Annotated in this window: 56 protein-coding genes, 1 tRNA gene and 1 pseudogene (1 of these 58 running past the window's edge); 19 read left to right on the top strand and 39 right to left on the bottom strand. The window is 59.3% G+C overall.

Annotated features, from left to right (window positions below; all coding sequences use genetic code 11):
• Positions 1–108: 108 nt before the first annotated feature.
• From BW43_RS28755 to BW43_RS27945, 11 genes are all read right to left on the bottom strand, one after another.
• Entirely contained in the window at positions 109–261 is a 153-nt protein-coding gene (locus BW43_RS28755) for a hypothetical protein (RefSeq protein ID WP_155989950.1), read from the bottom strand.
• Positions 258–1,409, bottom strand: coding sequence for an iron-containing alcohol dehydrogenase (locus BW43_RS18950; RefSeq protein ID WP_032885740.1), 1,152 nt, complete (start codon positions 1,407–1,409; stop codon positions 258–260). The genes BW43_RS28755 and BW43_RS18950 overlap by 4 nt, the downstream gene beginning before the upstream one ends.
• Before the next feature lie 13 nt (positions 1,410–1,422).
• Complete coding sequence (locus tag BW43_RS18955; RefSeq protein ID WP_032885739.1) at positions 1,423–2,025, bottom strand: ANTAR domain-containing response regulator; 603 nt, start codon at positions 2,023–2,025, stop codon at positions 1,423–1,425.
• Between the two features lie 16 nt (positions 2,026–2,041).
• Entirely contained in the window at positions 2,042–3,166 is a 1,125-nt protein-coding gene (locus BW43_RS18960) for a transporter substrate-binding domain-containing protein (RefSeq protein WP_032885738.1), read from the bottom strand.
• On the bottom strand, positions 3,163–4,677 hold the full coding sequence (locus tag BW43_RS18965; protein WP_032885737.1) for an amidase: 1,515 nt from the start codon (positions 4,675–4,677) through the stop codon (positions 3,163–3,165). Before BW43_RS18965 ends, BW43_RS18960 begins: the two co-directional genes overlap by 4 nt.
• A 10-nt stretch (positions 4,678–4,687) precedes the next feature.
• Positions 4,688–5,392 carry an ABC transporter ATP-binding protein gene (locus tag BW43_RS18970; RefSeq protein WP_032885736.1) on the bottom strand — a complete coding sequence of 235 codons (705 nt, stop codon included), beginning with the start codon at positions 5,390–5,392 and terminating at the stop codon, positions 4,688–4,690.
• The gene (locus tag BW43_RS18975) at positions 5,385–6,107 is read right to left on the bottom strand and encodes an ATP-binding cassette domain-containing protein (RefSeq protein ID WP_032885735.1); all 723 of its coding nucleotides are present in this window, start codon (positions 6,105–6,107) and stop codon (positions 5,385–5,387) included. Before BW43_RS18975 ends, BW43_RS18970 begins: the two co-directional genes overlap by 8 nt.
• Positions 6,104–7,129: an urea ABC transporter gene (locus BW43_RS18980; RefSeq protein ID WP_032885733.1), complete on the bottom strand. Its 1,026-nt coding sequence runs from the start codon at positions 7,127–7,129 to the stop codon at positions 6,104–6,106. Before BW43_RS18980 ends, BW43_RS18975 begins: the two co-directional genes overlap by 4 nt.
• A complete protein-coding gene (locus BW43_RS18985; RefSeq protein WP_032885732.1) occupies positions 7,129–7,998 on the bottom strand; it encodes a branched-chain amino acid ABC transporter permease in 870 nt (289 codons plus the stop codon). Before BW43_RS18985 ends, BW43_RS18980 begins: the two co-directional genes overlap by 1 nt.
• A gap of 10 nt (positions 7,999–8,008) precedes the next feature.
• Entirely contained in the window at positions 8,009–9,247 is a 1,239-nt protein-coding gene (locus BW43_RS18990; protein ID WP_032885731.1) for an ABC transporter substrate-binding protein, read from the bottom strand.
• Positions 9,248–9,773: 526 nt separating this feature from the next.
• Positions 9,774–10,946, bottom strand: a complete 1,173-nt coding sequence (locus BW43_RS27945; protein ID WP_155989949.1) for an acyltransferase — start codon at positions 10,944–10,946, stop codon at positions 9,774–9,776.
• A gap of 1,220 nt (positions 10,947–12,166) precedes the next feature.
• On the opposite strand from BW43_RS27945, the gene BW43_RS19000 reads away from it, so the two are divergent.
• Positions 12,167–12,490: a hypothetical protein gene (locus tag BW43_RS19000; RefSeq protein WP_032885727.1), complete on the top strand. Its 324-nt coding sequence runs from the start codon at positions 12,167–12,169 to the stop codon at positions 12,488–12,490.
• 583 nt (positions 12,491–13,073) lie between these two features.
• Here the strand turns inward: BW43_RS19000 and BW43_RS19005 are convergent.
• The 3 genes from BW43_RS19005 to BW43_RS19015 all read right to left on the bottom strand — a co-directional run bounded on the left by BW43_RS19005 (position 13,074) and on the right by BW43_RS19015 (position 14,377).
• Positions 13,074–13,160, bottom strand: a tRNA-Leu gene (locus BW43_RS19005).
• Between the two features lie 254 nt (positions 13,161–13,414).
• Positions 13,415–13,696, bottom strand: coding sequence for a hypothetical protein (locus BW43_RS19010; protein WP_032885726.1), 282 nt, complete (start codon positions 13,694–13,696; stop codon positions 13,415–13,417).
• A 153-nt stretch (positions 13,697–13,849) separates the two neighbouring features.
• Positions 13,850–14,377, bottom strand: a complete 528-nt coding sequence (locus BW43_RS19015; protein ID WP_032885755.1) for a DinB family protein — start codon at positions 14,375–14,377, stop codon at positions 13,850–13,852.
• A 103-nt stretch (positions 14,378–14,480) separates the two neighbouring features.
• Here BW43_RS19015 and BW43_RS19020 point away from each other — a divergent pair, with 103 nt between their 5' ends.
• Positions 14,481–15,179, top strand: a complete 699-nt coding sequence (locus BW43_RS19020) for a tellurite resistance TerB family protein (protein WP_032885754.1) — start codon at positions 14,481–14,483, stop codon at positions 15,177–15,179.
• Here the strand turns inward: BW43_RS19020 and BW43_RS19025 are convergent.
• The 7 genes and pseudogenes from BW43_RS19025 to BW43_RS19050 form a co-directional block, all read right to left on the bottom strand.
• A pseudogene (locus BW43_RS19025) lies at positions 15,143–15,382 on the bottom strand (hypothetical protein); the annotation flags it as partial. The gene BW43_RS19020 and the pseudogene BW43_RS19025 overlap by 37 nt on opposite strands.
• Before the next feature lie 18 nt (positions 15,383–15,400).
• On the bottom strand, positions 15,401–15,748 hold the full coding sequence (locus BW43_RS19030) for a DUF2493 domain-containing protein (RefSeq protein WP_032885724.1): 348 nt from the start codon (positions 15,746–15,748) through the stop codon (positions 15,401–15,403).
• A gap of 65 nt (positions 15,749–15,813) precedes the next feature.
• Entirely contained in the window at positions 15,814–18,528 is a 2,715-nt protein-coding gene (mgtA, locus tag BW43_RS19035; RefSeq protein ID WP_032885723.1) for a magnesium-translocating P-type ATPase, read from the bottom strand.
• 235 nt (positions 18,529–18,763) lie between these two features.
• Positions 18,764–19,057 (bottom strand): hypothetical protein, encoded by a 294-nt coding sequence (locus tag BW43_RS28240; RefSeq protein ID WP_081797647.1) that lies wholly within the window; start codon positions 19,055–19,057, stop codon positions 18,764–18,766.
• Positions 19,058–19,374: 317 nt separating this feature from the next.
• On the bottom strand, positions 19,375–19,986 hold the full coding sequence (locus BW43_RS19040; protein WP_032885722.1) for a LysE family transporter: 612 nt from the start codon (positions 19,984–19,986) through the stop codon (positions 19,375–19,377).
• 73 nt (positions 19,987–20,059) lie between these two features.
• A complete protein-coding gene (locus tag BW43_RS19045) occupies positions 20,060–20,851 on the bottom strand; it encodes an AraC family transcriptional regulator (RefSeq protein ID WP_032885721.1) in 792 nt (263 codons plus the stop codon).
• Between the two features lie 12 nt (positions 20,852–20,863).
• A complete protein-coding gene (locus tag BW43_RS19050) occupies positions 20,864–22,147 on the bottom strand; it encodes an arsenic transporter (RefSeq protein WP_032885720.1) in 1,284 nt (427 codons plus the stop codon).
• 230 nt (positions 22,148–22,377) lie between these two features.
• Between BW43_RS19050 and BW43_RS19055 the strand changes: the two genes are divergently transcribed.
• The 4 genes from BW43_RS19055 to BW43_RS19070 all read left to right on the top strand — a co-directional run bounded on the left by BW43_RS19055 (position 22,378) and on the right by BW43_RS19070 (position 24,194).
• Positions 22,378–22,593, top strand: a complete 216-nt coding sequence (locus tag BW43_RS19055; RefSeq protein WP_003191339.1) for a hypothetical protein — start codon at positions 22,378–22,380, stop codon at positions 22,591–22,593.
• Positions 22,594–22,664: 71 nt separating this feature from the next.
• Positions 22,665–23,360: an AzlC family ABC transporter permease gene (locus BW43_RS19060; RefSeq protein ID WP_032885718.1), complete on the top strand. Its 696-nt coding sequence runs from the start codon at positions 22,665–22,667 to the stop codon at positions 23,358–23,360.
• Positions 23,357–23,668 carry an AzlD domain-containing protein gene (locus BW43_RS19065; protein WP_032885717.1) on the top strand — a complete coding sequence of 104 codons (312 nt, stop codon included), beginning with the start codon at positions 23,357–23,359 and terminating at the stop codon, positions 23,666–23,668. The genes BW43_RS19060 and BW43_RS19065 overlap by 4 nt, the downstream gene beginning before the upstream one ends.
• Positions 23,669–23,840: 172 nt before the next feature.
• On the top strand, positions 23,841–24,194 hold the full coding sequence (locus tag BW43_RS19070) for a hypothetical protein (RefSeq protein ID WP_032885716.1): 354 nt from the start codon (positions 23,841–23,843) through the stop codon (positions 24,192–24,194).
• Between the two features lie 144 nt (positions 24,195–24,338).
• Here the strand turns inward: BW43_RS19070 and BW43_RS19075 are convergent, their stop codons facing one another.
• The 11 genes from BW43_RS19075 to BW43_RS19120 all read right to left on the bottom strand — a co-directional run bounded on the left by BW43_RS19075 (position 24,339) and on the right by BW43_RS19120 (position 34,052).
• On the bottom strand, positions 24,339–25,043 hold the full coding sequence (locus BW43_RS19075; RefSeq protein WP_032885715.1) for a YoaK family protein: 705 nt from the start codon (positions 25,041–25,043) through the stop codon (positions 24,339–24,341).
• A gap of 69 nt (positions 25,044–25,112) precedes the next feature.
• Positions 25,113–26,735 carry an ABC-F family ATP-binding cassette domain-containing protein gene (locus tag BW43_RS19080; protein ID WP_032885753.1) on the bottom strand — a complete coding sequence of 541 codons (1,623 nt, stop codon included), beginning with the start codon at positions 26,733–26,735 and terminating at the stop codon, positions 25,113–25,115.
• A gap of 124 nt (positions 26,736–26,859) precedes the next feature.
• On the bottom strand, positions 26,860–27,888 hold the full coding sequence (locus tag BW43_RS19085) for a DNA topoisomerase IB (RefSeq protein ID WP_032885714.1): 1,029 nt from the start codon (positions 27,886–27,888) through the stop codon (positions 26,860–26,862).
• Positions 27,889–27,960: 72 nt separating this feature from the next.
• Positions 27,961–29,040 carry a molybdenum ABC transporter ATP-binding protein gene (gene modC / locus BW43_RS19090; protein ID WP_032885752.1) on the bottom strand — a complete coding sequence of 360 codons (1,080 nt, stop codon included), beginning with the start codon at positions 29,038–29,040 and terminating at the stop codon, positions 27,961–27,963.
• 5 nt (positions 29,041–29,045) lie between these two features.
• Positions 29,046–29,726, bottom strand: coding sequence for a molybdate ABC transporter permease subunit (gene modB, locus BW43_RS19095; RefSeq protein ID WP_032885713.1), 681 nt, complete (start codon positions 29,724–29,726; stop codon positions 29,046–29,048).
• Positions 29,727–30,485: a molybdate ABC transporter substrate-binding protein gene (gene modA / locus BW43_RS19100; protein WP_032885712.1), complete on the bottom strand. Its 759-nt coding sequence runs from the start codon at positions 30,483–30,485 to the stop codon at positions 29,727–29,729.
• 117 nt (positions 30,486–30,602) lie between these two features.
• Positions 30,603–31,661 (bottom strand): nitronate monooxygenase family protein, encoded by a 1,059-nt coding sequence (locus tag BW43_RS19105; protein ID WP_032885711.1) that lies wholly within the window; start codon positions 31,659–31,661, stop codon positions 30,603–30,605.
• A 106-nt stretch (positions 31,662–31,767) separates the two neighbouring features.
• A complete protein-coding gene (gene ada / locus BW43_RS19110; RefSeq protein WP_032885710.1) occupies positions 31,768–32,814 on the bottom strand; it encodes a bifunctional DNA-binding transcriptional regulator/O6-methylguanine-DNA methyltransferase Ada in 1,047 nt (348 codons plus the stop codon).
• 75 nt (positions 32,815–32,889) lie between these two features.
• Positions 32,890–33,555, bottom strand: coding sequence for a DNA oxidative demethylase AlkB (gene alkB / locus BW43_RS19115; RefSeq protein WP_032885708.1), 666 nt, complete (start codon positions 33,553–33,555; stop codon positions 32,890–32,892).
• 4 nt (positions 33,556–33,559) lie between these two features.
• Positions 33,560–33,724, bottom strand: a complete 165-nt coding sequence (locus BW43_RS28920) for a hypothetical protein (protein ID WP_095184721.1) — start codon at positions 33,722–33,724, stop codon at positions 33,560–33,562.
• A 25-nt stretch (positions 33,725–33,749) separates the two neighbouring features.
• Positions 33,750–34,052, bottom strand: a complete 303-nt coding sequence (locus BW43_RS19120) for a DUF1883 domain-containing protein (protein ID WP_003173824.1) — start codon at positions 34,050–34,052, stop codon at positions 33,750–33,752.
• A gap of 213 nt (positions 34,053–34,265) precedes the next feature.
• On the opposite strand from BW43_RS19120, the gene BW43_RS19125 reads away from it, so the two are divergent.
• Together BW43_RS19125 and BW43_RS19130 are read left to right on the top strand one after the other, a co-directional pair.
• On the top strand, positions 34,266–34,619 hold the full coding sequence (locus BW43_RS19125) for a hypothetical protein (protein WP_032885707.1): 354 nt from the start codon (positions 34,266–34,268) through the stop codon (positions 34,617–34,619).
• Between the two features lie 22 nt (positions 34,620–34,641).
• Positions 34,642–34,872, top strand: a complete 231-nt coding sequence (locus tag BW43_RS19130; RefSeq protein ID WP_032885706.1) for a hypothetical protein — start codon at positions 34,642–34,644, stop codon at positions 34,870–34,872.
• Between the two features lie 7 nt (positions 34,873–34,879).
• On the opposite strand, the gene BW43_RS19135 is transcribed toward BW43_RS19130, so the two are convergent.
• Both BW43_RS19135 and BW43_RS19140 read right to left on the bottom strand, forming a co-directional pair.
• A complete protein-coding gene (locus BW43_RS19135; RefSeq protein WP_032885705.1) occupies positions 34,880–35,161 on the bottom strand; it encodes a hypothetical protein in 282 nt (93 codons plus the stop codon).
• A 143-nt stretch (positions 35,162–35,304) separates the two neighbouring features.
• The gene (locus BW43_RS19140; protein WP_003191311.1) at positions 35,305–35,490 is read right to left on the bottom strand and encodes a hypothetical protein; all 186 of its coding nucleotides are present in this window, start codon (positions 35,488–35,490) and stop codon (positions 35,305–35,307) included.
• Positions 35,491–35,800: 310 nt separating this feature from the next.
• Between BW43_RS19140 and galU the strand changes: the two genes are divergently transcribed.
• Both galU and gorA read left to right on the top strand, forming a co-directional pair.
• On the top strand, positions 35,801–36,640 hold the full coding sequence (gene galU / locus BW43_RS19145; RefSeq protein ID WP_003212579.1) for a UTP--glucose-1-phosphate uridylyltransferase GalU: 840 nt from the start codon (positions 35,801–35,803) through the stop codon (positions 36,638–36,640).
• Between the two features lie 99 nt (positions 36,641–36,739).
• Positions 36,740–38,098, top strand: coding sequence for a glutathione-disulfide reductase (gene gorA, locus BW43_RS19150; protein ID WP_032885704.1), 1,359 nt, complete (start codon positions 36,740–36,742; stop codon positions 38,096–38,098).
• Here the strand turns inward: gorA and BW43_RS19155 are convergent, their stop codons facing one another.
• Positions 38,099–39,106, bottom strand: a complete 1,008-nt coding sequence (locus tag BW43_RS19155; RefSeq protein WP_032885703.1) for a DNA-binding protein — start codon at positions 39,104–39,106, stop codon at positions 38,099–38,101.
• Positions 39,107–39,276: 170 nt separating this feature from the next.
• Between BW43_RS19155 and BW43_RS19160 the strand changes: the two genes are divergently transcribed.
• The 3 genes from BW43_RS19160 (at position 39,277) to ahpF (ending at position 42,595) form a co-directional block, all read left to right on the top strand.
• A complete protein-coding gene (locus BW43_RS19160; protein WP_032885702.1) occupies positions 39,277–40,209 on the top strand; it encodes a site-specific integrase in 933 nt (310 codons plus the stop codon).
• A gap of 133 nt (positions 40,210–40,342) precedes the next feature.
• On the top strand, positions 40,343–40,906 hold the full coding sequence (ahpC, locus tag BW43_RS19165; RefSeq protein WP_032885701.1) for an alkyl hydroperoxide reductase subunit C: 564 nt from the start codon (positions 40,343–40,345) through the stop codon (positions 40,904–40,906).
• A gap of 123 nt (positions 40,907–41,029) precedes the next feature.
• Positions 41,030–42,595, top strand: coding sequence for an alkyl hydroperoxide reductase subunit F (ahpF, locus tag BW43_RS19170; protein ID WP_032885700.1), 1,566 nt, complete (start codon positions 41,030–41,032; stop codon positions 42,593–42,595).
• A 50-nt stretch (positions 42,596–42,645) separates the two neighbouring features.
• Here ahpF and gloA read toward each other — a convergent pair whose 3' ends face one another.
• Positions 42,646–43,167, bottom strand: coding sequence for a lactoylglutathione lyase (gloA, locus tag BW43_RS19175; protein ID WP_032885699.1), 522 nt, complete (start codon positions 43,165–43,167; stop codon positions 42,646–42,648).
• 198 nt (positions 43,168–43,365) lie between these two features.
• Between gloA and BW43_RS19180 the strand changes: the two genes are divergently transcribed.
• Positions 43,366–43,902, top strand: coding sequence for a DUF4946 domain-containing protein (locus tag BW43_RS19180; RefSeq protein WP_032885698.1), 537 nt, complete (start codon positions 43,366–43,368; stop codon positions 43,900–43,902).
• Between the two features lie 111 nt (positions 43,903–44,013).
• Here the strand turns inward: BW43_RS19180 and BW43_RS19185 are convergent, their stop codons facing one another.
• The 3 genes from BW43_RS19185 to BW43_RS19195 form a co-directional block, all read right to left on the bottom strand.
• Positions 44,014–44,379, bottom strand: a complete 366-nt coding sequence (locus BW43_RS19185; protein WP_032885697.1) for a histone-like nucleoid-structuring protein, MvaT/MvaU family — start codon at positions 44,377–44,379, stop codon at positions 44,014–44,016.
• Positions 44,380–44,577: 198 nt separating this feature from the next.
• Positions 44,578–46,119, bottom strand: a complete 1,542-nt coding sequence (locus BW43_RS19190) for an EAL domain-containing protein (protein WP_032885696.1) — start codon at positions 46,117–46,119, stop codon at positions 44,578–44,580.
• A gap of 52 nt (positions 46,120–46,171) precedes the next feature.
• On the bottom strand, positions 46,172–47,077 hold the full coding sequence (locus BW43_RS19195) for a LysR family transcriptional regulator (protein ID WP_032885695.1): 906 nt from the start codon (positions 47,075–47,077) through the stop codon (positions 46,172–46,174).
• A gap of 76 nt (positions 47,078–47,153) precedes the next feature.
• On the opposite strand from BW43_RS19195, the gene BW43_RS19200 reads away from it, so the two are divergent.
• The 5 genes from BW43_RS19200 to BW43_RS19220 all read left to right on the top strand — a co-directional run.
• On the top strand, positions 47,154–48,077 hold the full coding sequence (locus BW43_RS19200) for a DMT family transporter (protein WP_032885694.1): 924 nt from the start codon (positions 47,154–47,156) through the stop codon (positions 48,075–48,077).
• A gap of 247 nt (positions 48,078–48,324) precedes the next feature.
• A complete protein-coding gene (gene hppD / locus BW43_RS19205) occupies positions 48,325–49,401 on the top strand; it encodes a 4-hydroxyphenylpyruvate dioxygenase (RefSeq protein ID WP_032885693.1) in 1,077 nt (358 codons plus the stop codon).
• Between the two features lie 232 nt (positions 49,402–49,633).
• Complete coding sequence (locus BW43_RS19210; protein WP_032885692.1) at positions 49,634–50,197, top strand: fimbrial protein; 564 nt, start codon at positions 49,634–49,636, stop codon at positions 50,195–50,197.
• Positions 50,198–50,290: 93 nt separating this feature from the next.
• Positions 50,291–51,082: a molecular chaperone gene (locus tag BW43_RS19215; protein ID WP_256226168.1), complete on the top strand. Its 792-nt coding sequence runs from the start codon at positions 50,291–50,293 to the stop codon at positions 51,080–51,082.
• Between the two features lie 152 nt (positions 51,083–51,234).
• Positions 51,235–52,678 carry the 5' portion of a fimbria/pilus outer membrane usher protein gene (locus BW43_RS19220; protein WP_256226166.1) on the top strand. Its footprint extends 1,157 nt past the window's final position, so only the first 1,444 of its 2,601 coding nucleotides appear in the window; the start codon lies at positions 51,235–51,237; its stop codon lies off the right edge, out of view.

The following is a 52,678-nucleotide window of genomic DNA, read 5'->3' as shown; positions in this document are numbered from 1 at the left end:
GGTTGGGAACATATCCGTTGCTGCGGTAACGGCGGCCTAGGGCTCCGCCCTTACAGTGGGTCAGTCACTGTTGCATTGACTGACCCACTGCTATCACCAGTAAGCGCGTCAGAACTTGCCATCCACGCCGATGCGGAAGGTGTCGTTTCGTTCGTCGCTACCCAGGGCGGTCTTGTAGGAGACGCCCATTTGCCACGATCGGCCCAAGTTGAAGTCCAGCCCGAGGTCCAGATTGGCGAAGTTGCCGCGCCAGATTTTCAATAGGCTGCGGTATAAATCGCCAACGCGTCCTCCTCAAGCACGGGCCGTGGATTGTTCACCAGCAGTCGCTGTTGTTGCATCGCACTGCGGGCCAGCTCCGGCAGGCTTTCCAAAGTGACTCCGGCGTCTCTCAAGCGCAAAGGCAGCCCGACCGCTTCATGAATCCTGCGCAATTCTTCAATCAGTTGTGCGGCGCCATCTCCTGGCAGCAGACGCTCACCCAGCACGCACGGCGCCAGTTCGGCGTAGAGCGCATGGGCGTGGGACAGATTGAAGGTCAGTACCGGGTTGAGAACCAGTGCGTTGGACAGCCCGTGGGGCAGGTGGAATGTGATGCCCAGCGGGTAAGCCAATGCATGCACCGCCGCGACCGGCGCGTTGGCGAAAGCCTGGCCGGCCAGGCAAGCGCCCAGCAGCATGGCCTGGCGCGCTTCAAGGTCCTGCGGCGCGCGCACGGCTTGCTCAAGGTTAGCGCTGAGCAGGCGCAGGGCTTCACGGGCCAGCAGGTCGGAGATCGGGTTTTTACGCAACTTGCTGGTGTAGGCCTCAATGGCGTGCACCATCGCGTCGATGCCGGTGGCAGCGGTGACCGGGCCGGGCAGGCCGACGGTCAGTTGTGCGTCAAGGATCGCCAGGTCCGGCAGCAGTTGCTGGGACACCACGCCGGATTTACCAGTGGCGGTAGTGACGATGGAAATCGGCGTGACTTCAGAACCGGTCCCGGCCGTGGTCGGCACTTGGATCAACGGCAGACGCGCGCCGTTGGCCTGATTGACGCCGTAGATGTCGCTCAAGCCCTGGCGTTGCTCGGGGTGTGCCAAGTAGGCGACCAGCTTGGCGGTGTCCATGGAGCTGCCGCCGCCGAAGCCGACGATCAGGTCGGCACCGATTGCACGTGCTTGTTCAGTGGCCGCCAGCACCAGCTCTTCGGCCGGGTCGGCGAGGACGTCGCTGTACACCTGCAGGTTGATCCCCGCAGCGGTGAAACCGGGCAAGACCGGATCCAGCAGGTTGTGGCGCAGGATGCCTGCGTCGGTGACCAGTAATACGTTGCGTGCACCACGGGCGGCGCATTGTTCGGCCAATTGGGCGGCGGCGCCGCTGGCGCAGATCAGGTGCGCGGTGGTGCTGAAATTGAATGCTTGCATGAATAACCTCTGCTTATTCTGATTGAGGGGGCAGGCCGGCATCGATGATCGTCTGGGCCACCGCTTCCATGCTGGTGCGGCTGGCCATGGCATCGCGTTGCAGGCGCCGGTGAGCGTCGTTTTCGCCGATGCGATGGCGGGCCATGAGCAGGGCCTTGGCCATGGAGATCTTCGACACCGCCGGTTGACGGGTCTGTAATTTGCGCAGTTGCGCCAGCATGTCGATGCGCGCACGCCAGGCAGCGCGGGCCATCAGTAATTGGGTTAACAAGCCGAAGGGTCGCAGTGGGCGCTCGATCACGGCTGCCGGCTGGGTTTCCAGCACCAGTTGCAACATCGACGGGTTTTCATAGCCCACCACGGCAATGATCGGCGGGGCCTGTTCGCTCAAGCCTTCCAACAGCGCCTGGGTATTCAGGCGCTGGCTGAGTTCCACGGCGAGCAGGACCACATCGGTGTGCTCCGGCAAATGCGCAGGCACCGGCCAGCATTGCTCAACGATGCAACCGATGCGCTGCAACTGGTCCAGCACCACGCGGGCCTCGGCATCTACCGGGTGAATCACCAGCACGCGCAGGCCCTTGAGTTCGCGCAACAGCGAAGGTGCCTGGGTCATCTCGCACTCCCACTGTTCATGGCTGCACATCCAGCTGGTAATCGACCATGTAAGGGCTGGGTTTCACCGGCTGCTCGCTCTGCACCACCAGCTCGAAACGGCGTTGGTGGTCGAGACGCGCAATGCGAGGCCACAGCCAAGTGTGCTGGGTGTCCGGGTCGATCTGCACGCGGCCCTGGGGCGCGTCGAACTGCGCACCGGCCAAGGCCTTGCGCAGCGCTTCGATGGACGAACCCTCGGCACGCCGCGCTGCCTCGGCGAACAGATGCACCTGGAAATAGGCCGCCTCACCGCCCGCCGTCAGCGGCGCCGTGTCACCGAAGCGCGCTCGGTAACGTGCGACGAACGCCTGGCTGGCAGGCGTCGCCAGGGTGGAGAACCACGGCGCCGCCGACACATGCCCTTCGGCCTCTTCATCGCTCATGTGCAACACGTCGACCTCGTTGGTCGCGAGGCTGACGATGGGCATGCGCGCCGGGTCGAAACCGGCCTGTCGGTACGCGCGGTGCAGGGCCGGAATATCGCTGCCGACGATGGTCGAGTAAATCGCATCCGGTGCCGTGGCCCGCGCCCGTTGCATCACCCGTTCGAAGTCCTCGGCGGTGGCGTGGAACGGCAAGTAGATCTCGTCCACCACTTCGCCACCGGCCTGTTCGAACAGTTCGCGCATGATGCGGTTGGACTCGAACGGGTACACGTAGGAGCCACCGACAAACAGCACGCGGTTGCCGAAATGCGCCAGTACGTACTGCGCCAGTTGGACTGAGTTCTGGTTCGGTGCGGAACCGGTGTAGTAACACCAGGGCGAGTATTCAAACCCTTCGTAGAGGGTCGGGTAGAACAGCAGTCGGCGGCGGCTCTCGACCACCGGCAACACCACTTTGCGGGTGCTCGACATGTGGGTGCCGAACAACACCTGCACCTGGTGCTCGTCACACAGGCGCAGGGCGCTGTCGCGGTAGTCCGACGGTTCCGCGCCGGGATGGCCGTCCACTGGCACCAGTGGCCGTCCGTGGATGCCGCCGGCGTCGTTGACCTCGGCGATCGCCAGGTGGGTGGCATTGGCCTGGGTGGTTTCCGAGGCAGCGGTAAGGCTGCTCTCGGAAAACAGCAGGCCGACTTTGTAGTCAGAGGCGCTCATGAAATCAGGCTTTCCCAGTCGATATGTTGTTCAAAGGCGTGCGCGACCTGGTACAGCGTGGCTTCGTCGTAGTCCCGCGCCACCAGCATCATGCCCACTGGCAGGCCACTGGCAAGCCCACACGGGAGTGACAGGGCAGGGTGGCCGGTGACGTCGAAGGGCGCGGTGTTCGCGTTCATTTCCAGGGCCCGTTGCACCCACTCGCTGGGTGAGGCGTCTGCTGCCGGCAATATTGGCGCCTTGAGCGGTACGGTGGGCATCAGCAGCACATCGAAGTCCTGCAATTGCTGGTCGTAGGCCGCACGTAATTGCCGTGCAGCATTCTGAGCCTTGGCGTAGTACTGGCCGCAAAAACGCGTGTACGCGTATTCACCGGCCAGCAGGCAGGTTTTCAGGTCGTGCGGGAATTGCCCAGCCTGGGTCTGCCAGTCTCGCTGTGCGTTCATCAGGCTCTCTACGTACAGGCCTTTCCAGTTCGAGCCGTAATTGTAGCCGCGCAGCAATTGGGTGGTGCCTTCCACCGCGATGGGTGTCCAGATGGCGTGGCCCAGGGCGTGCAGCGGTATCGAGATGTCCTCCACCCGTGCCCCTAGGTCTACGAACAACGCAGCGGCACGGCGTACCGCCGCGTCCACATCGGCCTCGGAGTTGGCATGCCCGAACCCCTCGCGCACCACACCGATCCGCAGGCCCTTGCAGCCTTTGCCGAGGGCCTGGGTATAAGCTTCGGTCGGCACCACGCGGTCCTGCCTGGGGTCGAGGCCATCGGCGCCAGCCAGCACTTCCAAGAGCAGCGCGTTGTCGGCGAGGTTGGCACTCATGATGCCGGCGTGGTCCAGAGTCATCTCGATGGGCATGATCCCGGTGTAGGGGATCAACCCATGGGTCGGCTTCATGCCGTAGATACCGGAGTAGGCCGCCGGAATGCGGACCGAACCGCCCTGGTCAGTGCCGATGCCCAGGTCCACTTCGCCAGCCGCGATCAGCGCCGCGCAGCCCGACGACGAACCGCCGGTGGAATGCCCCGGATTACGCGGGTTGTGCACTGCGCCGGTGGCGTTGGTATGGCTGCTGCCCGACACACAAAAGAACTCGCAATGGGCCTTGCCCAGAATCTGTCCGGCAGCGTCCAACACACGTGTCGCGACAGTGGCGTCAATGTCCGGCACGTAGCCCTGCAGGGTCGATGCACCGTTCATCATCGGCACGCCGGCCAGGCAGATATTGTCCTTGAGTGCCACGCGCTTGCCGGCCAACTTGCCCGTTGGCGCCCCCTGAATCTCGGTGCGTACGTACCAGGCGTTGTAAGGGTTGTGCTGCGGCACCTGGCCGGGGCCGCGAGGGTAACGGGGGGGCAATGGCGGGTTGGCGATGCCATCCAGGCGGTCGTAGTCCTGCCACACGGCTTCGAGAATGTTCGCGTATTCGTGCAGCAGCGGCTCGGCCATTTGCAGGCCAAGGCTGTGGCCGACTTCGGTGAGGTCGGCCAGGGTAGGGCGTTGAATAGACATGGCAGGTTCCTTATGCATGAAAGCCCATGAAGCGCTCAGCGATGGCTTCGGCGCTGGTGTGAGCCGGGTCGACCTCGTCCACCAGTTGGCCGTTCTCGATGATCAGAATGCGGTCGGACAGGGCACTGAGAAATTCGATGTCCTGTTCCACCAGGATCACCGCTAGGTTCTGTTCCACACGCAGGCGCTGCAGGGTTTCAATGATTTCGTCGCAGATCGATGGCTGGATGCCCTCGGTGGGCTCGTCCAGCAGGATGATTTTCGGGTTGCCGCACAGGCAGCGGGCCAGGGCCAGCAGTTGTTGCTCTCCGCCGGACAGCGCGCCACCGGGCTGGTCGAGCAGGCGGTGCAGGCGCGGGAAGTACGCGAGGATGCGTTCGATGGTGGCGTCGGCTGCGGCGAAGTCCTTCACGCAGCCCATGCGCAGGTTTTCCCGCACGCTCAGGTACGGGAATATCTGCCGGCCCTGGGGCACATAGCCGATGCCGGCGCGGGCGCGTTGGTGGGCGGCGGCTTTGCTTAAGTCTTCGTCGGCAAAGTGCAGGCTGCCGGCCATGGCGGGGATTTCGCCCATTAAGGCGCGCAACAGGGTGGTCTTGCCCATGCCATTGCGACCCAGTACACCGACGCAGGTGTTGGCGGCACAGCTCAAGCGGATGTCACGCAACACGGGAATACGCCCATAACCGGCGGATAGACCGATGACTTCAAGCATGTTTGATCTCCTGCTTGCCCAAGTACGCTTCGCGCACGGCCGGGTCCTGGGTCACTTCGGCAAAGCTGCCTTGGGCGAGGATTGCGCCTTGGTTGAACACGGTGACGGTGCCTGCGATCAGGCGGATGAACTCCATGTCGTGCTCGACCACCACCACGGTGCTGTGGGCGTTGATTTCTTTGATCAGCGCGGCGGTCTTGCGCACTTCCTGGTAGGTCATGCCGGCGGCGGGTTCGTCTAGTAATACCAACTCCGGGCGCGAGGCGAGGATCATGCCCAGCTCCACCCATTGGCGTTGGCCGTGGGCCAGGTCGCCCACCAGGCGTGCGCGCAAGTCGACCAGGCCGATGCGTTCCAGGGTCTGCTCGGCAGTGGCGCGGGTTTCGTTTGGCGCTTGTCGGCGACTGGCGGCCAAGCGCAGGTTTTCCAGCACATCCAGGCCGTCGAAGACGCTGGGGGCCTGGGTTTTGATGCCGATGCCGAGCCGGGCGACATGGTGCGGCGCCAGCCCTGAAATGCGCTGGCCCTTGAAGTGGCATACGCCGCGGGTGGGTTTGAGTTGGCCGCTGAGCATCTTGAAGAAGGTGCTTTTGCCGGCGCCATTGGGGCCGATCAGGCAACGCAGTTCGCCGCTTTTGAGGGTGAAATCCACGGCTTTGACCGCGTGAACGCCGCCGAAGCTGACGCCCAGGCCTTGGGTTTGCAACAGGCTCATAGTGCGCGCTCCTGTGCAGGTGTCGGTTGCGGGCGACGTTGGAAAACACGCGCTACCCAACCGGTCAAGGTCGGCAGCAAGCCACGGGGCAGCAACATGACGAAGACCAGCAGAATCAGGCCGAGCACAAAGCCGCTGTCCACATGCTGCTGTTCACCGAGGCGCGCCATCAGCGCCTGTATGCCGATGCACGCCAGGATCGGCCCGAACAAGGTGCCACGGCCACCGACGATGACCCAGATTATGATCTGTGCCGATTGCGCCAATCCGAACACACCTGGGCTGACAAACGCGCCCCAGTTGGCGAACAGGCAACCCGCGAGCCCGGCGATGCCGCCACCCAGGCTGAACACGATCAACTTGTGCAGGCGCGTGTCATAGCCCAGCAAACCGGCGCGCTGTTCGTTCTCACGAATGGCCACCACCACTTTGCCGAAGCGGCTGGCGAGCAGCCCGCGCAGCCCCAGGTAACAGAGGATCAGCGCGGCGCCGATTACCTGGAACAGGGTTTCCGGTTCGAGCACACGTTCAGGGTTGAACGGCATGTTGAGGGTGGGAATCGCTGGAATGCCGTTGAAACCGCCGAGCAGTGCGCTGCCGATGTGGTATTCGGAGCCCGAGGTGGAGTTCATCACGTTGAACAGAATCAGCGTGACCGCCAGCGTAATCACCCCCAGGTACACGTCGCTGATGCCGCCGTAGAACATGAAGTAACCCATGGCGGCGGCGACCAGGGCGGGCACTGCGATGGCCAGCAGCACCGGCCAGGTGCTGTCGCCGATGTTCAGCACACCGATGGCATAGGCATAGGCACCCAGGCCAAAAAACGCCGCCTGGCCAAAGCACAGGATGCCGCCGAAGCCCCAGATAAACGCCAGGCTCAGGGCCAGCAGGGCCATGACCAAGTAGATGGTCAAGGACAGCAGGGTAAACAGATCCAGCCACTGTGGCAGGACCGCCACCAGCAGCGCAGCCACGACGCAGCCGAGCACCGGTAATAGGGTGCGGGTATCAACAGGCATCAGAACGCCCTCCGAAAGAATCGACCGGTAATGCCCTGGGGCAGTACGCGAATCAGCACAATGGCCGCCAGCAGCAACGCCACTTCACCAAACACCGGAGTGCTGAAGAACGTCACCACCTGGCTGATCACGCCGAAGCCACCGGCTGCGGTGAGGGTGCCGGTGATCACTGCACTGCCGCCGCCGATCACGGTGATGAAAGCCTTGGCGATGTAGCTGGCGCCGAGGGTGGGAATTACCCCGGTAAGCGGCGCCAGCACGGCACCGCCTAAGCCCGCGAGCGCCGCGCCCAGGCCAAAGGTCAGGCTGTAGATCCGTCCCGGATTGGCCCCGAGTGCAGCGGCCATCTTGGCGTTTTGCATGGTGGCGCGGGCGCACAGGCCGAAGTGGGTAAACCGCAGCAGCGCCCACATGCCCAGCAGCACGGCGACCGCCACGGCGATCACAAACAGGCCGTAGCCGCTGGTTTGATAAGCGCCCACGGTGATGCCCGGCAAGGGCGAACTGATGCCCACCGTCGTGTTGCCGAACAGCATGGTGGCGGCGCCGGTCAGTGCCAGGCTCAGGCCCCAAGTGGCGAGCATGGTGTCGATCATGCGGCCATACAGGTGTCGCACCAGCAGGCGTTCCACCAGCATGCCGAACAGGCCCACGCTCAAGGGCGCCAGCACCAGGATCGAAATCCAGATCGGTACGTGCAGGTTGTGGGTGGCGAGCACGGCGACGTAACCGCCGAGCATCATGAATTCACCGTGGGCGAGGTTGATGATTTTCATCATTCCGAACACCACCGCCAGGCCAATGCTCAGCAGCACCAGCGTGGCGATGGCGCCCACGATTTGCAGGGAAAAAATGGCAGCCCAATCCATGTCGGCCTCCTTACAGCGCGATGCTGTATTGTTTGGCGTCGCGCGGGTTCTTCACCAGGTCGCACACGGCGGCGGTGTCGGACGGCGCTTGCTGGGCAAAGCTTTCGACCACCTCCAGGCGGCGGTCGCGGACTTCGGCGATGTGCACGTCGAGCACACAGTGGTGGGTCGCCGGGTCGATACTGACCTTGCCGCTGGGCAGGTCCAGGCTGATGCCTTTTTCCAGGGCCTGGGTCACGGCCATGCGCTCCACCGTACCTGCCTGGCGCACGCCTTCGGCCCACAGCATCATGCCCTGGTAAGCGCCCATGGCCAGTTCGGTGATGTACGGATAGTCCGCGCCGAAGCGCTTATGGAAGCGCTCGACGAACGCCTGGTTCTGCGACGTGGCCAGTTCCTGCACATAGTTCTGGCAGATCAGGATGCCGTTGCATTCTTCCGGCGACAGCACGATGTGCTCGTTACCGCCGGCGAAGGTGGTGGAGGCAATCGGCAGCTTGCCGGTCATGCCTGCGGCTTTCCACTGGCGATAGAACGACATGTGCGCGCCGCCCACCAGCGCCGACCAGACGAAGTCCGGCTTGGCTTCCTGGATCTTCGAGATAGTCGCGCCGAAGTTGGTCACGTCCAGTGGGAAGAACTCGATGCCGACGCTCTGGCCGCCCGCTTGCTCGACGTACTTCTTGACCCAGGCGGTGACGATCTGCCCGTAGTTGTAGTCCGCCGCGACGATGTAGACCTTCTTGCCCCACTTCTTGGTGACATGGGACACCAGCTTCTCCACGGTCTGGCCGGGTGTGACACCGGTGCCGAAGAAGTTGCGGTCACACACGCCGCCTTCGTATTGGTTGTTGTAGAAATACAGGGTCTTGTAGCGGTCCAGCACCGGACGCACCACTTCCCGCGACGCCGACGTGATACCGGCGTGCACCACCGCCGCGCGATCCTTGAGCGCGGCCTGTTGGGCGTATTGCGCGTAAAGCTGCATGTTCGACTGGGTGTCGTACTTGATCAGGTTGAGCGGGCGGCCGAGCAAGCCGCCGGCGCTGTTGAGTTCTTCGACAGCGAAGGTCAGCGCATCGACGATGGGTTTGCCGTAGATGTCGAGGCCGCCGGAGTTGTCATACAGCGAGGCGATATTGATCGCGTCGTCGGCAGCAAACGCCGAGAAACTCTTGAGGCTCAACGTGGACACAGCAGCCGCGGAAATCGCAGATGCACGCAGGAAAGCACGACGATTCATAGCCATTCGGAAGACTCCTGAAACCCGGACTCCCTATCCACTGCAGCCCGAAGCACGCCAGGAAAAGCGCCGGGCATGACGGTTTGCAATGAAGGAAAGAAGGTCTGGGAAGAAATGCAGGCGGGGAAGGAGGGCCTGATTTCACATACCGACGGCGCTGTCGGCTGGATATGTGATTCGCTTCACTTGGAGACACCAGCCGCATCGTTGAGGCTGGGTCGCCCACCCTGAGAGGATGGGGGAAACGAGTGCCGCATGGCGCGGCGATAGCTTAAAAGCAAGCTTCAGGCCATAAACGCTATGTTTATGATTTTAAAGGAAACCAAGGTGTATGGCGACGCTGGCCACGCTCCGAAAAATGTCACCTGGGTAGAAACGACGCACCGTGTGCGTGCGTTTGGAACAGGTGCGCGGTTGCTTTACGCCGTGTAAACGGCGCCTCAAGAGCCAAGCCCACGCTTGCATGATGCAAATACGATCAGTGTTCAATCTGTCGTCGCGTGAGCACGGGAGAACGGCCGAGGCGATGATCTCACGCTACGGCTTCAGTTTTAACGGGTGAACGCTTCATGCGTTTTGCATAAAAAGTTTTGATTGTTTTTGAAAGGGTTTTTTCAATCAGGAAGTATGAAGCGATGGATAGCGAAATTAAAAAGATGACAAAGACTGAAAAATTAATCGTACTGGATTCAGAAAGAAACTGAGTCGGTAGCATTTGGAAAGCAAGGTGAGCCGGCGCTTGCAATATGTAAAGCGAATAGCTGGATTCTCCGAGTATGACAAGCAAGGGTATGAAGGGGGCTTTTTTTAGTAAGTTGTTTGCTATGGCGCAAAAGTAAATCGCTGGGGCAAACAGGATAGCTGTGAAACTACTTCCGTACGCTAAGTGCGCGCCGATGGCATCATCTATTCTTGGGCCGTAATCAATTATCTTGCCGATAATGGCGAACAACACGATGCTGAGAACGAGCGCTGTCTTCTCCCCGACGACGTTGCGCAATACGCCTGCTTTGAACATGAGCCCGGCAGTGAACCCAAGGACAAAGCTGCACAGGTGTGAAGGTGGAAAGTAATTGATCAGCGAGTGCAGGCGCGGACTGGTATTGCCATAGGGGTCTGTACGGCTGTAGTAGCTGAGCACGACTTGGCTGAAAACCCAAAGGAGTAGCGAAGACGCCAGCCACACCTTGAGGCGTACGTCTTTTTTTGTATTGCTGACAAAAATCAGCAATGGGCAAATCAAATAGAAAAACATCTCAACTGAAACAGACCAGCCAGGGTAATTTAAAGTCGTTGCGTATTTTGGGAACCACGCTTGAATAAGGGCGGCGGATATAAAAAATTTGCCGTTTAGTGAGCTGCTTGTTATTGCCATGTAAGCCAGTAGCGCTATTAGATAAATGGGCAATATCCTGGCGGCTCTGTTTACATAGAATTGTGAGGTCGGAATGTTCTTTTTTGTATTCGATAGGGCGAGCACAAAGCCTGACAGTACGAAAAAGAAAGTGACCATGATCGGCCCGCAATTCAGTATCGTTGGCAAGCTTGCGTAAATTTGCGTTTCTTTTCCGTAATGGAAAAGAACCACTACGATGGCTGCAACAAAGCGCAGAAATGTTAAAGACTCTAGCCGCTCTACGGGCAATTTTGCATTTCCCAAGGACTCATCAATTGTGTTGCAGGCATGCATTTTTTGTTCGGGCACGATTCCTTTGCCTCTTGAGATGTCGCGTGAATAGTTGGCTTTTATCTAGCTGGCACGAGAAAACCGGTACCACGCCGACTATTAGCCGGTGATGGCTGCTGGGTTCTCCCTGATAGGTGGGCGCGCAGACGGGTGACCAAAGCCACATTTCGACAATTCGCTTTGTAGGAAGGTTCGTTGCGGGCAGTCAGATTGTTGTGCGCGTACGGCAGTCGCGGTTTGGAGGCCGAGCTTGAGCCCGAAGAGGCTCTGACGCCTTTCTAACGGGCAAAAAAAAGCCCGCTTGTGGGCGGGCCTAAAGGGAATTCTTCAAAGGAGTAGGGTGATTTAGCACCCTGTCCTGTAAATGCCAGGTGAAAAGGATGTCGCAAAAGCAGAAAGCCACGCACGTGGCGGGCTCTATGTAATACCTGGGGAAGTTGTAATCGTCAGGATTCCCGACTCAATAGATGGCGCTCCGAAGGGCAGATACAAGAAGCTCAGCGCGAAGATCGTCCAGCAAACGCCAACGATCAGTGCGAACGGACCCACTACTTTCAGTCGAATCTTCCTGTGACTGAGCCAAAACCTCGCCATTAATGGCTTATGGCCGCCATTGGTCGGCAATAACGAGATCACGCCGAACGCGCCCGGCAACCTAATACATACTGACTCATCTCACCATTAGGGGCCCTCGATGAGAGAGGCACAGCGAAGACTAGCCATGACAGCCTGGCGCGACCTGTTTACACAGGCCGTAAGTCAAACGGACGCAGAGGTTAAGTATTTTGGATTGCTGCGGCGGGCTGACGCCATGGAGCTTGCCGAACTCATCACCAGCGATGAGTGGAGAAAGCTGGTGCAGCAGGCGGGAGCAATGCTTTCCAGCACCGCAGAGTGTATGGGCGGACCTGGCTAGGGCAGAGACTTGGTTGCTTCGGTTTCTTCGTCTATCGCCATGCTGGTGGTGGCGGGATCCCCTCGCAGGTACGGAGTCGCCACAGAAGTTTTGCAAGGGTTAAGTAGCACGGCACATATTGGCTTGCGGGGTTTGCGCGTAACTCTCCCCAAGTGCACAAGTAACGCGAAACGCACACGAACCCCTGAGCCCGGCCAAGAGCCGGGTTTTCCGTTCTTGGGCCAGTACCCCCCATCAAAAAAACCTTAAGCCAAGCGAGGTTGTGTTTAGACGTCATGTTATGATGTCATTATGACTTCATTGATGATGGCAGGAGCCTGCGGTGTTGGAACTTAAATTTATTGGCGCCCTAATTGATGGCGCTTACGATCATATTTGGCTGGTTTTCGTCGCTTTCTTGATCAGCTTTGCCATCTTGAGGTGGCGGAAAATTAACTATTTTGTTGAATCAGCATCTCTTTGGACGCTAGTCGGCCTCTTGGCGCTCTTTGCAATTGTGCCGACTGGCCTCTATGCATTGTTTACTCCAACAGTTGCTCAGCAGGGCTTTGATGAGGTCAAGAACCTTCCTAACTACACGGCGCTCCTCACTGCGGATGTCATTTTAGTTTTCCTCGGTTTTATTGGCGGCTCCAGGTTGGCCTGATCAAAATCTTCAAATTCAGTTTCGATAGAAGCCCCGGCATATGCCGGGGCTTTTTCGTTTTGGGTCCCACCATGGCTGGGAGTGCTGCTGGGGCCGGCTATTTCAAACAGGCCCCACGGAGTCGAGTGCACGGAGTATCGACAGCGCCGGCTCGACAAGATCGACAGGTTTGAATTGCTGATCGCGGGCCTCGTTGGGGCTGTGATCGCCAGCGGGTGGCACAGGGACGATGTGAGCGACCGGCGTGCCTGGGGGACGCGGACACCTCCAGAGGCAGGCGACTCACCAACGAACTACAGCGTGAGCTCGACCCTATCTACCGTCCAGGCTTCAACTGCAGCAAGGCCGAAGTGACGCTGCGGAATCTGTGTCAGCCGGCTTTGAGAGCAAGGGCAGCGAGTAGATCGTGAATCGACATGGCTGATTCTCCGTAGATCTATCAGCGCAGTAGGCAGTGCGGTGAGGGTTTTGATTCAGATTGGCAGGACGCCGGGATGGGTGAGTTGTGAAGCAGTGTCAAAAATTGCGGAGCGCAAAAGATAAGGGCCTGCATGACGTTAATCATGCAAGCCCTTGATATCTATGGTGCCCGAACCCGGAATCGAACCGGGACGCCCTTACGAGCGGGGGATTTTAAGTCCCATGCGTCTACCAGTTTCGCCATTCGGGCGGTAGCGCGGTGTAGCAGGGTTGGGAATATATAGATCAAGGCGCGTATGCGCAAGGCCGTAACGCACCTTTGTTGGGCATCGAGCAAGATGAAAAAGCTCGAAAGATCAGTGGGCTACAGGGGTTTTAAAAGAGAGTCCAGTAGGTTTCTGCTACCCGAACACAAGAATCACAGATGGGCGTCATGAATCTTCAGCAGAAAGGCAGAGCGATCGCAAACAAGCCCCGGTTTAGCCGAGGCTTGCGTGTGCAGGCCTATACGAAAGGCTGGCCGCTGAACCCTCTGGGCAAACGCTGCAACCCTGGCAGGTCGGTGAGACGTTGGGTCCAGGCGCTGCGCCAGTCAGTGGCGGTGGGGGACTTGGCTTTGCGCGAAGCACGCCGAGCGGCATTGCGTTGGGTGCGGCGGGCTTCCTTGTAGGCCTCAGTGTTGCGGCAGGTACGGCACTTGACCCGGTTCAGCTCAGCGCTGGAGGGGAGGTTGGTACCGTGGTGGCCGCAAGCCAGATGCCCGGCGACCTTGAAGTGAATGACCATGTAAGCGTCTCCTTCTTATGGGGTGCACCCATCGGTAAACCCACGACGGGTGCGAAGAGGGCGGGCGCAGAAAGATCCCGGCACCTGTCATTACGACCTCACAGTTGCCTAGGCGTTCGTTTATGGCTCTAGCCTGCTCAGCGCCCGCTGCCGTCAGTCAATCAGTGCCAGCAGGTCCGTGTCGCCGACATCCACTCCGGCCTGGGTCAGCAAGGTGGTCGCCTGGCCCCGGTGGTGGGTCTGATGATTGAAAAAGTGCAATAGCAGGCTGGAAAAGGGCTTGTCGGCGGCGGCGCCACGCATGTTGTGGTAATGCAAGCGCAGGTCGAGATCAGGCTCGCGCAGGGTATTGGTCCAATCGATGATCAGTTGGTCCAGCCAGGTACGACGGGCAGCCAGCGCGCTAAGGTCGGCAAAGGCCAGATGCTTGAGGTCGACGGGCATGGCAATGGCTTCCAGTGGGGCCAGCGCTGTAAAGCCTGCCGGGTGCTGGGCGAAGCGTTTGAGCCAGACCGTGTCTCCCTGCGCCAGGTGGTTGAGTGTGCCGAGGATCGAGCCGAAAAAAGCCTGACGGTCCGTGCGTAATTGCGCATCCGAAAGCCTGGCGGCGGCGTCATAGACTTTGCGATTCATCCACTGGTTGTAGGTCGCCATCAGCGCAATCTGCTCGATTCGGTTCACGGGTTTCCCTGCTTGAATACGCGCCCGCTCGGCGGTCATGGAGTTTCGGCAGCGGCGGACTATGGTTGTTGAACGCCAATTCTACGCGCGCAAGGGTGACACCATGAACACAAGCGACCTACTCGAACAACTGCTGCGCGCCGGGCAGTCCGGCGGTGGCGCTGCGGGCGGCGGCCTGGGCGGGCTGCTCGGCGGTTTGCTCAAGGGCACCAGCACCGGCAATGCTTCGGCCGGTGGCGGTCTGGGTGGATTGTTAGGCGGCCTCGGCGGCATGCTCGGTGGCGGTGCGGCGACACGTTCTGCACAGGGGCGCTCCGGCGGGATGAATTACGCGGCGTTGGCGTCGTTGGGGATGATGGCGTTCAAGGCGTATCAGGCATGGCAGAGTCAGCAGGCCTCCAAACCGCAATCGTCCTTTCAGACAGTCGACCAGCTGGGTGGCCCTGAAGCCGAGGCCCACAGCCATGCGGTGTTGCGTGCCTTGATTGCCGCGGCGAAGGCCGACGGTCGGATCGATGACGCAGAGCAGCAAATGATCTCCACTGAACTGGGCAAGCACACCGACGACCCGCAACTGCAGCAGTGGCTCGACGCCGAAGTCGCCAAGCCTTTGGATGCTGCGGATTTTGCCGAATTCGCACATGACCCGGCGATAGCGGCCGAGGTGTACCTGGCCAGTGTGATGCTGGTGGATGATCAGCAGGACGCAGAGCGCAATTATCTGGATGAGCTGGCGGCTACGCTGAGCATTGATCCTCAAATGCAGCTGCAACTTGAGCAGCAGCTTAAAAGCCCAGCGTAGGCAGCGCCTGCCGCATTGGCCTTCGACACGACGGCGATAAGCAAAACAACGCTCAGGGCCAGGCCGATAAAGATCAGATTGCGCCGCAGCGCACGGCGTTTGGCCGGCGGCAACAGCAGCAGGCTGTGGCGCACATCGCGGCGGTGACGCGCGCGGTATTTGGCAAACCCGTCAGGGCGCTTTGGGGTGTGTAGGTTGTGCATGACGCACCTCGCTTGGGTTCAGTTTTCTACGGTAAGCACCGAAATGCCGCTGGCTCGGGCCTGGCAGACCAGCTCCGATGTGTCATCACCGCCCGGCAAAGCGATGACCACGTCGGGGTGGCTGTCGGTCAGCATGAAGTGGTTGCGTTGGCGTTCTGCCTGCTTGCCGTGGCGTTGCCAATTGGGTGGGTAACGCACCACGTCGATACCGATTTCACGGGCCCATTCTTCGATATCGCTGCCGAGAAACTGGTTGCCGCCGTGGATCAGTACCTGCACCGGGCGCAGGCGATGGTAGGCGTCCAGCACCTGGCGAGACTTTTTGGTGTCGGCGTAATGACGACCTGCACAGATCAAGATGCGCATAGTCCGATTCCTTGTAAGACACGGTGGCGGCCCAGCGACCGCCACCGTTTAAACGGCAGGGGTGATCAGTACCACTGCTTGAAGCGGCGGATGTAGATCGTTTTCATCAGTTGGGCCACGCAGCAGTAGCTGAGCAAGGTGCCCACCAGCCATGGGAAGTACGCCAAAGGCAGTGGCTGCAAGCCCACCAGGGTGCCTAGGGGCGAGAACGGCACGTAGATCCCCAGTACGATCACCAAGCAGGTCATCATCAGCACAGGCCATGCGGCCGTGCTCTGGAAGAAGGGGATCTTGCGGGTGCGCAGCATATGCACCACCAGGGTTTGCGACAGCAGTCCTTCGATAAACCAGCCGGACTGGAACAGCGTCTGCATCTCGACGCTGTTGGCGGCAAACACGTACCACATCAGCGCAAAGGTAGTGATGTCGAAAATCGACGAGGTCGGCCCGATCCACAGCATGAAACGGCCGATGTTTTTCGCGTCCCACTTGCGTGGCTTGGCCAGGTATTCCTTGTCCATCTTGTCCCACGGCAACGCCAGCTGGGAGATGTCATACATCAGGTTTTGCAGCAGCAAGTGGATCGCCAGCATCGGCATGAACGGGATAAACGCACTGGCCACCAGCACTGAGAACACGTTGCCGAAATTGGAGCTGGCGGTCATGTTCAGGTACTTCATGATATTGCCGAAGGTTTCGCGGCCCTTGAGCACGCCTTCCTCCAGCACCATCAGGCTTTTTTCCAGCAGGATGATGTCGGCCGACTCCTTGGCGATATCGGTGCCACTGTCCACCGAGATGCCCACGTCGGCATCGCGCAGCGCCGGGGCATCGTTGATGCCGTCCCCGAGGAAGCCCACCGTATGGCCGTTGGCTTGCAGGGCCTTGAGCACACGGGATTTCTGCAACGGCGTGAGTTTGGCGAATACCGTGCGTTCCTCCACTCGGCGCGCCAGGGTGACGTCGTCCATCAATTCGATTTCAACGCCCAGCAGCGGTTGGCCGGGCTCAAGGCCGACCTGACGGCAGATCTTGCTGGTGACGACCGCGTTGTCGCCGGTCAGCACTTTGACCGCCACGCCGATCTGTTGCAGTGCGGCAATCGCAGGGCCGGCGGTTTCCTTCGGTGGATCGAGGAAGGTCAGAAAACCGTGGATCACCAGGTTGCGCTCATCGACGGTGGTGTACTGCTGGCGTGCCAACGCCTTGGGGATCGTGCGAGTCGCCACCACCAGCACGCGAAAGCCGTCTTCGTTGTAATCGTTGGCAATTGACAGCAGTTGCTCGCGACGGCGCTCATCCAACGGCACCGCGGCGCCAGCGTCCATTACATGGGTGGAAATACCCAGCATCTCTTCCACGGCGCCTTTGCACACCAGCAGATGGTCGTCGGCCGCGTCCCTGACCACGATGGACAGGCGGCGGCGTACAAAGTCGAAGGGCAACTCATCGACCTTGCTGTAGGCAAACGGCACTTGGAATGTCGGGTTCTGTTGCGAAAACTGCACCACCGCCTGGTCCATCAGGTTCTTCATGCCGCTCTGGTGGTAGCTGTTGAGCCAAGCCAGGGACAGCACGGCATCATCACGCTGGCCTAAGGCGTTGACGTGATGTTCGAGGATGATTCTGTCCTGGGTCAGGGTGCCGGTCTTGTCGGTGCACAACACGTCCATGGAGCCGAAGTTCTGAATCGCGTTGAGGCGCTTGACCACCACTTTGCGCTTGGCCATGGCCGTGGCGCCCTTGGCCAGGTTGGCGCTGACGATCATCGGCAGCATTTCCGGGGTGAGGCCCACGGCAACCGCCAGCGCAAACAGGAAGGCATCGCCCCAGTCACCCTTGGAGAAACCGTTGAGGAAGAACACGATGGGCACCATCACCAGCATGAAGCGGATCAGCAGCCAACTGACACTGTTGACCCCACGGTCGAACGCGGTCTGCACTCGCGAGCCGACAATCGCCTTGGCCAGGGAGCCAAAGTAGGTGCGCGGTCCGGTGGCCACCACCACGGCCGTGGCCCGGCCGCTGACCACGTTGGTGCCCATAAAGCAGATATTGGGCAGGTCCAGCAGGTTGCCTTGATCGGCGATCACCGGTCCGGCGGTTTTTTGCGTAACGTCGCCCAGGGTGTCGTACTTCTCCACCGGCAAGGCTTCGCCGGTGAGCACGGCCTGGCTGATAAACAGGTCTCGGGATTCGATCAGGCGGATGTCGGCGGGGATCATGTCACCGGCCGACAGTTGCACGATATCGCCCGCCACCAGGTCGCGCATCGGTACTTCGCGCAGGGTCGGTTGGCTGCCCACTTGCTCACGGCGCAGTACGGTGGCGGTGGTGCGCACCAAGGCCTTTAAGGCCTCGGCGGATTTTGCCGAGCGGTGCTCCTGCCAGAAGCGCAACAGGCTGCTGAGCAGGACCATGGTCATGATGATGATGACTTTGGTCGGGTCAGCGTCTTCGCCTTCCTGCATCGGCAGCCAGCAATCGGTAAAGAAGCTGATGGCGCCCAGGGTCAGCAGCACGTAGATGAACGGGTTGTTCAGTGCGTGCAGGAACTGGATGAGGGCGTGCGGCGGCTTGTCATGGGCGACTTCGTTAGCGCCTTCCCGTTGCAGACGTGCAGAGGCGTCCAATTCGGTCAGGCCATCCTGGGTGGCGCGTACGTTGGCCAGGGTGGCTTGCAGGCCGTTTTGGGCTTCGCGGGCGGCACGCATCGACAGTTTGGTGTCTTCGCAGGTGCTCTTTTTCTTGCTCAGTGGCGTGTTTTTTACGGCGCTCATTGTTTGTACTCCTGTCGCCAATTCTCGACAAAACATACCCGGTACTTACCTGAATACAGGCGAGCAAAAGCATGCCGAGCCGCGGACTTCGCGATCGGTTTTATTAAAGTGTTCACATAACTTCTATAAGGCCCGCCAACAGCGCTTTAGTTAACTAACGTGCAGCGGGCTACGACTGGATGCGTTCATAAAGAACTCCAGGGAATTAATAAGGAAGTTGCTGTTTTCAGCCAGGTCAGGCGGCGCGAGCGCTCACATACAGACCGAGCATCAAGCCAGCGTGAGCCAGGCTGGAAACCTTCGGTCTCTGCGGGTCTTGAGGGTCGGCATGTTCCCAGTGCTGCATCAATTGGCCGCTTTGCGGGCAGATACGCCAGTGCGCCAGCGGTCGGGCTGGATGCACTTGAGGGGAGGGTGCAACAAAGGTCGACCGGGCAGGGCAAAAGCCTGCGGGTGCTCGGCCTGGCTTGGCGCGCAGGGCTGCGGCCAGCGTGCGTACATCGGGTAAAACAAGGAGTTGGAAGGTCATAACACACCTCGGGACCGGACGGGCATCCGGTGAGGCAGTTACGGTGGAGCATCAAGCTCTAGCGCAGCTTACCGGACCGGGGAGACGAGTCCTGTCATATTCTGGGTTTGGCGCCCGACGCCCGCAAATGCGGTGCTCGGACAGCGACTAGATACTGTGTCCATTGGCTTCTTTTGTGAGGTTTAAAAAAGGCCCCAGTTGCGGGCAGGGGCAATCTACTCAGACAGTTACAAAATGTCAACGCATGATTAATTAAACTGACCAGTGTTCAGACTTCATTCAGACAAAACGCGTTGGAAGTTGTTGGCTATATAACTTCATATACCGTGCGCGGCGAGAATCGCCAGATATATCAATACCAGCCCGCAGGCGCCATAACTGATGCGTTGCCACAGGGGCGAAGCGTTTTTGCGTAACAGGTTAACCAGCGCCGCGATCAGAAAGCAGGACAACACCGATGCCAGCATGAAGCCTGCAAAAAACATCAAGGTTTGCCCGTGGCTGGGCGTGGCGCCGACAATGCCAGACAAGGCACTGCCCAATGCCCCCCAGTAAACAATGTTCTTCGGATTGGCCAACGAGATCGCCGCGCCCACCGCCAAGGCATTCTGCCCGGAGCTGGCCGGTGCGCTGCCGGCTTCAGGCAACTGCCAGGCGTCGATCAGGCTACGCACGCCGAGCCACCCCAGGTACAGCGCGCAGACAATGGTCAGCGGCACACGCACGGCGTCGTGCTGGATCAGCAGGGCAATGCCGGTCAGGCCGATCACGGCCCAGACGGCGTCACCGACCAGTGAGCCGATCTGCACCATCAGTGCGGGAGTAAAGCCATGGAGCAAGCCGCGCCGTAAGGTCTCCGCCAGCACGGCGCCAGGGGAGAGGCAAAACACAAAACCGAATACCAGCGCGTAGAAAAAGATCGTCAACATGCCCGCGTTCCTTCAATTGATGGGGGCAGTGTGAGGCGCAGGTTGGAGGGTGTCTTGAACCAGATTGCGCAGTTCAACGTTTCACGACGCTCTGGTAACGACCCGGGGTCATTCCGTAAGCCGCGCGAAAATGCCGATTGAGGTGGCTCTGGTCGGCAAACCCGAGGTCATGGGCGACGTCCGAGGCTGGCGCGCCCATGCGCAACAAACCCTTGGCGCGACGGGTGCGCAGTTGCATGGCCCACTGTCGAGGACTTAACCCGGTGGCTTTCTGAAAGGCGCGCAGCAGGTGGAACTTGGACAGCCCCAACTCATCGCCGAGGTGGTCCAACGGCAGCGATTGATGCAGGTGCGCCGCCAGCAACTCCTGGGCGCGGCTGACCATGGGGTTAGCCGTGGCAGGGGGGCTGGGCAGACGCACGCCGCTGATCGCGACCACCTCTCCCAGCAGCGACACCAAGGCGTCTTCGTTCAGCTCGCGAACCAAGGCGTCGGCGCTCAATGCGCCTTTCACCGCCGCCGCCAGGCGTTGCGCGAGCAGCGGTTGAAAACATAACGGGCGATCAAACTCCAGGTGCGCCAAGCCCAAGTCCGCGGCCAATTGATCCGCCGTGACGTAGAGGCTGACGAACTGCCAAGGCGCGCCATCTGCCGCACCGCCGCCTTGAATCTGCCCTGGGTTGTACAGCGTAATGCTGCCCGGCCCGGCGTCGAATTCCCTGCGGTCCAGCCAGACTTTCTCCTCGCCCACCAGGTTCACGCCGATCACACACTCGTCGTGACTATGGCGAGCGAACGTCAGGCCGGTGCAAACCGTGCTGCTGACTTCGTAGTTGCCAAGCCAGGCGTGTTGCAGGGCTTTCATCGGCATTCTCCGTCAGATACTCAGACGCAGGGCGAGGGCGGCGAGGGTGACCAGCAGCACCGGCAAGGTCAGCACAATCCCGACCTTGAAGTAGTAACCCCAAGTGATGGTGATGCCTTTTCGCGCCAGGATATGCAACCACAGCAAAGTGGCGAGGCTGCCGATGGGGGTGATTTTCGGGCCCAGGTCGCTGCCGATGACGTTGGCGTAGATCATCGCATCCTTAACCACGCCCACGGCATGGCTGTGCTCAATGGACAACGCGCCGATCAGCACTGTGGGCAGGTTGTTCATGACTGACGACAGCAAGGCCGTCAGCACACCGGTGCCCATGGCCGCGCCCCACACGCCGTACTCGGCGAAGGTGTCGAGCCAGGTGGCGAGGTAATCCGTGAGGCCAGCATTACGCAGGCCGTAGACCACCAGGTACATGCCCAAGGAAAAGATCACGATCTGCCACGGCGCTTCCTTCAGCACTTTGCGCGTGGAGATCTTATGGCCCTTGGCGGCGATGACCAGTAAGAGCACGGCACATACGGCGGAAATCGCACTGATGGGAATGCCCAGTGGCTCAAGCGCGAAACAGCCGATCAGCAGGATGCCCAGCACCCACCAGCCAGCGCGGAAGGTGGCACGGTCGTGGACGGCACTGGCGGGGTCGGCCAGGTCGGCGGGGGCGTAGGGTTGCGGGATGTCGCGGCGGAAGAACCACAGCAACACCGCCAGCGTGGCCGCGACGCTGACAAAGTTGACCGGAACCATCACCGCCGCATATTCGTTGAAGCCGATCTTGAAGTAGTCCGCCGAGACGATGTTCACCAGGTTCGATACCACGAGTGGCAGGCTTGCAGTGTCGGCGATAAAGCCTGCACCCATGACGAACGCCAGGGTCGCCGCCGGCGAGAAACGCAGGGCCAGCAGCATCGACATGACAATCGGAGTAAGGATCAGTGCCGCGCCGTCATTGGCGAACAGCGCCGACACCAGCGCACCGAGCAGCACCATATAGGCAAACAAGCGACGGCCGCGTCCACGGCCCCAACGCGCCACATGCAGCGCGGTCCAGGCGAAGAAACCGGCTTCATCCAGCAGCAGGCTGATGATGATCAGCGCGACAAACGTGCCGGTGGCGTTCCAGATGATGTGCCATACCACGGGGATGTCCGAAAGGCTGACCGCGCCGCAGGCGAGGGCCAGGATCGCGCCCAAGGTGGCGCTCCAGCCGACGCCAAGCCCCTTGGGCTGCCAGATAACCAGGACGATGGTGGCGATAAAAATAGCAACGGCGACAAGCATGAATTAACGCTCCGGTGGCTCAGCGGCAGGTGCTGGCCCGTTGTGGTCTGCAACCATGGCGGGTTGTATGAAGGGGGTTAGGGAATATACGTATTTCCCGATATTTCAGCCAAACCTTGTTTCAATTGACGTGGATCAAACACCGACAAATCAACCACAAGTGATTGAAATTAAAATGAAACACGAATGTCCTAAAGTGCCCGCCCATTGCTGAAGAAGGAAGACCCCGCGTGACCCGTGCCACTCGTAACCTGCGCAAGACCCTGGATTCCGTCGCGGAAAATAACGAAACCGCGGCGTTTGACCTGATGCGCGCCGTCGAAAAGCTCGGCGATGAAGTGCTGCGTCAACGCTTGCTCAATACGATTCATCGTCTGAACCAGGACGCCTACGAATTGCGTGAAGCTCGCGACTCGGTGGAGCAGGTCTCTGTAAAGCTCGCTTGAGCAAGATCGTTCAAGACAACTCCCTGATTACGCTGGCATGCTTGTCGACTGTCTGTCGATGAGCCGTCTCCATGCCTACTGCCTTACCTCATTACGCCTTCGCTCGCGGCGCCATCGCCGTTATTCCCTTGTCTCTGGCGTGTGCCCCTTGGGGGCTGCTGGCCGGCTCCATGGCCATCGATGCGCAATTCACCCCGCTGCAGGCCCAAGGCCTTTCCGCCATTGTGTTCGCCGGTGCTGCGCAACTGGTTGCCATCGGGATGGTCAAGAGTGGCGCCAGCCTGATTTCCATCGTGCTGACCACCTTGCTGCTGACGTCCCAGCATTTGCTGTACGGCATGCATATGCGCCCCACGTTGTCGGCACTTAATAGCCGTTGGCGCATGAGCCTGGGGTTTCTACTGACCGATGAGTTCTTCGCCCTGGTCAGCCACTATGATCGCCAGACCTTCAATCGCTGGTATGCCTTGGGCGTCGGCCTGACGTTTTATATCGCCTGGAACCTGTTCACCCTGGCCGGCATCGTGTTGGGCAAAAGCATTCCCGGTCTTGATCAACTGGGCCTGGAATTTTCCATTGCCGCGACGTTTATCGCTCTGATCACTCCCGTTGTGCGGGATGTGCCGACCGTGGTCTGCGTGGCGGTGTCGCTGCTGTGTTCGGTGTGGCTGAGTTTCCTGCACTGGGAGTCAGCGGTGGTGGTGTCCGGCGTGCTGGGCATGAGCGCAGGGTTTGTCTGCAAGCGATTGGGAGTAGGGCAGCGATGATTTACCTGATGATTGTGGCCATGGGCCTGGTGGTATTTCTCAACCGCTACCTGTTTATCGAACCGCGCCTGCCGGTGCGCCTCAACCGAGGGGCGCGGGAGTTTCTCGGGTTTGCCGTGCCGGGGATGCTGACAGCGATTTGCGGGCCGATTATTTTTCTCGCTGACCATCAGCTCAACCTGAGTCCGGCCAATCCCTATTTGCTGGCGGGTATCAGTGCGGTCGCGTTGATGTTCTGGACGCGCAATGTGCTGCTTACGGTGCTGCTGAGCATGGCGTTGTTCTATCTGTTCCGTTGGTGGCTCTGACGCGCAGGCAAAAAAAAGCCCGCGGGAGGGCGGGCAGAAGGGAGACTTCTAAAAATGAGCCAGGCCACTATAGGTGGCGCGCTCCTGCGTCACAGTGAAACAAAGTTCATCCAGGCGTCAGTCAGCTGCGCGGCAATGCTACAGTCGCGTTTTTTTTCATGGAGGCGATGGCATGTACAAGGTGGTAATGGGCGCATTGGTATTGGCGGCACTGACCGGCTGCGCAGGTTCGAAGATGAACGAAGCCCGTTCGGGAGCCCCCTACAAGACTCTGGCATCGGACAAGGCCACCCTGGTGGTTGCCGAGTGCATCCAGTTTGGCTGGCAGGATGAAAGCGTGTTTGGCGTCGATGCCGGCGGCTTCAAAGAGCCGAACGGGGCGGGTGGTTTCACCGTCTACACCACCGGTGGCGATTACTTCGTCGACGTGCAAAGTGCGGGTGCCGGATCGTCCGTCAAATACTACGCCGCCGAGGATGAGATGCCCGCCAAGCGTCGTTTGGCCGCGCTGGCGACTTGTCTGTAGTCCCTTGCCTTAGTCTGTTTAGGAAACGCCCGGCGGGACAGCCGCCGGACATTCGCTTATCATTCTCACTGCTCGCCCGGCTTGATGGCTCTTTACCAGTACAAGGACGTCGAGGCCAAATTGTCGGGCGAGCATCTTTTCCCCTTATCGCGGCATGAATCCCAAGTGCCAGCGACGAGGGATCTTCAGTGACACCACCCCCAACACCCCAGCCAACACAGCGCTGACCAGCAACGCCTTCAGGCCCATCTGCTGTTCCAGCAATGCGCCGATTACGGCCCCCACAAACATGCCGCCCCACGGGATCAACTGCACCCGCCAGCCATTGCGACGCTCGCCCAGCATCCAACGCCCCAGGCCACGGCCAAAACGAGACAACGCACCCGTGACGTAGGTAAGGCCTACGGGCAAACCGTTGACCTCTTCGACGGCCGCATTAAGCATGCCCATTGCAATGATGGCTGCCAGCAACGCGGGCAAGGTATCGTCTGACGGCCACAGCGCGCCTGCGCACAACAACGCAGCAATACACAGCAGCAAAGGTAGTGCATGCCGCTTGCCAAAACGACTCACTACTACGCCCAATGCGTTGCCGACCACGAAGGTGGCGACCAGCAATAACAATCGCGCCGTCAGCCCCAAGTCCCCGGCACTGATTGCCACCGCAAGGCGCGTGGTGTTGCCGCTCATGAACGAAACGAAGTCGCCGCTGGCCATAAAACCGATGGCGTCGGTCATGCCCGCCAGCACCGAAAGACTGGCCACCAGCATCATGCCGACTCGGCCGCGCCAGCGCTGTCGATGGGCAAGTGCAGCATTGACGTAAGGCTTTCGGGACGAAGGCAGCATAGGACCGGGCTCCACGGTGAGATTATCCGGCCACTACGGTAGGGCGCTTTGACCACGCATGCAATGACCTCAGGCAGCTTCCAGGCGCCAGCCCTCCTGCGTCCAGTTCAAGCAGTGCGTCGGCCCGATCGCCTGCACAAACGCTTCATCATGCGACACCACCACCATCGCTCCGCTAAACCCTTGCAGCGCCTGCTCAAAAGCCCTCACCGATTCCAGGTCCAAGTGATTGGTAGGCTCGTCGAGCAGCAACAGTTGCGCGGGCACGTGGCGCCATAGGGCAATCGCCATGGCGGCTTTCAAACGTTCGCCGCCGCTGAGTTGCACCGCGGGTTGTGTCACGCGCAGGGCGTCCAGTTGCAGCAAGGCCAGGCGCGCACGCAACTCGGCTTCGGTCAGCGGCGTACCGAGCAGGTTGAGCTGTTCGATGATCGAGCGCTGGTTGTCCAGCAGGGTGAGATGCTGATCAATGTAGGCACTGGGCACGTGCACGCTGCATTGCCCCGTGACCGCTTGCCATTGGCCAGCCAACAGCTTGAGCAGCGTGGACTTGCCGCAACCGTTCGGCCCATGCACCGCGACACGTACCGGGCCTGTGAGGTGCATGTTGACGCACCTCGCGGGCAGCCACGGCAGTTGGGCATCGATTAAGGTCGCGACTGTGCGCCCGCTGGGCACCGTCGACGCCGGTAACGCGAGCAACGTTGTCGACTCATCCTGTACCCGCTCGTAAGCCTGGCGCACTTGGCTGTCCAGATCTTCTTTGCGGTGCCGATGGGCGCTGCGTACGGTGCTGACGATTTGTGTGGCTGCGCCTTTCCAGCGTGCCTTGGTGAATCGGTCAATGTTGGCGACTTGCGCCTGCTTGCGGGAGTGGGCTGCGTTGCGTTGCAGGCTGTCGTGGTCCTTTTGCAGGCGCTTGCGTTCGCGGCTGCGCTCCAGGCGTGCGTGCTCCAATGCGGCGACAGCGGCCTGCTGTTGGTTGTCTCGTTGCACGCGATAGGCATCGTAATTACCGCCATACACCCGCACGCCGAGGGGCGACAGCTCGATGATGCGCCCCAGGCTATTGAGCAACTGCCGATCATGGCTGACCACCACCAGGCCGCCACGCCAATCAGCCAGAACCCGCAGCAGCCACGAGCGGCCTGCGCTGTCGAGGTGGTTGGTGGGCTCATCAAGCACCAGCAACTGCGGCGCAGACAACAGCGCACCGATCACCACAAGCCGCGCCAGTTGGCCACCGCTGAGTTTCTCGGCAGGCGTGCTGGCACTTAGCTGTGACAACCCCGCTGTATCCAAAGCGCTGCGTAAGCGGTCGGCGAGGTCCCAGCGTTCATTGATCAATGCCAGATCTTCCACGCTGGCGGTGCCTTGGGCCATGCGCTCCAACGCCGCCAAGGCGTCTGCGATTCCCGTGAGTTGGGCGACGGTATCCCCCGGTTCGACGACAACCGCCTGTGGCACATATGCCACGTTTGGCGGGCGATCCAGCGCGCCGGAGGAGGGTGAAAGCAACCCGGCGATCAGCTTGGCGAGAACACTTTTGCCCCGGCCATTGCGCCCCACAATCCCGGTGGGCGTAAGGTCGATGGACAGCGTGAGGTCTTCCAGCAGGGTTTCGCCGTTGGCGAATTGGAAAGACAGGTGTTGCAGGGAAACCAACGCGGGCAGCCGGTTGACGTGAGTCATCAGCACCTCCAAAGCAATGTCGAACAGGCCAACAAGCACGCCAGGCGGCTCGTTGCAGGTACATTCTGGAAGGCTTAGTGGTTCACGTCGGCGGTCATCCCATAGGGCAGAAAGGAGGCAGAGCCTAACTCGCCTTGGCGAGCTGTTCAAGGAACATGGCCAGTGCGACTTCCTCAGCCTTAAGCCCTTTGCGCACCCGAGGCTTGGGTAAGGTGTGCAGTTCGCCCAGGCTGAAATGCTCCAGCACTGCCGGGTGGATATAGCACTTGCGGCACACTGCCGGTGTATTCCCCAACTGCCGGGCCACGTCCTTGACCATGGCCACCACATGCCGTTTGGCGTCGGATTCCGGCTGCCACTCCAACTCACGCAACACGGCGAGCGCCATGGCGGTGCCGGCCCAGGTGCGATAGTCCTTGGCGGTGAAGTCGGCGCCGGTGAGGCTGTGCAGGTACGCATTTACATCATGGGAACTGACGGTGCGCCGCTCGCCGTCTTCGTCCAGATACTGAAACAGATCCTGCCCGGGCAATTCCATGCAGCGCTTGACCACGTTCGCCAAGCGTCGATCCTTGACGCTGACCTGATGCTCCACGCCGCTTTTGCCGCGAAACTGGAACTGAATCTCGCTGCCCTTGACGTCCACATGGCGGTTACGCAGCGTGGTCAAACCGTAGGATTTGTTGTCGCGTGCGTACTGGGTATTGCCGACTCGAATCAAGGTGGCGTCCAGCAGCATCACCACCGTGGCCAGCACTTTTTCTCGGGTGAAACCGGGTTCGGCCAGTTGCGCTTCCAGCTGCTTGCGCAGCTTGGGCAGTGCGCTACCGAACGCTTGCAGGCGTGAGTATTTGTCGGTGTCGCGCACTTCGCGCCAGCGTGGGTGGTAGCGGTATTGCTTGCGTCCACGGGCGTCGCGTCCGGTGGCTTGCAGATGGCCACGCGGGTCGGCGCAGATCCACACGTCGGTGTAGGCGGGCGGGACGGCGAGGGCGTTCAGACGTTTGATTTCGTCCTTGTCTGTGATGCGCTCAGCCTTGGCATTGAAATACTGGAACTTGCCGCGCACATGTTTGCGGCGAATGCCGGGCTGGGTGTCGTCAACGTAATGCAGGTCGCGGGGCAGGTCGGCGGGGATCGCGGAGTCAGGCATAGCGGGTTCCTTGGCAACAAATCAGGCCGGTATGTCTGATTGACCACAGCGTTTTGCGGTCGTGCCAAATGGTTACGCCAGTACCGCGACTGCCTTGATTTGTGCCCACAGCGTCTGGCCCGGATGCAGGTGCAACTGGTCGCGGGAGAAGCGGGTGATGCGCGCCAGCAGGGGCGTGCCCTCGGCTTCCAGGCGTACAAGTACGTGGGCGCTGTTGTCTGCGGGTATTTCCTGGATGACCGTTACCGGCAAGCGGTTGAGGATGCTGCTCGGTTCCGATCCTTGCAGGCTGAGGCTGACGTCTCGCGCCTGCACCTTGACCCGCAGCGCTTTGCCCACGGCCAGCGGTGCATGGGCCACGCGCATGGACAGGGCGCTGTCGGGCAGATGCAGCGTCAGCAACTGATAGTCCGCGTCATAGGCACTGACGGTGCCGTTGATCACCACGCCGGCATCGTCGCCCCGCGCCAACGGCAGGTCGAGCCGCGCCAGGGTTTCGCCGATCGGGCCGCTGGCCAACGCCTTGCCGTCACTGAGCAGCACGATGTGGTCGGCCAGGCGCGCGACTTCATCCTGGGCATGGCTGACGTACAGCACCGGGATGTCCAGTTCGTCGTGCAGGCGTTCCAGGTACGGCAGGATTTCATTTTTTCGCTGGCTGTCGAGGGCGGCCAACGGTTCATCCATCAACAGCAGTTTCGGGCTGGTGAGCAAGGCGCGGGCGATGCCGATGCGCTGGCGTTCACCGCCGGACAAGTGCTGGGGGTTTCGCTCAAGGAGGTGACCGATCCCCAACAGCTCCGTGGCCTGGGCCATGTCCACCCGGCGCTGCTGGCGGGGAATGCGTTTGAGACCAAACTCCAGATTGGCCCGCACCGACAAGTGCGGGAACAGGCTGGCCTCCTGAAACACATAACCCAGCGCGCGTTTATGGGGCGGCACGAACAACCCGCTGCGGCTGTCTTGCCAGACGTCATCGTTGACCTGGATAAAACCGTCGGCGGCGCGCTCCAGCCCGGCGATGCAGCGCAGGCAGGTGGTCTTGCCGGAACCGGAATGCCCGTACAGCGCGGTGACACCACGCCCTGGAAGATGGAGGTCCACCTCCAGGGCAAAGCCGGAATAGTTGAGTTGCAGGCGTACATCAATCATCGACATCAGCTCCAGCCCATCTTGGTTTTACGGCTGGAGTAGAGCGCCAGCAACACGAGGAACGCGAACACCACCATGGCGCCGGCCAACCAATGGGCCTGGGCGTATTCCATGGCTTCAACATGGTCGTAGATCTGCACCGAGACCACGCGGGTCTTGTCCGGGATATTGCCGCCGATCATCAGCACCACGCCAAACTCACCGACAGTGTGGGCAAATCCGAGGATCGAGGCAGTGATAAACCCCGGGCGCGCCAGGGGCAGGATGACCGTAAAGAATGTATCCCATGGATTGGCGCGCAAGGTCGCGGCCACTTCCAATGGGCGAGTGCCGATGGCGGAGAAGGCGTTTTGCAACGGCTGCACCACGAACGGCATGGAATAGATCACCGAACCAATGACGAGCCCGGCGAAACTGAAGGTGAGGGTGCCCAGGCCGAGCCATTGGGTGAACTGGCCGAAGTAGCCATGGGGGCCCATGGTCAGCAGCAGGTAAAAGCCGATTACCGTGGGTGGCAACACCAGCGGCAGGGCCACTATCGCGCCGATGGGACCGCGCCACCAGGAGCGGGTGCGCGACAGCCACAGGGCAATTGGAGTGCCGATGACCAGCAGGATCACGGTGGTCAGTGACGCCAGTTTGATGGTCAACCAGATAGCGGAAAAATCGGCACTCGATAGGGGCATTTATTCGGCCAGCTCGTAACCGTAGGACTTAATGACGGCAGCGGCTTTCGGCCCTTTGAGGTACTCGACCAGCGCTTTGGCAGCGGCGCTGTCTTTGCCTTTGTTGAGGATCACCGCGTCTTGTTTGATCGGGTCGTGCATGGCTGCGGGCACAATCCACGCCGAACCGCTGGTGACTTTGCCGTCTTTATAGATCTGCGACAAGGCGACAAAACCCAGCTCTGCGTTGCCGGTGGACACGAACTGGAATGCCTGGGTGATGTTCTGGCCTTCGACGAGCTTGTCCTTGACCTTCTCGGTCAGGCCTTCTTTCGCCAGTACTTGGGTCGCGGCCAGGCCGTAAGGTGCGGCTTTCGGGTTGGCGATGGACAGGTGCTTGAAGTCGTTTTTCTTCAGGACTTCACCCTTGGCGTCCACATAGCCGTCTTTGGCCGACCACAGCGCGAGGGTGCCCACGGCGTAGGTGAAGCGCGTGCCTTTGACGGTTTCGCCTTCGCTTTCGAGTTTTTGCGGGGTGGTGTCGTCGGCGCTGAGGAACAGTTCAAACGGGGCACCGTTCTTGATCTGGGTGTAGAACTGCCCGGTCGCGCCGTAGGCAGCAACCAGCTTGTGGCCGGTGTCTTTTTCGAAGTCGGCGGCAATAGCCTGGATCGGCGCTGTGAAGTTGGCGGCGACGGCCACTTGCACCTCATCAGCGTGGGCGGAGCCGAAAGAGAATGCAGCGACCAGCAAGGCAAGGCGTGAGGCGTGAATCATCATGAAGCAGCTCCTTGGGATGTACGGCTTGTTCTAGGGAGAAGGGCTAACCGCTATGTATTGGAATATATAGCGGTTAGCCATCGCCGGTACAGCGCAAAGTTGCCACCTATTTCTGGGCTATTTAAGTTTGGCCAGCGTTTGTTCGGCCAGTTCGCGGGTCAGGTCGTAGGTCGTCATGTCTTTGCCAAGGCGCAGTGCCTGGCCTGACCACAGGTTGCTGAAACCCGCTTCATCCTTGGCCTTGAGGGGCATCAAAGCGCCGCCAGCACGCGGAAACGCGGGTGCTGCCGGGTTGATTGCACCCAGTTCACGCATCACCCGGTTGACGATGCCTCGCGCCGGACGGCCGGTGAACAGGTTGGTCAGCGCAGTTTCGCTGGCCTGTGCGTGACGCAGTGCGCGGTGATGGGACGCGCTGACCGTCGCTTCAGGCGTGAATAAATACGCGGTGCCGATTTGTACCGCGCTCGCCCCCAAGGCAAACGCCGCGACAATACCCCGTGCATCGCCAACACCACCGGCGGCAATCACTGGCACCTTCACGGCGTCGACGATCTGGGGTAAGAGGGCGAACAGACCTATCTGCGTGTTGAGGTCATCACTGAGGAATAATCCTCTATGCCCGCCGGCCTCACTGCCCATGGCGATAATTGCGTCGCAACCGTGCTGTTCAAGCCAAACGGCCTCTTCCACGGTGGTGGCCGACGACAACACCCGGGCGCCGGTGGCTTTTACCCGGTCCAACAAGGATGTTTCCGGCAGGCCGAAGTGGAAACTGACGACTTCGGGTCGGAATTCTTCCACTACCCGGCAGGCAGCGTCGTTGAACGGGGCGCGGTCACTGACAGGGGTAGGCGCTTCAAAGTCAGCGCCTAATTCACGGTAGTAAGGCTCCAGCAACGCCTTCCAGCGGCGATCCCGCGCTTCATCTGCTTCGGGCGGCTGGTGGCAGAAGAAGTTGACGTTGATAGGGCGGGCGCTGGCGTGGCGAATAGTGGTCAGTGCCTCGCGCAGTTGCTCGATAGTCAGTGTCGCCGCAGGCATTGAGCCGAGTGCACCGGCTTGGCAGGCCGCAATGACCATTGCAGCGGTAGTGGCACCGGCCATGGGCGCCTGAATGATGGGCAGGTCGATGCCCAATAGGTCGAGAATGCGCGTGTCTGGCCAGTTGCTCATGGGGTGCGTCTCCAGCGATCGTCGGACTTTTCGCTGTTTTAGCAGGGCATCCGCCGTGCGGCCAGTCCGTTTTATTCACTGGACGACGTTGCGTTTTCGTGCGGGTTTAGTGGTCGCGTTCACGGTCGAGCAATTGCTGCTTGCGCTCAACGCCCCAGCGATAGCCGGACAGATCACCATTGCTGCGTACCACGCGGTGACACGGAATCGCGACCGCCAAACAGTTAGCGCCGCAGGCCTGGGCTACAGCCCGGAACGACTTGGGCGCGCCAATGCGCTCGGCAATTTGCCCATAGCTCGCGGTGTCGCCTACCGGTATATCGCGCAACGCCTGCCAGACCCGTTGCTGGAATGCGGTGCCGCGCAGGTCCAACGGCAAATCCAGCCCGAGGGCGGGTGCCTCGATGAAACCTACGACGTGTGCGATCAGCTGTTCGAAGTTGTGGTCGGCTCCCACCAGGTCAGCGTTGGGAAACTGGTCTTGCAGGTCACGTACCAGTTGGTCCGGCTCATCCCCTAGCAGGATCGCGCACACCCCGCGGCTGCTCTGGGCCACCAGAATCGAACCCAGTGAACATTCTCCGACAGCAAACAGGATTGCACTGTTGGTGCCGCCGGCCTTGTAGTCACTGGGTTTCATCCCCAGCAACTGGTCGGCTGATTCATAAAAGCGGCTATTAGAGTTGAAGCCAGCGTCGTACAAGGCATTGGTCACCGTCTGTTTTGCCTTGAGTCCGTTGCGCACTTTTTGTGAGCGATGTGCGCTGGCGTAGCCCTTCGGCGTCAAGCCGGTGACGGCTTTGAAGATCCGATGGAAATGGAAAGGGCTCAGCCCGGCGAGGGTGGCGAGGGTGTTGAGGTTGGGTGGGATTTCTGCCTGCTCGATATGGCGGCAGGCGTCGGCCACCCGTTGTGCGTCTCGCGCGGCCCGTTGAGTCTGATCACCGGCGGCGCGTTTGCTGGGACGATAACCGGCGGCTTCGGCCTGCGCGGGTGTGTCGAAGAATTCGATATTTTCCGGGCGCGGCAAGCGCGAGACGCTGCTGGGACGGCAATACACGCCGGTGGTTTTCACACCGTAGACGAACAGCGTGTCGGCCTTGGAATCACGGGCGAGTATCGCCGCCCAGCGCGGATCTTGTTCGGTAGTCATGTTCGGCACTCTTGACGGATCCCGGCCAGATTAGCCGTGCCGCGCCGGTCAGGCACTCCGAAGCTTGCGCTCAAATTAGCCAGCGGTGCGAAAAGTCAGGTTGATGCGTTGCGGGCCCATGATCGGGTGCACGCCTTCCTTGATCGGCATCACACCATGAAAACGCAGGCGATCAACGCCGCCCCAGACAACCACGTCGCCATGGAACAGCGAGACCTTTTGGGTTTTGTCACTGCGCTGGTGTCCACCAAAAAGGAAAATCGCCGGTAACCCCAGCGAAACCGACACCACGGGCGCGCTGTACTGACGTTCATTCTTGTCTTGATGCAGCGACATTTTGGCGCCTGGTATGTAGCGGTTGATCAGGCAAGCGTCGGGCGCGAAGTCGATAAACCCGGCGTCTGCCGCCGCTAGGACGGCAAGTTGTCGCAAAACATCGGGCAGTGCCGGCCACGGTTGTTGACTGCGCGGATCAAGCGGGCTGTAGCGGTAACCGCTGGTGTCGGTGGTCCAACCCAGGGCGCCGCAACTGCTCAGCGCCGCGGACATGGTGAAACCACCAGGGGTGACCATTTGCCGAAATGGGGATTGAGCCAGCACGCGCCGCAACTCGGGCAGAAGCCGCTCAATCCACGGCAGGGCGAAGCCCCGTAATACGTAGGACTGTTCACCAATTTGCTCGCGCCCTGCGGGTTGTTGCAAGGCGTCATCGGCGAAAAGGTCGGCTGTGGGGCCGGGCATGTTCTTACAGCGCCTTGCTCACGTTGATGTCGGTGATCACATCACTGGCATCATGGATTTTCGCCAAAGCCTGCAAGGCCTCTTCCACGCTGTTGGTCGTCAGTTGGGCGAACTCAAAGCGGCGTTCGCCGTTGAGTTTGTACTTGATTACGTATTTGGTGGTGGTCACGGTGATTTCCTGTGGCGTGTTCGAATCAGCTCAGCTTGGTGCTGGTGCGACGTACAATGCGAATCTTGTGGGACAGCGCGGGTTTGCGCGTAACGCTGATGGCGCGGCGGGTCACTACATCCAGGGTAATGTTCCAAAATCCGGTGCTGGGAGCAGTGATTTTGGCGGGAAACTTGTCGAACGCGCCGCCGTGGTAAGTGTGACGGCCGCCATTTTTAAAGCTGCGAAAATTCGCATCGCTCATCAGGCGGATATTGCAAGTCTGCGAGCATTCGATGACGACGATATCTCCCTCATTGAGGTGCTCGCGCTGGTGAATGAATTTCATGAGGGTGTCTCCAGAAGGGCTTTTTCTGAAAAATCAGAACGATACGTAGGTTAAGATGGAGTTTATCAGCCCCAGCGCGTTTATTATCGGCCTGTCTTCAACGTCGTCGACAATTTAAAACAGTTATTTACCGAGTAATCAGGGATAAATCCTACGTGGGCGGGAGAAAATTACCATCTCGGCTGTCGTAGGGTCTTTAAGTGGAGATTTTGTATGAAGTGGAGTGTGTTGGTTCTGGCCTTGGCGATAGGTGGGTGTGCTTCGGTTGCAGATATCAAGCAGACCCCACCGACGCTGGCGGTCATTTCGGGGAAGAAACCTCAGGAATACGCCGCGTGTGTGGTTCGGAAACTATCTACTACCCGCCGGCCGCCCCAGATCGAGCCGCATAAGGACGGTGGCGTGCAGGTGATCGTTCCACAGAAGTTCTCGGCCGATCCTTCGGCGATTTTCGAAATTGACGAGCGTTCCAGTGGCAGCAGCATCAAGCTGTACGAGAGCATGTCCAACGTGCCGATCCGCCCGGGCGACGTAAAGAAGGCCGGGGAAGAATGCATTTCTGGCTGATGCCGTTGTGGAAAAATCAGATATGAAGCGTGAACACGTCCAAGCCCGGCATGCCGAGGGGCAAATCTCGGCGACCCATGTCATCCAGAATCCTGCCGACCTTGGCGAATGGATCGTGTTCTTCAAAAAAAGCGGGGGGCGCAGTTATTTCCTGGTCGATGATCAGGATGAGGTCGAATCCTTTGCCAGCCTTGATGAGCTGACCGAGATCCTAAGGGAGCTGGGCATCAAGTTTGCCGAGATCCACTTGTAGCCTGCAGTTACTTGCAGACCACCACCACACTGCGGTTTTTAAAATTGCCGACGTCCTGGCCCAAGGTCTTGTCGCTTTCCTTCAAGGATGGCGTGCCCTCTGTGCCGACGATGCGATAGCCGGTGCCTGCGCAGGAGGCGTCGGCTTTTTCGTAGCAGCTGGCCCAAGAGTTGGCTTCGCCGGAGCAGTCGATGGTCAGGCCTTGCTCGCCGTTTTTTAGGTAGACATCGGAAGTGGTGGTGCAGCCGGCAAGCGCCAGTACCGCAGTCAGTGCCAGAAGTTTGTTCATGAGTGTTCGTCGTCGAGGGTGTGGGAAGGGCGCTGACACTGTCGTGGGGCGTTTTCGGCAGATTATAGCGAACTGCCATCTAGGTACAGATAAACACAAAAAAAGCCCCTTGAATCGGGGGCTTTTTGCGTAGGCCTGTAGGCTTACTTGGTCTTCGGTCGTTTACTCGACGCGTGGCCCGCTTCATCCACAAACACTTCGGCTACGGCAATCGCCATGCTCTCGGTCTCGAAAACGCCCGCGACGCTGTCGCCGTGGAAGTTGATCAGGTGCCAGCCGTCTGCTCGCTTGGTGATCAGGTAGCCGTTCACGCCTTTGGGTTCTGACATCTATTAACAATCTCGTGGTCTGGTTCAAGGTCATCATGATAGCGCCAAATGCCGAGCAGCCGCGCAAGTTATTCCAAGGCAGTGTTCCGGCCTTGAAAGCGTGCTAAAAGGGTTTACGCTCTTTTAAACAGGGGCGCGGGGGCATTTTTTGCCGTGGCGGTGCAAACGTTCTTCGTAAGATAAGTGGAACTTACGCCGACATTTTTTCTCTATGTTGACATCGCAACGCCAGCAGGACCCATTGTAAGGTGACTGCGGCGTGATTAGACTGCGCCGAATTCCGTACGCACAGCCCTTTGTAAGGACTTATATGATCAAGAAATGCTTGTTCCCAGCAGCCGGTTACGGCACTCGCTTCTTGCCAGCGACCAAGGCCATGCCTAAAGAGATGCTGCCGGTGGTAAACAAGCCACTGATTCAGTACGGCGTCGAAGAGGCATTGGATGCCGGTCTGAACGAAATCTCCATCGTTACCGGTCGTGGTAAACGCGCCCTGGAAGACCACTTCGACATCAGCTACGAGCTGGAAAACCAAATCAAGGGCACCGACAAGGAAAAATACCTGGTCGGTATCCGCAAGCTGCTGGACGAGTGCTCGTTCTCCTACACCCGTCAGACCCAGATGAAAGGCCTTGGCCACGCCATCCTGACCGGTCGCCCGCTGATCGGTGACGAACCGTTCGCCGTGGTGCTCGCGGACGACCTGTGTGTGAACCTGGAAGGCGACGGCGTACTGACCCAAATGGTCAAGCTGTACCAGAAATACCGTTGCACCATCGTTGCGGTTCAAGAAGTTGATCCTCAAGAGACCAACAAGTACGGCGTGATCGCCGGTGACGACATTGGTGATGGCCTGATCCGCGTACGCGACATGGTTGAGAAGCCGGCGCCTGAAGATGCACCGTCGAACCTGGCGATCATCGGTCGTTACATCCTGACTCCGGACATCTTCAAGCTGATCGAAGAAACCGAGCCAGGCAAGGGTGGTGAAATCCAAATCACCGACGCCCTGTTGAAGCAGGCCAAAGACGGTTGCGTGATCGCGTACAAGTTCAAGGGTCGTCGTTTTGACTGCGGTGGCGCCGAAGGCTACATCGAAGCAACCAACTTCTGCTACGAGCACTTCTACAAGACTGGCAAGGCTTACTGATTCACGCTTGCCCGCTGCTAAAAAGCCACCTTCGGGTGGCTTTTTCGTTTTTCAGCCCCATGTAAGTCGGTATGCTGATGTCCTGCCGAGGAGAGTGAAATGGCCTACGATTTTGATCTGTATGTAATTGGCGCCGGTTCCGGCGGTGTTCGTGCGGCGCGCTTTGCTGCGGGCTTTGGCGCCAAGGTAGCCGTGGCGGAAAGCCGTTATTTGGGCGGCACCTGCGTTAACGTGGGCTGCGTACCTAAGAAGCTGTTGGTGTACGGCGCGCATTTTGCCGAAGACTTCGAGCAGGCCAGTGGCTTTGGCTGGTCCCTTGGGGAGGCGAATTTTGATTGGGCGACGCTGATCGCCAACAAGGATCGCGAGATCAACCGCCTCAATGGCATCTACCGCAACTTGCTGGTCAACAGTGGCGTGACCCTGCATGAAGGGCATGCGCGCTTGGTTGATCCACATCAAGTGGAGATCAATGGCGAGCGTTTCACCGCCAAACACATCCTGATCGCAACTGGCGGCTGGCCGCAGATTCCGGATATTCCAGGGCGTGAGCACGCCATCGGCTCCAACGAGGCGTTCTTCCTTAAAGAGCTGCCCAAGCGCGTGCTGGTCGTTGGTGGTGGTTATATCGCCGTTGAGTTCGCGGGTATTTTCCATGGGCTGGGTGCTAAGACGTCGCTGCTGTATCGCGGCGATCTGTTCCTGCGTGGTTTTGATGGTGCGGTGCGCAAGCACCTGCAGGAAGAGCTGACCAAGCGTGGCCTGGACCTGCAATTCAATGCCGATATCGAACGCATTGAAAAACAAGCCGACGGTAGCCTTAAGGCCACCCTGAAGGATGGTCGTGTACTGGAAACCGATTGCGTCTTCTACGCCACGGGCCGGCGTCCGATGCTGGATAACCTGGGGCTGGAAAACACAGGCGTCACGTTGGATGAGCGCGGCTTTGTTCAGGTCAATGACCTGTACGAAACCACCGAAGCATCAATTCTGGCTATCGGTGATGTGATCGGTCGCGTGCAGCTGACGCCGGTGGCGCTGGCTGAAGGTATGGCCGTGGCGCGTCGTTTGTTCAAACCTGAGCAATATCGCCCGGTGGATTACGCAATGATTCCGACGGCGGTATTCAGCTTGCCGAATATCGGCACTGTCGGCTTGACGGAAGAAGAGGCGAAAAAGAACGGCCATAAGGTGCAGATCTTCGAAAGCCGTTTCCGGCCAATGAAGTTGACCCTGACGGATTGCCAGGAGAAAACCCTGATGAAATTGGTGGTTGATGCCGACACCGACAAGGTGCTGGGTTGCCATATGGTCGGCCCGGACGCCGGTGAGATCGTCCAGGGCCTTGCGATTGCGCTCAAGGCCGGCGCCACCAAGCGTCACTTCGATGAAACCATCGGCGTGCACCCTACGGCGGCGGAAGAGTTCGTCACCATGCGCACGCCTGTGGCGGACTGATCAGGCTTTAGGTGTTGCCTCTGGCGCCGTTGCAACGACGGCCGCCAGTCGCAATGCCTCGATACTGGCCTGAGCCTTGATAAGGTCCAGTTCCAGGGTCTTGTTGGCGTGCTGGTGTTCGGTCAGCGCTTCCTGGCGTGACTGGCTTTCCAGTACGGCTACCCGCAGACGCTCTTGAAGCAGGGCGCGCTCGCTATCTATCTGGCTCATCTGTTCGCTCAGCTTCGCCTGCTGCGCTTGATCTTTGCGGGCTTGCTCCTGCAGCGTCGTCAATTCCTTCGCCGTCACCCGATGTTCGATCAGTAGGCGCTCGTTGTCGCGATGCAGTTGAGTGATCTCATCCTGGCGCACCATAGCGCTTTGTTGGGCCTGGCGCAGTTCCGCCTGTACCTGCTGCAACTGGCCTTCATGGCGCCGCTGCTCCTGCTCGCGTTGCTCCTTGATCGCATTGCGGTAGTGCTCCAGCGCGTCGCGGGCGTGAAGGTGCTTTTCTTCCAGTGAGCGAATCTGTTCGTCCTTATCGCTAATCCTCAGCTCGTAATCACTGCACGCCTGGCTAAGCCCTGCATTACGGGTTTGCTCGGTCTGAAGACTAGTACTGGCTGTTTGCAGCGCAGCGCTTTCTTCTGCCAGCGCCGCGGCCTGAATATCGAATTGCTGCTTGAGTTGGCCGTGGGCCTCTTGAAGCGCGTCGAGCTCGGCAAGCAGGGCAGCTTTCTGCTGTTCGAACTGCGCCAAGGCCAGGTCAATCGGCTCTTGAGCCTTCTCTTTTAAGCGCTGAGCCAGTCGCGAAACCAGTTCACCCAGCTCGTCGTCAATCGGCGCTTCGGTGATGGTTAGGCGACTTTCGCTGTCGTCCAGCTCCTTCAGGTAGCGATGGATCGTGGTTTTCGAACCGGTATTGCCCATTTCGATGCGTACTGCGTCGATGCTTGGGTTCTCGCCGCGGGCAAGGATCGCCAGGCGTGCCGTTTGAACTACTGCTTTGTTTATGCCGCCGCGAGCCATGGGGTCTCCGTCGATTTAGTATTGTGGTACATGGTATGTATATACGTACTATATCACGAATATAAAGTCCTTAAAAATCAAGCTTTCTCAGATGGGATATTGGCGTATTATCCCGCGTCATAAGCGCTTCACGCGCAGAAACGCATGCCCGCAGTACGAATAGGCCTCCCATGAGCGATCTTGATCGTTATCTCAACGCTGCCACCCGCGACAACACACGCCGTAGCTACCGCGCGGCGATCGAGCACTTTGAAGTCAGCTGGGGCGGGTTTCTGCCGGCCACCAGTGACAGCGTGGCGCGCTATCTGGCGGCCCATGCGGGCGTGCTTGCGGTTAACACCCTGAAGCTGAGGCTGTCGGCGCTTGCGCAATGGCACACCAGCCAGGGGTTCCCCGACCCGACCAAAGCCCCCGTGGTACGCAAAGTGCTCAAGGGGATTCGCGCCGTGCACCCTGTGCAGGAGAAGCAGGCCGAGCCATTGCAGCTCAAGCATTTGGAGCAGGTGGTTGCATCGCTTGATGCTGAAGCGCGGGAGGCAGCCCACGCACACGATCAGCCGCGCTTGCTGCGTGCCAAGCGCGACACCGCGTTAATCCTGCTCGGCTTCTGGCGTGGCTTTCGTAGCGATGAGTTGTGTCGACTGAGCATTGAACATGTTCAGGCCACACCCGGAACCGGCATCAGCCTGTACCTTCCGCGCAGCAAAAGTGACCGCGACAACCTCGGCAAGACCTATCACACGCCTGCGCTGCTGCGCCTGTGCCCTGTTCAGGCCTACAGCGAATGGCTCAGCGCAGCAGCGCTGGTGCGTGGTCCGGTATTCCGGGGCATCGACCGTTGGGGCAACCTGGGCGAGGAGGGCTTGCACCCCAACAGCGTGATCCCGTTGCTGCGTCAGGCGCTGGAGCGCGCAGGCATCGCCGCCGAGCAGTACACCAGCCATTCCTTGCGTCGGGGCTTTGCCACCTGGGCCCATCGCAGCGGCTGGGATTTAAAGTCGTTGATGAGTTACGTCGGCTGGAACGACATGAAATCCGCCATGCGCTATGTTGAAGCGACGCCCTTTCTTGGCATGACATTGGCCACTCAACCGCTGCTTTGAGATTTCTTCTATTAATACAGTCTCCTGATAGGGAAAACCAATCGTCAGCATCAGGTTTGCCAATGAGCCAGCGTCGGAAAGAGTGGGTAGGATTCACCCCATCAACTTCTTAACCCCTGACGGAGAGTCAACGATGCCTATCATCAACAGCCAAGTAAAACCGTTCAAAGCTACCGCGTTCAAAAACGGCAACTTCGTAGACGTGTCTGATGCTGACCTGAAAGGTAAGTGGTCGGTGTTCTTCTTCTACCCAGCCGACTTCACCTTCGTTTGCCCAACCGAGCTGGAAGACCTGGCTGACAACCACGCCGAATTCCAGAAACTGGGCGTCGAAATCTACAGCGTTTCCACCGACACCCATTTTGCCCACGCTGCCTGGCACAACACCTCGCCAGCCATCGGCAAGATCCAATACACCATGATCGGCGACCCAACCCTGACCATCTCCCGCAACTTCGACGTGCTGATCGAAGAAGCTGGCCTGGCAGATCGCGGTACGTTCGTGATCAACCCAGAAGGTCAGATCAAGATCGTTGAACTGAACGACGGCGGTGTTGGCCGTGACGCTTCCGAGCTGCTGCGCAAAATCAAAGCTGCCCAGTACGTCGCTGCCCACCCAGGCGAAGTGTGCCCAGCCAAGTGGAAAGAAGGCGAGGCCACCTTGGCTCCGTCCCTGGACCTGGTCGGCAAGATCTAAGTCTATGAAGCATCAAGGGCGGGTTTCCGCACCTACCAAGTAAGCTGCAACCGCCCTCAAAAACGCCCGGGCGAGATTCGCTCGGGCGTTTTTTTATACCCAGAATTAAAGGAAATCGCCCGTATGTTGGACGCCAATCTTAAAGCTCAGTTGAAGTCATACCTGGAACGGGTCACCCAGCCGATCGAGATCGTCGCCTCCCTCGATGACGGCGCGAAATCCCAGGAAATGCTTGCCCTTCTGCAGGACGTAACCAGCCTCACCACGCTGATCGCCCTGAAAACCGATGGCGATGACGCGCGCAAACCGTCGTTCTCCATCAACCGCCCAGGTGCAGATATCAGCCTGCGTTTCGCCGGCATCCCTATGGGCCATGAATTTACTTCGCTGGTGCTGGCCCTGCTGCAAGTCGGTGGCCACCCGTCGAAGGCCAGTGTCGAAGTGATTGAACAGATTCGCGCCCTTAAAGGTGAGTTCAGCTTCGAGACTTACTTCTCGCTGTCGTGCCAGAACTGCCCGGACGTGGTCCAGGCGCTGAACCTGATGGCCGTTCTCAACCCGAACATCCGTCACGTCGCCATCGACGGTGCGCTGTTCCAGGCTGAAGTCGACGAACGCCAGATCATGGCGGTGCCAAGTGTGTACCTCAATGGCGTGAACTTCGGCCAGGGCCGCATGGGCCTGGAAGAAATTCTCGCCAAGCTCGACACCAGCGGTATTGAAAAAGCCGCCGAAAAAATCAGCGCCAAAGACGCCTTTGACGTACTCGTCGTCGGCGGTGGTCCAGCCGGTTCAGCGGCCGCTATCTATGCTGCGCGTAAAGGCATCCGCACCGGTGTTGCCGCCGAGCGTTTTGGTGGTCAGGTGCTGGACACCATGTCCATCGAGAACTTCATCTCGGTACAGGAAACCGAGGGGCCGAAACTGGCCAGCGCACTGGAGGCTCATGTGCGTCAGTACGACGTGGATATCATGAATCTGCAACGTGCCAGCAGCCTGGTCCCGGCGAAAAACCCTGGTGACTTGCACGAGATTCGTTTTGAAAGCGGCGCGACGCTCAAGTCCAAGACCGTGATTTTGGCCACTGGCGCCCGCTGGCGTGAAATGGGCGTGCCAGGCGAGCAGGAATACAAAGCCAAAGGCGTATGCTTCTGCCCGCATTGCGATGGTCCGTTGTTCAAAGGCAAGCGTGTGGCGGTGATCGGCGGCGGTAACTCCGGCGTGGAAGCAGCCATCGACTTGGCGGGCATCGTGAGCCACGTAACCTTGCTGGAGTTCGATAGCAAGCTGCGCGCCGATGCGGTGTTGCAGCGCAAGCTGTACAGCCTGCCGAATGTTGACGTGATCACCAGTGCGCTGACCAGTGAAGTCAAAGGCGATGGCCAGAAAGTCACGGGCCTGGCATACAAGGATCGTGACAGCGGCGAGTTCAAGACCATCGACCTGGAAGGTATCTTCGTGCAGATCGGCCTGCTGCCTAACACCGACTGGCTCAAAGGCACCGTAGAGTTGACCCCGCGTGGCGAAATCATCGTTGATGCGCGTGGCGAAACTTCACTGCCCGGTGTGTTTGCCGCGGGTGACGTGACGACCGTGCCGTACAAGCAGATCGTGATTGCAGTAGGCGAGGGCGCCAAGGCTTCCCTGAGTGCTTTTGATCACCTGATCCGCACCTCCGCGCCAGCGTAACTACCCGGCTGGAAATGAAAAACCCCATGATCACTCATGGGGTTTTTTCGTTACAGCGGCGTGGGCTGGATAATCTCAACCCAGTACGCATCCGGGTCCTTGATGAACGCCAGGCTCTTCATGCGGCCATCGGTCAGGCGCTTCTGGAAATCGCAGCCCAGGGCTTCGAAGCGTTCACACGCAGCGACGATATCCGGCACCGCGATGCAGATATGGCCAAAACCACGCGGGTCGGTGTTGCCGTTGTGGTAGGCGAAGTCGGCGTCGTTTTCGGTGCCGTGGTTGTGGGTCAGTTCCAGGATGCCAGGGATCGACTTCATCCACTGGGTGCGCGCGGCGGCGTCGGCCGGGATCTGGGATTTGTCCACCAGGGCCAGGAAATAGAGGCTGAATTCAGCCTCGGGGAAATCACGCTTTTCAACCAGCGAAAAACCCAGTACACGGGTGTAGAAGTCCAGGGACTTGGTGATGTCCTTGACCCGCAACATGGTGTGGTTGAACACGAAGTTCGTGGTGGCGGTGTCAGGTTGGGCGGTGACGCCCGGGAAAGTGTTCAGTTCGTGCAGGCTCATGGGCCCTCCAGAAAAAAATGGGGCAAACGCGGCTCCAGGTGAGAGGAGCGTTCCCTTGGCTTGCGGCTGGCATCCGTGCAGCCGGGCCATGATACGCAAGGCCCGCCTGCTGCGCCAAATGAAAAAGGTCACGCGGGTCTTGCGATCAGCGGGTAGCGGGCCTCACACTTTGTCGCTTGAACCTTGGGTATCTTTCGCATGACCGAACGTCGTAAACCGCTGTTGAGTGCTGTATGCCTGCTGTTGGCCAGTCCTTTCGTTTCGGCGGTGGATCCGGAAATCCACTGGCCCAGCGGCTGGCAAGTCGAAGAGGTGGTGCGTGATGGTGAAACGCCGCCAACGCCACAGCCGGTTTCGCGTCAGCGTGCAATCAAGAACGATGAAAACGGCAACACGCTGATGGTGATGGAGTTGACGGCAACGCCGACTGAGGCGGGCCATAACGTTAATCTTCAGGGTGTATTGCTGGAAATGCGCAAGTCCATCCAGAAAGATTTTGCCCAGAGCGGTTACCAAAGTGTCTGCAGCAAAATGCACTCGACAACATTGAGTCGGCTTGAGGCGATGGAAACTACCTGTGTGATTACCGAGAATGGACGGCACGTGCTTTCACAAACATTGGTGGGAGCTGTTGATACCGATAAAGCGTATGTTTTCTCATACGCGGGTCAAGCCGATGCTTACGAGGCGAGTAAGGATGAAGTCCGTTCGGTGCGCGACAGCCTCAAACTTTAAGTGCGTGTTGCGCGTCGAATTTGAACAAAATGAAATGTTATTTAAGTTCGGTTTCGAACCCTTGAATAAAAAAGCCCCGCTGACGCGGGGCTCTTTATTAGTGCGGTGTAATCAGCCGCGAAGCCAGGAATCTACAGTGGCGGCGCCATACTGTTCTTTCCATGCTTTGAGGCCGCGGTGGTTGCCGCCTTTGGTTTCGATAAGCTCGCCGGTGTGCGGGTTGTGGTAGACCTTGACCACGCGCGCACGGCGTTGTTTTGGTGCGTTGGCAGCAGCAGCGCTAGCCTTGCCCGGGTTTGGATCAAGGATCAGGATGATGTCACGCAGGCCTTTGCCGTAGGTTTTCATCAGCCCTTGAAGTTTTTCTTCGAATTCGATTTCTTTCTTCAGGCCAGCATCGTTCTTCAGGGATTCCAGCTGGGCAAGCTGCTCTTGAAGGGCTTTTTCTGCTGCGCGAAATTCGGCGAGTCTGGACAAAATCTGTACTCCAATAGTGTTGTTGGCTGATATCAACTGCAGACAAAGCTATTAGCCAATAGCGTTAAGGCGACTCAAAGAGGACGTCGTCCTGCGAGTTCTGCACAGGCAAGAAAAATTGTAGTAGTTAATCCGCTACGAGTAAATCATGTCTTTTGTATTACTAACATTATTTCAACGCCGCTAATACGTGGCTATTCAATGGCTGGTCAGGTTTTTAATGAATTCATCGCTGGGTAGTGGCTTTCCAAACAGATAGCCTTGCAGGAAATCCACGCCGTGAGCAGCCAGGTATTCGCATTGTTCGACCGTTTCCACACCTTCAGCAACGACACCCAGATCCAGTTTGCCGGACAACTCTATGATGCTGTCCAGGATATGCCTCGACAGTGCGTCTGCACCGATCATGGCGACAAAACTCTGGTCGATCTTCAAGTAGTCCACATTGAAGTTGCGCAAGTAACCCAGGCTTGAGTGGCCGGTACCAAAGTCATCGATGGCAATCATGACGCCCAGTTGGTGCAAGGCGTCGAACAGCTGACGGGTGATATCGGTGGGCTCGATCAGCTCGCGCTCGGTCAACTCCAGCACCAAGGTCACCTGGCCCGGTATGAAGGCGGCGAGAAACTCACGGCAATCGTCCACCAGCGTCAGGTCGAGACAATGGCGGGCGGTGATATTCACGCCGATGTGGAACCCCGGGCAAAACCGTGCCGCATGGGGAGCCAGTTGTACGGCGGTCTGGCGCAGCAGGGCGCGGGTCATCGGCACGATCAGGCCGGAATGTTCGGCCAGCGGGATAAATAGATCAGGCCGTACCAAGCCTTCCTTGGGATGCTGCCAGCGCATGAGCACTTCACAGCCGGCCCATTCGCGGGTGTCGCCGCGTACCACCGGCTGAAAATACGGAATGAACTCATCGGCGCCCAACGCCCGTCGCAGTTCATGGGTCGGTGCCGAGGAGCGTTTTTGCAGCCAATGCGCGAGTAGGCCTGCCATTGCGCCAAAGAACACCACCAGGCTGAACATCGCACGATAGCGCGCCTGCATGTAACGCCAGACCTCGCCGTCCGGCATGCCGGCGTCGACGCTGTAACCATAGCGTTGCGAGGCCAAGTGATGATGGGCTACGGCAAATTTCGGCACTTCCGTGGTATGAACACTGCCGTCGGCAGCCAGCCAGTTGGGCCCCACTTGCAGGACCAACTGTGCATAGCGGCTGATCAGGCGCAAGGCGTTGGTCAGGTGATAGCCGTCAATTGAAGCAAACGCGCCTTGGTCTCCGTCGACCAGTCGGTACACCAGCAGCGCAGTGTCCGGCGTCACCGGGTTGCCATTCATCAACCAAAGCCGACCGTCCACATAGTCGTCGGGGTTTACGGGCGACTCATAGTTGCTGCCGAACAGTGAGCTGCAATAGATATTCTTCTGCCAGGACAAGGTCGTGGCGCGCACGAACGGGCGCCTTGTGACCTGCTCGCGCAACGCCAATTGGGTGCCGTTATCGCAGGGCTGGCCTGCCAGCGGCAGCAGGGCCTGGGCAGCGAGGGCGGTGTTATCGAGCATCAGGTCGAATTGGCGCACCGCTTCCTCGGCGGTTTGCGCTGTGCTTTGCTCAAGGGTTCTTTCTGCTTGCCAATACAGGATGGCCAAGCCGAGCAGGATCGGCAGCAGACCGCAGAGGGCGCTGATCGAGTAGCGGACGATTGGCTCTCGCGGGCCTTTGACGGTGAGGGGCATGAGTTGTGCGGCCTGTTGCGGAGTAGGGGATGCGCCGGCAGGCCGGTCAGTATTATTTCGATAATAGATGGCTCGGTGGACAATTGCTTGCCCTACCACCGCGTTGCGCAATCTCGATGAACGCCAGCGTCGCGGGTGATGACTGGCGCCGATCAAGCACTGCCAAGCCAATCTGGCGCGGTACACGAGGGGATAGGGGGCGTTTCACATAGCGCGGGTCGTCCAGCGGTGGCAACGACGCCTCGGCCACGATGCTCAACCCGTCCCCGCGACTGACGGCTTCCAGAGTGCTCAGCAGTTGGGCGCAGCGATACCGCACCTTGGGCCGTAATTGGGCCGCACCGAACAGTCGGGACACCAGTTCCGACGATCCTGCCTCGGTGAGAATAAAAGGGTCGTCACACAGCTCCTGAAGAGTCAGGGCATCGCGAGCGGCCAGTGGGTGCTCCGTGGGCAACAACGCGACCATTTGGTCCTCAAACAAGGCGAAGGTGTCGAAGCGCTCCTGCTCCAAGACCACAAAGCCTACATCGATCCGCCGCTCATCCAGCCACTGCAACACTTGCCGGTCAGGGCCTTCATCCACGTGGACCTCAATGCCCGGGTAGGCTGCACGAAACTGGCTGAGGATACCGGGCAGCAGGCGAATCGACGCAGTTGGCCCAAACGAGCCGACGCGCAGGGTGCCGCGCTTCATGCCACGGGCATCTGCGGCTTCCTGTTGCAGCGTGTTGGCCAGGCCGAGCATGGCACGGGCGCGTCCAAGCAATTGCTGGCCGATCTCGCTCGGCTCCACCAGGTTTTGATGGCGCCGGAACAGCTCGACACCGAGCTCTTGCTCCAACGCCTTGATCGCATGGGACACCGCCGACTGGCTGATGCCCAGCCGGTGCGCTGCGCTGGTAAAGCCCTGAAGTTCGGCCACCAGTGAGAAAATTTCCAGTTGGGTCAAGGTCATGAGCAAATACTCATTTTACGATGATTGATCATTAGCAGAAGAATACTCCAGATCTTCTGTCACTTGAGCCAACCCAATGAGCCCCGCTTCGGATCGCCTGACCTATTGCAAACTCGCCGCCGTCACCATGATCTGGGGCGGCACCTTTATCGCTGGTCGTTACCTGGCCGATCAGCTCAATCCGCTGCTGGCCGCGAGCCTGCGTTTTATCCTGGCAAGCCTGGCGTTGTTGCTGTTCATGGCCTTCGCACGCATACCACTGGCTCGCCCGAGTCTTCGGCAACTTGCGCAATTGGCGGCGCTGGGGTTCTTCGGGATTTTCATCTACAACCTGTGCTTCTTTTATGGGCTGCAGTACATCAATGCGTCGCGGGCGTCATTGATCGTGGCGTTGAACCCGGCGGTGATTGGCCTGGCGTCGTGGTTGTTGTTCAAAGAGCACCTGAATCGCACCAAGGTAATAGGGATTGCATTGTGCGTGGCTGGCGCAGTCGCTGTGATTGTCAGTCGCAACCCTCAGCTGATGCAGGCAGGCGCCCATAGTCGGCGGGGTGACTTGCTGATCCTTGGTTGTGTGGCGGCGTGGGGCGTTTATTCGCTGGCTTCCCGCGGGCTGAACGCAAGCCTGGGGCCATTGCAGACCGTGACGTGGTCGGTATTGCTGGGAACCCTGATGTTGACCGCAACCACAGCGCTGTCAGGAAACTTCACGTTCAAAGAGGTCGCAAGCCTTGGGCCTTCACAGCTGCTGAGCCTGCTGTATTTGGGTGTGCTCGGCTCGGCGCTGGCTTATATCGGTTACTACGACGGCATCCGGCGGATTGGCACGACACGTTCCGGTGTATTTATCGCGCTTAACCCGCTGACCGCAGTGATCTGCGGCGCCTTATTGCTGGGCGAAGCGTTGACCTTGCCCATGCTGATAGGCGGTGCCTTCATTTTGGCTGGCATTTACCTGTGTAACAAACCCCTTGCACGGGCAAGGGCAATAGGGATTTGATGAAGAGTACGGACAAACATCTTTACGCTGTGTAGAATCGATTTACGCATACAAGAATATGGACTTGCGCTCACGCAAGCCTCAGCCGTCAGAGACTGATGTAACCATGAAGCGACTCGGCTCCCCCCTCATCTTTGGTGACTTCCTTGCCCGCAGCGTGCGAGGCCTGTCCTGCGCGCCTCCCTCCCACCTCATCCTTGCTTGCAAATAACCCCTTGCTACCTACAAGAATGATGAGGCACCGACCATGACCGTCCAACACGAAAACCCAATGGGCCTGATGGGCTTTGAATTTATTGAATTCGCATCGCCGACCCCGGGCACCCTGGAGCCGATCTTCGAGATCATGGGCTTCAGCAAAGTCGCGACCCACCGCTCCAAGAACGTGCACCTGTACCGCCAGGGCGAGATCAATCTGATCCTCAACAACGAACCCAACAGCATCGCCTCGTATTTCGCGGCGGAGCATGGCCCGTCAGTCTGCGGCATGGCGTTCCGCGTCAAGGACTCGCAACAAGCCTATACCCGCGCACTGGAGTTGGGCGCTCAACCAATCCATATCGAAACCGGGCCGATGGAGCTGAACCTGCCGGCAATCAAAGGCATCGGCGGCGCGCCGTTGTACTTGATCGACCGGTTTGGTGAAGGCAGCTCGATCTATGACATCGACTTCGTCTACCTCGACGGCGTGGAGCGCAACCCACAAGGCGCAGGCCTGAAGGTAATCGACCATCTGACTCATAACGTCTATCGCGGGCGTATGGCTTACTGGGCGAACTTCTACGAGAAGCTGTTCAACTTCCGTGAGGCGCGTTATTTCGATATCAAAGGCGAATACACCGGCTTGACCTCCAAGGCCATGAGCGCGCCGGACGGCATGATCCGCATCCCACTGAACGAGGAGTCGTCCAAGGGCGCCGGGCAGATCGAAGAGTTTCTGATGCAGTTCAACGGCGAAGGCATCCAGCACGTTGCGTTCCTCACCGACGACCTGGTCAAGACCTGGGACGCGCTGAAGAAGATCGGCATGCGCTTCATGACCGCGCCGCCGGACACCTACTATGAAATGCTCGAAGGCCGCCTGCCGAATCACGGTGAACCGGTGGATCAGTTGCAGGCTCGTGGCATCCTGCTGGACGGCTCATCCATCGAAGGTGACAAGCGCCTGCTGCTGCAAATCTTCTCGGAAACCCTGATGGGCCCGGTGTTTTTCGAGTTCATCCAGCGCAAAGGCGATGATGGGTTTGGCGAGGGCAACTTCAAGGCGTTGTTTGAGTCGATCGAGCGCGATCAAGTCCGCCGTGGCGTATTGACCGCCGACTAGCCATCCAAAGCCTGTCAGGCTTTTCGGGCAATTCAAGAACACGCTCCGTATCGAAAGGTACGGAGCTTTTTTTTGCCTGCCAAACACGTCAGAAAGGTTTTGCAACAGACAACTCCTTGGGGCTGTGGAACAAAATTTTACGAGACTCCACCCATGGACGTCGCAAGAGCTGATCCTCTCCTGCGTCACAAGTGTGCGTTTCGCGACCCCTAATTTTAAGGAAAGACTGATTATGACAAAACACACTCTGGCGGCTGCAGTGCTGGCTTTGTGCGGCTTCGCTGCCAGCTCCGCTTATGCAGCAGACGGTACCATCACGATCACCGGCTCGGTCAGTGGCACTACCTGCACCATCAGCGGCGGCACCGGAGCCTCGCCAGGTTCAGGTGCCAACTTCCCGGTCGTTCTTGATCGCGTGCAAACCTCGGCCCTCAAGGCCGCAGGCGATACGGCCGGCAGCAAGCGCTACTTTGTCTATGTGGGCGGCTCGGGCGGATGCCCGAACGGTACCAAGGTCGCCGTACGTTACGAGCCGACCAGCCCTGGCATCAACCCGGCAACCGGCAACCTGCGTAATACCGCCACTGCAACACCCGCCTCGCGGGTGGAGGTACAAATTCTCGATGGCGCTTCCAACACGCCAATGGACTTGCGCGTAGGTAATAACTCAACCGTTGCCACCGTGACCAATGGTCTGGCGACCTTACCGTTCTATGCACGCTACATCGCCAACGGCGGAGCGGCAGGCGCGGGTAATGTCACCAGCAGCGTGCAGTACTCGGTCACCTTTCCTTGATGCAGCCACGCTGATAACTATTGCGTTTGTTGCCTGAGATCCTCGCTCGACCCTGCGGTCGGGCGCAGGACAACTGTTTTCAAGGATTACCCGATGCAGGATTTAATGATGTTCTTAAGTCATCGCGTGGTGTCCGTCGCGCTGAGTCTGGCCTTGTGCATAGCCTCGCATGCGACGCACGCGGGGGTAGTTATCGACGGTACGCGACAGATTTACCCCGAGCAGCGACGCGAGGTCACCATACGAGTGACCAATGATGACAAACACGCACCCCGTCTGGTCCAGGCGTGGCTGGACGCAGGTGATGCCGAGGCAGCGCCGACACTGAGCGATGTGCCTTTCGTGCTGTCTCCCCCGGTATTTCGCCTAGACGCCGGCAAAAGCCAGTTCATGCGCTTGTCCTACACCAAGGCACCGCTGCCTGCGGATAGAGAGTCGCTGTTTTGGTTGAACGTACTTGAAGTGCCGGGCGCCACCAATGAGTTTGATCCCACCCTCGAAGACAGCCAGCGGAATCACTTCAAGTTTGCGTTCCGTATCCGCACCAAGGTGTTTTTTCGCCCGGCGCAGTTATCTGGAACGCCCGAGGAGGCGCCAGGGCTGTTGCGCTGGTCCCTGGAGCATGTCGCCCAAGACACCGTGATACAGGTGCACAACCCTTCGGCTTATCACGTCACCTTCAACGACATTTACCTGCTTATGGGCTCCCATCCCGACGCGAAAAAATTGTCACTGCCCGAAGCGATGGTGGAACCGGGAGGCACGTTGAAGTTGCCGGTGCCGAACGCCGCGAAGGTAATACCCGCCGATGCGCGGGTGAATTTCACCTACATCAACGATTTCGGCAGCTTTTCATCGGCGCAGCCTGCTGTATTGCATCGCTGAACACGTCCCCGGAACGTTGCTGATCGCAAGCAAACGTACATTTCTCAGCGTCCACTGAAGTCATAACTATGCCTAGTCACATCCAAGTACGGGTGCATCGTTGCGCCCCGATTTTGCCATTCCAGCATCGAAAGATGATGTTGGGCGGTTTGATGAGTGCGGCCGTAATCGCAAGCGATTCCGCGCTTGCGTCTGAGTTGAGCTTTGATCTGAACGCATTCTCCAGCGGCCTGGCATCGTCGGTTGACATGTCACGGTTCAATACCGGCAACCAGATGAGTCCTGGCCTATATCGCATAGATATCGTGGTCAACGGCCAGGCTTTGGGGCGCAGGGAGGTAGAGTTCGTCGCGGCCCACGCAAAGACCGGTGCACAGCCGTGTTTGAGTCGCGAAGTATTGGAAAAAATCGGTATCGCGATGGATAAAGTCGATACCGATACCCGTGGGCGCGAGCTCGCGAACCCTGCCGCAGCCGGCCAGTATTGCGGCGACCTGGGGCAGTGGATTCCGATGGCGTCCAGCTCGTTCGATCCGGGCGCCCTCGAGTTAGCCGCCAGCGTGCCGCAGGCCTACATGAACCGGTCCATGCGCGGCTACATTGACCCCGAGTTGTTGGATGAGGGCATTACCGCCGGGCTGCTCAATTACAACTTCAGTACCAATGCGGTCACTGCTGGTGAAGGCGACGGTCGCACTTACCTAGGCCTCAATGCGGGGATTAATCTGGGCGCCTGGCGCTTGCGGCACCAAGGTGCCCAAGCCTGGAGCAACCGCACAGGGTTTGAGACTTATCAGAACACGTCCACTTATGTGCAGCGCAGCATCATCCCCTGGCAATCACAACTCACTATTGGAGACACCTTCAGCAACGGACAGATTGTCGACGGGGTACGCGTGCGAGGCGTAACCCTGGCAACCGACGACCGCATGCGTCCGCAGACGCAGCAAGGTTATGCACCTCAGGTACGCGGTGTCGCCGACAGTAATGCAACGGTCACCGTCAGCCAGAACGGGTACACCATTTATGAGACGACAGTCGCGCCTGGCCCTTTTGTCATCAGTGATTTGCATGCCACGGGTTATGGCGGTGATTTGATCGTCAGCGTGACGGAAGTCGACGGGCGTCGAAACACCTTCGTCGTGCCGTACTCGGTGGCCCCGGAATTACTCCGGGCCGACACGACAAAATACAGCGCCACCTTGGGTGAGGTGCAGCAGAAGGGCATCGATGCCAAGGGCGCAAACGTCTTTCAAGGCACTCTGCAACACGGCTTGACCGATGACTTGACGGTGTATGGCGGCGGCAGTCTTTCCAACGGTTATGAGCAGGGCAAGATCGGCATTGCATTGAATACGTCCATCGGTGCCTTCTCGCTGGACGGCGCCACCTCGCATACCAAAGTGGCTGATCATGGACGCCTGTCCGGCCAAAGCCTGGGCGTGGGCTACAACAAAAGTCTGCCCGCCTCGGGTACGCATTTTGCGCTGGGTGCATACCGGTTCTCTACAGAGGGTTACCTGAACCTTCCGGATGCACTGAATGTGCGTGAAATCGCTCGCCAGTCCGGTGATGTCAACGGTTATGCCCGGCAAA

This window comes from Pseudomonas sp. RIT357, assembly GCF_000632245.1.
Lineage (GTDB): Bacteria > Pseudomonadota > Gammaproteobacteria > Pseudomonadales > Pseudomonadaceae > Aquipseudomonas > Aquipseudomonas sivasensis.
Note: the sequence above shows the minus strand (reverse complement) of the source record. Positions and strands in the feature narration are given on the sequence as shown.

Bases quoted from the DNA above. Each gene is read 5' to 3' on its own strand.
- BW43_RS18950 (WP_032885740.1), bottom strand. From the start codon at position 1,409: ATGCAAGCATTCAATTTCAGCACCACCGCGCACCTGATCTGCGCCAGC.
- BW43_RS18955 (WP_032885739.1), bottom strand. From the start codon at position 2,025: ATGACCCAGGCACCTTCGCTGTTGCGCGAACTCAAGGGCCTGCGCGTG.
- BW43_RS18960 (WP_032885738.1), bottom strand. From the start codon at position 3,166: ATGAGCGCCTCTGACTACAAAGTCGGCCTGCTGTTTTCCGAGAGCAGC.
- BW43_RS18965 (WP_032885737.1), bottom strand. From the start codon at position 4,677: ATGTCTATTCAACGCCCTACCCTGGCCGACCTCACCGAAGTCGGCCAC.
- BW43_RS18970 (WP_032885736.1), bottom strand. From the start codon at position 5,392: ATGCTTGAAGTCATCGGTCTATCCGCCGGTTATGGGCGTATTCCCGTG.
- BW43_RS18975 (WP_032885735.1), bottom strand. From the start codon at position 6,107: ATGAGCCTGTTGCAAACCCAAGGCCTGGGCGTCAGCTTCGGCGGCGTT.
- BW43_RS18980 (WP_032885733.1), bottom strand. From the start codon at position 7,129: ATGCCTGTTGATACCCGCACCCTATTACCGGTGCTCGGCTGCGTCGTG.
- BW43_RS18985 (WP_032885732.1), bottom strand. From the start codon at position 7,998: ATGGATTGGGCTGCCATTTTTTCCCTGCAAATCGTGGGCGCCATCGCC.
- BW43_RS18990 (WP_032885731.1), bottom strand. From the start codon at position 9,247: ATGGCTATGAATCGTCGTGCTTTCCTGCGTGCATCTGCGATTTCCGCG.
- BW43_RS19010 (WP_032885726.1), bottom strand. From the start codon at position 13,696: ATGGTCATTCACTTCAAGGTCGCCGGGCATCTGGCTTGCGGCCACCAC.
- BW43_RS19020 (WP_032885754.1), top strand. From the start codon at position 14,481: ATGAACACAAGCGACCTACTCGAACAACTGCTGCGCGCCGGGCAGTCC.
- BW43_RS19030 (WP_032885724.1), bottom strand. From the start codon at position 15,748: ATGCGCATCTTGATCTGTGCAGGTCGTCATTACGCCGACACCAAAAAG.
- mgtA (WP_032885723.1), bottom strand. From the start codon at position 18,528: ATGAGCGCCGTAAAAAACACGCCACTGAGCAAGAAAAAGAGCACCTGC.
- BW43_RS28240 (WP_081797647.1), bottom strand. From the start codon at position 19,057: ATGACCTTCCAACTCCTTGTTTTACCCGATGTACGCACGCTGGCCGCA.
- BW43_RS19040 (WP_032885722.1), bottom strand. From the start codon at position 19,986: ATGTTGACGATCTTTTTCTACGCGCTGGTATTCGGTTTTGTGTTTTGC.
- BW43_RS19045 (WP_032885721.1), bottom strand. From the start codon at position 20,851: ATGAAAGCCCTGCAACACGCCTGGCTTGGCAACTACGAAGTCAGCAGC.
- BW43_RS19050 (WP_032885720.1), bottom strand. From the start codon at position 22,147: ATGCTTGTCGCCGTTGCTATTTTTATCGCCACCATCGTCCTGGTTATC.
- BW43_RS19060 (WP_032885718.1), top strand. From the start codon at position 22,665: ATGCCTACTGCCTTACCTCATTACGCCTTCGCTCGCGGCGCCATCGCC.
- BW43_RS19065 (WP_032885717.1), top strand. From the start codon at position 23,357: ATGATTTACCTGATGATTGTGGCCATGGGCCTGGTGGTATTTCTCAAC.
- BW43_RS19070 (WP_032885716.1), top strand. From the start codon at position 23,841: ATGTACAAGGTGGTAATGGGCGCATTGGTATTGGCGGCACTGACCGGC.
- BW43_RS19075 (WP_032885715.1), bottom strand. From the start codon at position 25,043: ATGCTGCCTTCGTCCCGAAAGCCTTACGTCAATGCTGCACTTGCCCAT.
- BW43_RS19080 (WP_032885753.1), bottom strand. From the start codon at position 26,735: ATGACTCACGTCAACCGGCTGCCCGCGTTGGTTTCCCTGCAACACCTG.
- BW43_RS19085 (WP_032885714.1), bottom strand. From the start codon at position 27,888: ATGCCTGACTCCGCGATCCCCGCCGACCTGCCCCGCGACCTGCATTAC.
- modC (WP_032885752.1), bottom strand. From the start codon at position 29,040: ATGATTGATGTACGCCTGCAACTCAACTATTCCGGCTTTGCCCTGGAG.
- modB (WP_032885713.1), bottom strand. From the start codon at position 29,726: ATGCCCCTATCGAGTGCCGATTTTTCCGCTATCTGGTTGACCATCAAA.
- modA (WP_032885712.1), bottom strand. From the start codon at position 30,485: ATGATGATTCACGCCTCACGCCTTGCCTTGCTGGTCGCTGCATTCTCT.
- BW43_RS19105 (WP_032885711.1), bottom strand. From the start codon at position 31,661: ATGAGCAACTGGCCAGACACGCGCATTCTCGACCTATTGGGCATCGAC.
- ada (WP_032885710.1), bottom strand. From the start codon at position 32,814: ATGACTACCGAACAAGATCCGCGCTGGGCGGCGATACTCGCCCGTGAT.
- alkB (WP_032885708.1), bottom strand. From the start codon at position 33,555: ATGCCCGGCCCCACAGCCGACCTTTTCGCCGATGACGCCTTGCAACAA.
- BW43_RS19120 (WP_003173824.1), bottom strand. From the start codon at position 34,052: ATGAAATTCATTCACCAGCGCGAGCACCTCAATGAGGGAGATATCGTC.
- BW43_RS19125 (WP_032885707.1), top strand. From the start codon at position 34,266: ATGAAGTGGAGTGTGTTGGTTCTGGCCTTGGCGATAGGTGGGTGTGCT.
- BW43_RS19130 (WP_032885706.1), top strand. From the start codon at position 34,642: ATGAAGCGTGAACACGTCCAAGCCCGGCATGCCGAGGGGCAAATCTCG.
- BW43_RS19135 (WP_032885705.1), bottom strand. From the start codon at position 35,161: ATGAACAAACTTCTGGCACTGACTGCGGTACTGGCGCTTGCCGGCTGC.
- BW43_RS19140 (WP_003191311.1), bottom strand. From the start codon at position 35,490: ATGTCAGAACCCAAAGGCGTGAACGGCTACCTGATCACCAAGCGAGCA.
- galU (WP_003212579.1), top strand. From the start codon at position 35,801: ATGATCAAGAAATGCTTGTTCCCAGCAGCCGGTTACGGCACTCGCTTC.
- gorA (WP_032885704.1), top strand. From the start codon at position 36,740: ATGGCCTACGATTTTGATCTGTATGTAATTGGCGCCGGTTCCGGCGGT.
- BW43_RS19155 (WP_032885703.1), bottom strand. From the start codon at position 39,106: ATGGCTCGCGGCGGCATAAACAAAGCAGTAGTTCAAACGGCACGCCTG.
- BW43_RS19160 (WP_032885702.1), top strand. From the start codon at position 39,277: ATGAGCGATCTTGATCGTTATCTCAACGCTGCCACCCGCGACAACACA.
- ahpC (WP_032885701.1), top strand. From the start codon at position 40,343: ATGCCTATCATCAACAGCCAAGTAAAACCGTTCAAAGCTACCGCGTTC.
- ahpF (WP_032885700.1), top strand. From the start codon at position 41,030: ATGTTGGACGCCAATCTTAAAGCTCAGTTGAAGTCATACCTGGAACGG.
- gloA (WP_032885699.1), bottom strand. From the start codon at position 43,167: ATGAGCCTGCACGAACTGAACACTTTCCCGGGCGTCACCGCCCAACCT.
- BW43_RS19180 (WP_032885698.1), top strand. From the start codon at position 43,366: ATGACCGAACGTCGTAAACCGCTGTTGAGTGCTGTATGCCTGCTGTTG.
- BW43_RS19190 (WP_032885696.1), bottom strand. From the start codon at position 46,119: ATGCCCCTCACCGTCAAAGGCCCGCGAGAGCCAATCGTCCGCTACTCG.
- BW43_RS19195 (WP_032885695.1), bottom strand. From the start codon at position 47,077: ATGACCTTGACCCAACTGGAAATTTTCTCACTGGTGGCCGAACTTCAG.
- BW43_RS19200 (WP_032885694.1), top strand. From the start codon at position 47,154: ATGAGCCCCGCTTCGGATCGCCTGACCTATTGCAAACTCGCCGCCGTC.
- hppD (WP_032885693.1), top strand. From the start codon at position 48,325: ATGACCGTCCAACACGAAAACCCAATGGGCCTGATGGGCTTTGAATTT.
- BW43_RS19210 (WP_032885692.1), top strand. From the start codon at position 49,634: ATGACAAAACACACTCTGGCGGCTGCAGTGCTGGCTTTGTGCGGCTTC.
- BW43_RS19215 (WP_256226168.1), top strand. From the start codon at position 50,291: ATGCAGGATTTAATGATGTTCTTAAGTCATCGCGTGGTGTCCGTCGCG.